General features: G+C 74.7%; 52 protein-coding genes (2 of these 52 only partly in view). 40 read left to right on the top strand and 12 right to left on the bottom strand.

Annotated elements, in window-relative coordinates:
- Both hisD and ACQPYX_RS18735 read left to right on the top strand, forming a co-directional pair.
- Positions 1–1,183, top strand: partial view of a histidinol dehydrogenase gene (gene hisD, locus ACQPYX_RS18740; protein ID WP_433803758.1) — the 3' portion only. Its footprint begins 104 nt before the window's first position; the window shows 1,183 of its 1,287 coding nt (coding positions 105–1,287); its start codon lies off the left edge, out of view; it ends in the stop codon at positions 1,181–1,183.
- Positions 1,180–2,295: a histidinol-phosphate transaminase gene (locus ACQPYX_RS18735; protein WP_433798809.1), complete on the top strand. Its 1,116-nt coding sequence runs from the start codon at positions 1,180–1,182 to the stop codon at positions 2,293–2,295. The genes hisD and ACQPYX_RS18735 overlap by 4 nt, the downstream gene beginning before the upstream one ends.
- On the opposite strand, the gene ACQPYX_RS18730 is transcribed toward ACQPYX_RS18735, so the two are convergent.
- Positions 2,286–2,858, bottom strand: a complete 573-nt coding sequence (locus ACQPYX_RS18730) for a helix-turn-helix domain-containing protein (protein ID WP_433798808.1) — start codon at positions 2,856–2,858, stop codon at positions 2,286–2,288. The genes ACQPYX_RS18735 and ACQPYX_RS18730 overlap by 10 nt on opposite strands.
- A 59-nt stretch (positions 2,859–2,917) precedes the next feature.
- Between ACQPYX_RS18730 and ACQPYX_RS18725 the strand changes: the two genes are divergently transcribed.
- The 11 genes from ACQPYX_RS18725 (at position 2,918) to hisI (ending at position 10,904) form a co-directional block, all read left to right on the top strand.
- The gene (locus ACQPYX_RS18725; RefSeq protein ID WP_433798807.1) at positions 2,918–4,456 is read left to right on the top strand and encodes an FAD-dependent oxidoreductase; all 1,539 of its coding nucleotides are present in this window, start codon (positions 2,918–2,920) and stop codon (positions 4,454–4,456) included.
- A gap of 23 nt (positions 4,457–4,479) precedes the next feature.
- A complete protein-coding gene (gene hisB / locus ACQPYX_RS18720) occupies positions 4,480–5,088 on the top strand; it encodes an imidazoleglycerol-phosphate dehydratase HisB (RefSeq protein ID WP_433798806.1) in 609 nt (202 codons plus the stop codon).
- Positions 5,085–5,246, top strand: a complete 162-nt coding sequence (locus ACQPYX_RS18715; RefSeq protein ID WP_433798805.1) for a hypothetical protein — start codon at positions 5,085–5,087, stop codon at positions 5,244–5,246. The genes hisB and ACQPYX_RS18715 overlap by 4 nt, the downstream gene beginning before the upstream one ends.
- An 88-nt stretch (positions 5,247–5,334) precedes the next feature.
- The gene (locus tag ACQPYX_RS18710; protein ID WP_433798804.1) at positions 5,335–6,006 is read left to right on the top strand and encodes a class I SAM-dependent DNA methyltransferase; all 672 of its coding nucleotides are present in this window, start codon (positions 5,335–5,337) and stop codon (positions 6,004–6,006) included.
- 23 nt (positions 6,007–6,029) lie between these two features.
- Complete coding sequence (hisH, locus tag ACQPYX_RS18705; RefSeq protein WP_433798803.1) at positions 6,030–6,668, top strand: imidazole glycerol phosphate synthase subunit HisH; 639 nt, start codon at positions 6,030–6,032, stop codon at positions 6,666–6,668.
- Positions 6,669–6,770: 102 nt separating this feature from the next.
- Positions 6,771–7,208: a YciI family protein gene (locus ACQPYX_RS18700; RefSeq protein WP_433798802.1), complete on the top strand. Its 438-nt coding sequence runs from the start codon at positions 6,771–6,773 to the stop codon at positions 7,206–7,208.
- A 22-nt stretch (positions 7,209–7,230) separates the two neighbouring features.
- Complete coding sequence (locus ACQPYX_RS18695) at positions 7,231–7,665, top strand: YciI family protein (RefSeq protein WP_433798801.1); 435 nt, start codon at positions 7,231–7,233, stop codon at positions 7,663–7,665.
- Positions 7,662–8,960: an RNA polymerase sigma factor gene (locus ACQPYX_RS18690; protein WP_433798800.1), complete on the top strand. Its 1,299-nt coding sequence runs from the start codon at positions 7,662–7,664 to the stop codon at positions 8,958–8,960. The genes ACQPYX_RS18695 and ACQPYX_RS18690 overlap by 4 nt, the downstream gene beginning before the upstream one ends.
- A 24-nt stretch (positions 8,961–8,984) precedes the next feature.
- Positions 8,985–9,728: a bifunctional 1-(5-phosphoribosyl)-5-((5-phosphoribosylamino)methylideneamino)imidazole-4-carboxamide isomerase/phosphoribosylanthranilate isomerase PriA gene (gene priA, locus ACQPYX_RS18685; RefSeq protein ID WP_433798799.1), complete on the top strand. Its 744-nt coding sequence runs from the start codon at positions 8,985–8,987 to the stop codon at positions 9,726–9,728.
- Between the two features lie 10 nt (positions 9,729–9,738).
- A complete protein-coding gene (hisF, locus tag ACQPYX_RS18680) occupies positions 9,739–10,512 on the top strand; it encodes an imidazole glycerol phosphate synthase subunit HisF (protein ID WP_230759550.1) in 774 nt (257 codons plus the stop codon).
- Positions 10,509–10,904 (top strand): phosphoribosyl-AMP cyclohydrolase, encoded by a 396-nt coding sequence (hisI, locus tag ACQPYX_RS18675; RefSeq protein WP_433798798.1) that lies wholly within the window; start codon positions 10,509–10,511, stop codon positions 10,902–10,904. The genes hisF and hisI overlap by 4 nt, the downstream gene beginning before the upstream one ends.
- Here hisI and ACQPYX_RS18670 read toward each other — a convergent pair.
- Positions 10,838–11,734, bottom strand: coding sequence for a hypothetical protein (locus ACQPYX_RS18670; RefSeq protein ID WP_433798797.1), 897 nt, complete (start codon positions 11,732–11,734; stop codon positions 10,838–10,840). The two genes, hisI and ACQPYX_RS18670, sit on opposite strands and share 67 nt — an antisense overlap.
- A 108-nt stretch (positions 11,735–11,842) precedes the next feature.
- Between ACQPYX_RS18670 and ACQPYX_RS18665 the strand changes: the two genes are divergently transcribed.
- Positions 11,843–13,006 (top strand): sensor histidine kinase, encoded by a 1,164-nt coding sequence (locus ACQPYX_RS18665; RefSeq protein ID WP_433798796.1) that lies wholly within the window; start codon positions 11,843–11,845, stop codon positions 13,004–13,006.
- Positions 13,003–13,644 carry a response regulator transcription factor gene (locus ACQPYX_RS18660; RefSeq protein ID WP_433798795.1) on the top strand — a complete coding sequence of 214 codons (642 nt, stop codon included), beginning with the start codon at positions 13,003–13,005 and terminating at the stop codon, positions 13,642–13,644. Before ACQPYX_RS18665 ends, ACQPYX_RS18660 begins: the two co-directional genes overlap by 4 nt.
- A 35-nt stretch (positions 13,645–13,679) precedes the next feature.
- Here ACQPYX_RS18660 and ACQPYX_RS18655 read toward each other — a convergent pair whose 3' ends face one another.
- On the bottom strand, positions 13,680–14,612 hold the full coding sequence (locus ACQPYX_RS18655) for a LysR family transcriptional regulator (RefSeq protein WP_433798794.1): 933 nt from the start codon (positions 14,610–14,612) through the stop codon (positions 13,680–13,682).
- 72 nt (positions 14,613–14,684) lie between these two features.
- Between ACQPYX_RS18655 and ACQPYX_RS18650 the strand changes: the two genes are divergently transcribed.
- The 9 genes from ACQPYX_RS18650 (at position 14,685) to ACQPYX_RS18610 (ending at position 28,332) form a co-directional block, all read left to right on the top strand.
- On the top strand, positions 14,685–15,647 hold the full coding sequence (locus ACQPYX_RS18650) for a DMT family transporter (protein WP_433798793.1): 963 nt from the start codon (positions 14,685–14,687) through the stop codon (positions 15,645–15,647).
- A gap of 23 nt (positions 15,648–15,670) precedes the next feature.
- Positions 15,671–17,248, top strand: coding sequence for an anthranilate synthase component I (locus ACQPYX_RS18645; RefSeq protein WP_433798792.1), 1,578 nt, complete (start codon positions 15,671–15,673; stop codon positions 17,246–17,248).
- Complete coding sequence (locus ACQPYX_RS18640) at positions 17,245–17,868, top strand: Trp biosynthesis-associated membrane protein (protein ID WP_433798791.1); 624 nt, start codon at positions 17,245–17,247, stop codon at positions 17,866–17,868. The genes ACQPYX_RS18645 and ACQPYX_RS18640 overlap by 4 nt, the downstream gene beginning before the upstream one ends.
- 94 nt (positions 17,869–17,962) lie before the next feature.
- Positions 17,963–18,772 (top strand): indole-3-glycerol phosphate synthase TrpC, encoded by an 810-nt coding sequence (gene trpC / locus ACQPYX_RS18635; RefSeq protein ID WP_433798790.1) that lies wholly within the window; start codon positions 17,963–17,965, stop codon positions 18,770–18,772.
- A complete protein-coding gene (trpB, locus tag ACQPYX_RS18630) occupies positions 18,751–20,070 on the top strand; it encodes a tryptophan synthase subunit beta (protein ID WP_433803757.1) in 1,320 nt (439 codons plus the stop codon). The genes trpC and trpB overlap by 22 nt, the downstream gene beginning before the upstream one ends.
- Entirely contained in the window at positions 20,067–20,885 is an 819-nt protein-coding gene (gene trpA, locus ACQPYX_RS18625; protein WP_433798789.1) for a tryptophan synthase subunit alpha, read from the top strand. Before trpB ends, trpA begins: the two co-directional genes overlap by 4 nt.
- Positions 20,886–20,947: 62 nt before the next feature.
- Positions 20,948–22,060: a prolipoprotein diacylglyceryl transferase gene (gene lgt / locus ACQPYX_RS18620; RefSeq protein WP_433798788.1), complete on the top strand. Its 1,113-nt coding sequence runs from the start codon at positions 20,948–20,950 to the stop codon at positions 22,058–22,060.
- A gap of 172 nt (positions 22,061–22,232) precedes the next feature.
- Positions 22,233–26,831 carry a glutamate synthase large subunit gene (gltB, locus tag ACQPYX_RS18615; RefSeq protein ID WP_433798787.1) on the top strand — a complete coding sequence of 1,533 codons (4,599 nt, stop codon included), beginning with the start codon at positions 22,233–22,235 and terminating at the stop codon, positions 26,829–26,831.
- On the top strand, positions 26,824–28,332 hold the full coding sequence (locus ACQPYX_RS18610; RefSeq protein ID WP_433798786.1) for a glutamate synthase subunit beta: 1,509 nt from the start codon (positions 26,824–26,826) through the stop codon (positions 28,330–28,332). The genes gltB and ACQPYX_RS18610 overlap by 8 nt, the downstream gene beginning before the upstream one ends.
- A 93-nt stretch (positions 28,333–28,425) precedes the next feature.
- Here the strand turns inward: ACQPYX_RS18610 and ACQPYX_RS18605 are convergent, their stop codons facing one another.
- Entirely contained in the window at positions 28,426–29,223 is a 798-nt protein-coding gene (locus tag ACQPYX_RS18605) for a peptidylprolyl isomerase (RefSeq protein ID WP_433798785.1), read from the bottom strand.
- A 106-nt stretch (positions 29,224–29,329) separates the two neighbouring features.
- Between ACQPYX_RS18605 and ACQPYX_RS18600 the strand changes: the two genes are divergently transcribed.
- Both ACQPYX_RS18600 and hisS read left to right on the top strand, forming a co-directional pair.
- Positions 29,330–30,022 (top strand): MBL fold metallo-hydrolase, encoded by a 693-nt coding sequence (locus ACQPYX_RS18600; RefSeq protein WP_433798784.1) that lies wholly within the window; start codon positions 29,330–29,332, stop codon positions 30,020–30,022.
- Between the two features lie 12 nt (positions 30,023–30,034).
- Positions 30,035–31,303 carry a histidine--tRNA ligase gene (hisS, locus tag ACQPYX_RS18595; protein ID WP_433798783.1) on the top strand — a complete coding sequence of 423 codons (1,269 nt, stop codon included), beginning with the start codon at positions 30,035–30,037 and terminating at the stop codon, positions 31,301–31,303.
- A 27-nt stretch (positions 31,304–31,330) separates the two neighbouring features.
- On the opposite strand, the gene ACQPYX_RS18590 is transcribed toward hisS, so the two are convergent.
- Complete coding sequence (locus ACQPYX_RS18590; protein WP_433798782.1) at positions 31,331–32,218, bottom strand: hypothetical protein; 888 nt, start codon at positions 32,216–32,218, stop codon at positions 31,331–31,333.
- A 215-nt stretch (positions 32,219–32,433) separates the two neighbouring features.
- Between ACQPYX_RS18590 and ACQPYX_RS18585 the strand changes: the two genes are divergently transcribed.
- Positions 32,434–34,083, top strand: coding sequence for an NAD-dependent malic enzyme (locus tag ACQPYX_RS18585; protein ID WP_433798781.1), 1,650 nt, complete (start codon positions 32,434–32,436; stop codon positions 34,081–34,083).
- 4 nt (positions 34,084–34,087) lie between these two features.
- Here the strand turns inward: ACQPYX_RS18585 and ACQPYX_RS18580 are convergent, their stop codons facing one another.
- Positions 34,088–34,699 (bottom strand): TetR/AcrR family transcriptional regulator, encoded by a 612-nt coding sequence (locus ACQPYX_RS18580; RefSeq protein WP_433798780.1) that lies wholly within the window; start codon positions 34,697–34,699, stop codon positions 34,088–34,090.
- Positions 34,700–34,767: 68 nt separating this feature from the next.
- Between ACQPYX_RS18580 and ACQPYX_RS18575 the strand changes: the two genes are divergently transcribed.
- Positions 34,768–35,163, top strand: coding sequence for a RidA family protein (locus tag ACQPYX_RS18575; RefSeq protein ID WP_433798779.1), 396 nt, complete (start codon positions 34,768–34,770; stop codon positions 35,161–35,163).
- Positions 35,164–35,179: 16 nt separating this feature from the next.
- On the opposite strand, the gene ACQPYX_RS18570 is transcribed toward ACQPYX_RS18575, so the two are convergent.
- Together ACQPYX_RS18570 and ACQPYX_RS18565 are read right to left on the bottom strand one after the other, a co-directional pair.
- Complete coding sequence (locus ACQPYX_RS18570; protein WP_433798778.1) at positions 35,180–36,643, bottom strand: hypothetical protein; 1,464 nt, start codon at positions 36,641–36,643, stop codon at positions 35,180–35,182.
- 72 nt (positions 36,644–36,715) lie between these two features.
- Positions 36,716–38,083 carry an acyl-CoA dehydrogenase family protein gene (locus tag ACQPYX_RS18565; protein WP_433798777.1) on the bottom strand — a complete coding sequence of 456 codons (1,368 nt, stop codon included), beginning with the start codon at positions 38,081–38,083 and terminating at the stop codon, positions 36,716–36,718.
- 113 nt (positions 38,084–38,196) lie between these two features.
- Between ACQPYX_RS18565 and ACQPYX_RS18560 the strand changes: the two genes are divergently transcribed.
- Entirely contained in the window at positions 38,197–39,759 is a 1,563-nt protein-coding gene (locus tag ACQPYX_RS18560; protein WP_433798776.1) for an Rv2578c family radical SAM protein, read from the top strand.
- A 232-nt stretch (positions 39,760–39,991) separates the two neighbouring features.
- Positions 39,992–41,035 (top strand): TerC family protein, encoded by a 1,044-nt coding sequence (locus ACQPYX_RS18555; protein ID WP_433798775.1) that lies wholly within the window; start codon positions 39,992–39,994, stop codon positions 41,033–41,035.
- A gap of 221 nt (positions 41,036–41,256) precedes the next feature.
- Here ACQPYX_RS18555 and ACQPYX_RS18550 read toward each other — a convergent pair whose 3' ends face one another.
- Positions 41,257–42,195: a Bug family tripartite tricarboxylate transporter substrate binding protein gene (locus tag ACQPYX_RS18550; protein WP_433798774.1), complete on the bottom strand. Its 939-nt coding sequence runs from the start codon at positions 42,193–42,195 to the stop codon at positions 41,257–41,259.
- A 62-nt stretch (positions 42,196–42,257) separates the two neighbouring features.
- Between ACQPYX_RS18550 and ACQPYX_RS18545 the strand changes: the two genes are divergently transcribed.
- Both ACQPYX_RS18545 and ACQPYX_RS18540 read left to right on the top strand, forming a co-directional pair.
- The gene (locus ACQPYX_RS18545; RefSeq protein ID WP_433798773.1) at positions 42,258–43,904 is read left to right on the top strand and encodes an ATP-binding protein; all 1,647 of its coding nucleotides are present in this window, start codon (positions 42,258–42,260) and stop codon (positions 43,902–43,904) included.
- Entirely contained in the window at positions 43,876–44,619 is a 744-nt protein-coding gene (locus tag ACQPYX_RS18540; protein WP_433798772.1) for a response regulator, read from the top strand. The genes ACQPYX_RS18545 and ACQPYX_RS18540 overlap by 29 nt, the downstream gene beginning before the upstream one ends.
- A gap of 3 nt (positions 44,620–44,622) precedes the next feature.
- Here the strand turns inward: ACQPYX_RS18540 and ACQPYX_RS18535 are convergent, their stop codons facing one another.
- Positions 44,623–46,029 (bottom strand): CitMHS family transporter, encoded by a 1,407-nt coding sequence (locus tag ACQPYX_RS18535; RefSeq protein ID WP_433798771.1) that lies wholly within the window; start codon positions 46,027–46,029, stop codon positions 44,623–44,625.
- Positions 46,030–46,194: 165 nt separating this feature from the next.
- Between ACQPYX_RS18535 and ACQPYX_RS18530 the strand changes: the two genes are divergently transcribed.
- The 4 genes from ACQPYX_RS18530 (at position 46,195) to ACQPYX_RS18515 (ending at position 51,153) form a co-directional block, all read left to right on the top strand.
- Entirely contained in the window at positions 46,195–47,412 is a 1,218-nt protein-coding gene (locus ACQPYX_RS18530; protein WP_433798770.1) for an MFS transporter, read from the top strand.
- A complete protein-coding gene (locus tag ACQPYX_RS18525; RefSeq protein WP_433798769.1) occupies positions 47,409–47,849 on the top strand; it encodes a PPOX class F420-dependent oxidoreductase in 441 nt (146 codons plus the stop codon). The genes ACQPYX_RS18530 and ACQPYX_RS18525 overlap by 4 nt, the downstream gene beginning before the upstream one ends.
- A 47-nt stretch (positions 47,850–47,896) precedes the next feature.
- On the top strand, positions 47,897–49,726 hold the full coding sequence (aspS, locus tag ACQPYX_RS18520) for an aspartate--tRNA ligase (protein ID WP_433798768.1): 1,830 nt from the start codon (positions 47,897–47,899) through the stop codon (positions 49,724–49,726).
- Between the two features lie 173 nt (positions 49,727–49,899).
- Positions 49,900–51,153, top strand: a complete 1,254-nt coding sequence (locus ACQPYX_RS18515; protein WP_433798767.1) for a hypothetical protein — start codon at positions 49,900–49,902, stop codon at positions 51,151–51,153.
- 21 nt (positions 51,154–51,174) lie between these two features.
- Here the strand turns inward: ACQPYX_RS18515 and ACQPYX_RS18510 are convergent, their stop codons facing one another.
- Both ACQPYX_RS18510 and ACQPYX_RS18505 read right to left on the bottom strand, forming a co-directional pair.
- Complete coding sequence (locus ACQPYX_RS18510) at positions 51,175–52,332, bottom strand: aminotransferase class I/II-fold pyridoxal phosphate-dependent enzyme (protein ID WP_433798766.1); 1,158 nt, start codon at positions 52,330–52,332, stop codon at positions 51,175–51,177.
- Positions 52,332–52,811 (bottom strand): Lrp/AsnC family transcriptional regulator, encoded by a 480-nt coding sequence (locus ACQPYX_RS18505; protein WP_433798765.1) that lies wholly within the window; start codon positions 52,809–52,811, stop codon positions 52,332–52,334. The genes ACQPYX_RS18510 and ACQPYX_RS18505 overlap by 1 nt, the downstream gene beginning before the upstream one ends.
- 161 nt (positions 52,812–52,972) lie before the next feature.
- Here ACQPYX_RS18505 and ACQPYX_RS18500 point away from each other — a divergent pair, with 161 nt between their 5' ends.
- The 4 genes from ACQPYX_RS18500 to alaS all read left to right on the top strand — a co-directional run.
- Entirely contained in the window at positions 52,973–54,370 is a 1,398-nt protein-coding gene (locus ACQPYX_RS18500) for a replication-associated recombination protein A (protein ID WP_433798764.1), read from the top strand.
- A 548-nt stretch (positions 54,371–54,918) separates the two neighbouring features.
- Positions 54,919–55,323 carry a DUF948 domain-containing protein gene (locus ACQPYX_RS18495; protein ID WP_433803756.1) on the top strand — a complete coding sequence of 135 codons (405 nt, stop codon included), beginning with the start codon at positions 54,919–54,921 and terminating at the stop codon, positions 55,321–55,323.
- On the top strand, positions 55,320–55,634 hold the full coding sequence (locus tag ACQPYX_RS18490) for a hypothetical protein (protein WP_433798763.1): 315 nt from the start codon (positions 55,320–55,322) through the stop codon (positions 55,632–55,634). The genes ACQPYX_RS18495 and ACQPYX_RS18490 overlap by 4 nt, the downstream gene beginning before the upstream one ends.
- A gap of 121 nt (positions 55,635–55,755) precedes the next feature.
- Positions 55,756–57,145, top strand: partial view of an alanine--tRNA ligase gene (gene alaS / locus ACQPYX_RS18485; RefSeq protein ID WP_433798762.1) — the 5' portion only. It continues 1,298 nt past the right edge of the window; only the first 1,390 of its 2,688 coding nucleotides appear in the window; it begins with the start codon at positions 55,756–55,758; its stop codon lies off the right edge, out of view.

Genomic DNA, 57,145 nt, shown 5'->3' with positions numbered 1-57,145 from the left:
GGAGCGCTTCGACCACGTCCGCTCGGAGTCCGTTCGCGTGCCGCACGCGGCGTTGCGCGAGGCGCTCGAGGCCACCGACCCGCAGGTGCGCGCCGCCCTGGAGACCAGCATCGAGCGGGCCCGGGCCGTGCACGCCGACCAGCGCCGCACCGACACCACCACGCAGGTGGTGCCCGGCGGCACGGTCACCGAGCGGTGGGTGCCGGTCGCCCGGGTCGGCCTGTACGCGCCCGGCGGCCTCGCCGTCTACCCCTCGAGCGTCGTCATGAACGTGGTCCCGGCCCAGGCCGCGGGCGTCGAGGGGCTCGTGGTCTGCTCGCCGCCCCAGCAGGAGTTCGGCGGCCGGCCGCACCCGCTGATCCTCGCCGCGGCGGCCCTGCTCGGGGTCGACGAGGTGTGGGCGGTCGGCGGCGCGCAGGCGGTCGCCCTGCTCGCCTACGGCGGCACCGACACCGACGGCGCCCCGCTCGAGCCGGTGGACACCGTCACCGGCCCCGGCAACGTCTTCGTCACCGCCGCCAAGCGCACCCTGCGCGGCCGCATCGCCATCGACTCCGAGGCGGGCACCACGGAGATCGCGATCCTGGCCGACCACACCGCCGACCCGGTGCACGTCGCGGCCGACCTGATCAGCCAGGCCGAGCACGACCCGTCGGCCGCCTCGGTCCTCGTCACGACGAGCCCGGAGCTCGCCGACGCGGTCGACGCGGAGCTGGTCACGCAGGTCGGCACCACGAAGCACGACGAGCGCATCCGCACCGCGCTGTCCGGGCCGCAGTCGGGGACGATCCTGGTCTCCGACCTCGACGACGGGGTGCGCGTGGTCGACGCGTACGCCGCCGAGCACCTCGAGATCCAGACCGCCGACGCGGCCGCCGTCGCCGCCCGGGTGCGCAACGCCGGCGCGATCTTCGTCGGCCCGCACAGCCCGGTGTCGCTGGGCGACTACTGCGCCGGGTCCAACCACGTGCTGCCCACCGGCGGCTGCGCGCGGCACTCCAGCGGCCTCTCGGTCCAGACCTTCCTGCGCGGCATCCACGTCGTGGACTACTCCGAGGACGCGCTGCGCGACGTGGCCGACCAGGTGGTCGCGCTCGCCGAGGCCGAGGACCTGCCCGCCCACGGGCAGGCCGTCGCCGCCCGCTTCGGCACGCGGCGCTCGTACCCGGGGAGTGGGGCATGAGCGACGTGATCGGCGGCGGGGTCGAGCTCGCCGACCTCCCGCTGCGCGACGACCTGCGCGGCCGCTCGCCCTACGGGGCGCCGCAACTGCAGGTCCCGGTCGCGCTCAACACCAACGAGAACCCCTTCCCGCCGCCGCCGGCGCTGGTCGACGACGTCGCGGCCGCCACGCGCGAGGCGGCCGCGACGCTGCACCGCTACCCCGACCGCGACCACGTCGCCCTGCGCACCGCGCTCGCGGAGTACCTGACGACCGCCACCGGCGTCGGCCTGGCGACGGAGAACCTCTGGGCCGCGAACGGGTCGAACGAGGTGCTCCAGCAGCTCCTGCAGGCGTTCGGCGGCCCGGGGCGGCTCGCCCTGGGGTTCGAGCCGAGCTACTCGATGCACCCCATCCTCGCCGCGGGGACGCGCACCGACTGGGTCCCCGCCCCACGCCGCGCCGACTTCTCGCTCGACGCCGCGGCCGCCGTCGACGTGGTCCGCGAGGCCCGTCCCGACGTGCTGTTCGTGACGACGCCGAACAACCCGACCGGCCAGTCGATCGAGCTGGACGAGCTGGCCGCGATCGCCGATGCCGCGCCCGGCGTCGTCGTGGTCGACGAGGCCTACGTCGAGTTCTCCTCGGGGCCGAGCGCGGTCGAGCTGCTCGCCACCCACGGCCACAAGCTCGTCGTGAGCCGCACGATGTCGAAGGCGTTCGCCTTCGCGGGCGGCCGCCTCGGCTACCTCGCCGCGGCGCCCGCCGTCATCGACGCGCTCATGCTCGTCCGCCTGCCCTACCACCTCTCGGCGCTCACCCAGGCCGCGGCGCTGGCCGCGCTGCGCCACGCCGACGAGACCCTGGCCCTGGTCGGGACGCTGTCGCGGGAGCGCGACCGGATCGCGGCGGCGCTCACGGAGCTGGGCTACGCGGTGGTCCCGTCCACCGCCAACTTCCTGCTCTTCGGCGGGCTCCCGCACGCCGACGCGCACGCCACGTGGCAGGCCTACCTCGACGCGGGGGTGCTGATCCGCGACGTCGGGATCCCGGGGCACCTGCGGGTCACCGTCGGCACCCCGGCCGAGAACGACCGCTTCCTCGAGGTCAGCGCGGCGCTACGTCAACGCTGACGGGTGCGGACGTGGGCCCGCTCGCCCTGCGGACCGAACAGGGCGAGGATCTCGGCCGGCTCGGTCCCGGCGTTGGCCAGGGCGTGCGGGACGTGCGTGTCGAACTCGACGACCTCGCCCGGGCGCAGCACGACGTCGTCCTCGCCCAGCCAGAGCCGCACCTGCCCGGAGAGCACGTACGCCCACTCGTAGCCCTCGTGCGACTGCTGCACCAGGTCCCGCCCCGGGTAGCCGACGGGCATGATCAGCTTGTAGGCCTGCAGGCCGCCCGGTCGCCGGGTGAGCGGCAGCATCGTCATGCCGTGCCGCTGCACCGGCCGCAACCGCACCCGCGGGTCACCCGTCGGCGGCGCGTCCACGAGCTCGTCGAGCGCGACCTGGAACGCCCGGGCGAGCGGCAGCAGCAGCTCCAGGGTCGGCCGACGTCCCCCGGACTCCAACCGCGAGAGGGTCGAGAGCGAGACGCCGGTCGAGTCGGCCAGGTCGGTGAGGGTCATGCCGCGGGCCGTGCGCAGCGCGCGCAGCCGGGGCCCGACGTTCTCCAGGATCTCACTGTCGTCCACGTTGCCGTTATAGCAAGAAGGTTTGCCAGTTCGCTCGGGTCGGGCGCAGAGTCGTCGGCATGACCGAGTGGGACGTGATCGTGATCGGCGGCGGCGCCGCCGGGCTGGCGGCCGGGTTGACGCTGAGCCGTTCCCGACGACGGGTGCTGGTCGTCGACGCCGGGGAGCCCCGGAACGCGCCGGCCGCACACATGCACAACTACCTGGGCCGGGAGGGAGCCTCGCCGGCCGACCTGCTCGCCGACGGGCGGGCCGAGGTCGAGTCGTACGGCGGGGTGGTCCGCCGGGGCACCGTCACCGCCGCCGCGCCGGCGGAGGCCGGCGGCTTCGACGTCACCCTGGACGGCACGGCGGTGCACCACGCCCGCCGGCTCGTCCTCGCCACCGGTGTCGTCGACGAGCTGCCCGGGGTCGAGGGCCTGGCGGCGCGGTGGGGGCGCGACGTCCTGCACTGCCCGTACTGCCACGGCTGGAAGGTGAGCGACCGGCGGATCGGTGTGCTCGCCACGAGCCCGCTGGCCCTGCACCAGGTGCAGCTCTTCCGGCAGTGGAGCGACGACGTGGTGCTGTTCGCGAACGACGCCCTCGACCTGGGGCACCACGGCCGCGACGAGCTGGCCGCCCGCGGGATCGAGCTGGTCGAGGGGAAGGTGACCCGGCTCGTCGTCGGGAACGAGCTCGAGGCCGTGGAGCTCGCGGACGGCACGACGACCCCCGTGGACGCGCTCGCGGTCGCGACCGTGGTGCACGCCCGCGGCGAGGTCGCGACGATGCTCGGGCTGCCGCTGGTCGAGCTGCGGATGGGCGACGTCGTCGTCGGCGAGCACGTCGAGAGCGACGCGCAGGGGCTGACGGCGGTGCCCGGCGTGTGGGCGGCCGGCAACGTCACCGACCTGCGGGCCACCGTGATCGTGGCGTCCGCGCAGGGGGTCTCGGCCGCCGCGGCGGTGAACGCGGACCTGGTGGCCGAGGACGTTCGGCTGGCGCTCATGGCGAGCCGCGACGGCAGCCCCGCGTTCTGGGAGCGGTTCTACGCCGAGCGCGACCAGGTGTGGAGCGGGCGGGTGAACCCGTCGGTGGAGGCCACCGCCGCGCGGCTGACGCCCGGGACCGCGCTGGACCTCGGCGCGGGGGAGGGCGGCGACGCGATCTGGCTCGCCGGGCAGGGCTGGCGGGTCACCGCGACCGACGTCGCGCAGAGCGCGTGCGACCGGATCGCGGCCCGGGCGGGTGGCTCCGTGACCACCGAGCGGCACGATCTCGCCGAGACCTTCCCCGACGGCACGTTCGACCTGGTCACCGCCTCGTACCTGCACTCGCCGAACGCCGACTTCCCGCGGACCGCGATCCTCCGCCGCGCCGCGGCGGCCGTCGCGCCGGGCGGGACCCTGCTGGTGACGGGCCACGGCCGGCTCGCCCCGTGGTCGTGGGATCCGACGCTGCGCCTGCCCACCGCTCCGGAGGTGCTGGCCACGCTGGAGCTGGGGGAGGAGTGGGAGGTGGTCCGGGCGGACTCGCCGGAGCGGGTGGCCACCGGCCCGGACGGGCAGGAGGCCACGATCACCGACGAGATCGTGGAGGTCCGTCGGCGGCCCTGAGCCGGTGCGTCACACTGGAGGACATGAGCCGCACCGGGCGCGTGGAGCGCGTGACCAAGGAGTCGAGCGTCCTCGTCGAGATCGACCTCGACGGGACGGGACGCACCGAGGTCGCCACCGGGGTGCCGTTCTTCGACCACATGCTCGACGCGCTCGGCAAGCACTCCAGCTTCGACCTCGTGGTGCGAGCGACCGGCGACGTGGAGATCGACGCGCACCACACCGTGGAGGACGTCGCCATCGTCCTCGGGCAGGCGCTGCGCCAGGCGCTGGGCGACAAGTCCGGCATCCGGCGGTTCGGTGACGCCTGGATCCCGATGGACGAGGCGCTCGCCCAGGCCGTCGTCGACGTCTCCGGCCGGCCGTACTGCGTGCACACGGGCGAGCCGGAGGTGATGACCGGCTTCGTCGTCGGCAACAACTACCCGACGGTGCTGAACCGGCACGTGTTCGAGTCGATCGCCTTCCACGCCGGGATCGCCCTGCACGTGCGGGTCATCGGCGGCCGGGACCCGCACCACATCACCGAGGCCGAGTACAAGGCCATCGCCCGCGCGCTGCGGGCCGCCACCGAGCCCGACGCCCGCCTGGGCGGCGGCACCGCCTCGACGAAGGGTGTGCTCGAGACGTGAGCGGGGCCCAGCTCCTCGCCCTCGGGCTGCTCCTGCTCGCCGGGTTCCTCATCGGCGGCGTGATCAGCTTCGGCCGCGAGCGCCGGTGGATCCCGGCCGGGATCCTCGCGCTGCTCGCGGTCGTGGCCGCCGTCGCGGCCGTCCTGCGGCTGGTGTGACCCGGCTTCCCGGGTGACGCCCGACCGCGCGCGGTTGAACTCCCGCCCCCGGGGAACCAGGTCCGGGATGCGAGGCGGGGTGGTGACGATGGAGACGCAGCACGGCGGCGGGAAGGCCGACGCGTACGAGGCCCGGGCGCAGGCGGCCACGGATCCGTCCGAGGTGCGTGAGGTCTACGACGAGTGGGCGCCCACCTACGACGACGACCTGGCCGGGCCCGCGGGCGACGACTACCCGCTCCCCGGCATCGTCGCGGACGTCGTGGCGCGGCTCGACGAGCCCGAGACCGACGTGCTCGACGCGGCGTGCGGCACCGGCCTCGTCGGCGCGGCCCTGACCCGCCACGGCTTCACCTCGGTCGACGGCCTCGACATCTCCCCCCGCATGATCGCCCACGCCCGGGTCCGCCGGGTCTACCACGACCTCGGGCCCGCCGACCTCACCCAACGCCTTCCCGGCGCCCCGGACAAGTTCGGCGTCGTGACCTGCGTGAACGCCCTCCGCCCGGGTCACCTGACGCCCTCGGCCCTGGTGGAGTTCGCCCGCGTGGTCCACCGCGGCGGGCACATCGTGCTCACCGTGGGCACCGACGGCTGGCCCGAGGTCGAGCAGCACCTCCGCCGGCTGTCCACCCGCCGGATCGCGCGGGTGGTGGAGAGCGACGAGCACCCGCTGCACCTGTCCACGGGAGCCCGCCACGTCGTGGCCGTCCTCGAGGTCGTGGCGGCCTCGGCCCCGACGACGGGGCCGGGTTGGTGACCCGGCCCGGATAGGCTGGAGGCATGTCGACACCTCCCCACGTCGTCGTTTTGGACTACGGGTCGGGCAACCTCCGCTCCGCCGAGCGGGCGCTGGAGCGGGCGGGCGCGAAGGTCGAGGTGACGGCCGACTCGCGCGCGGCCATCGACAGCGACGGGCTCGTGGTGCCCGGGGTGGGCGCCTTCGCCGCGTGCGCGGCCGGCCTGCGGGCGGTCGGCGGCGAGCGGATCCTCGAGCAGCGCCTCGCCGGCGGTCGTCCGGTGCTCGGCATCTGCGTCGGCATGCAGGTGCTCTTCGAGCGTGGCGTCGAGTTCGGCGAGGAGGCCGCGGGGGCCGGGCAGTGGCCGGGCACGATCGAGAAGCTGCAGGCCGACGTGCTCCCGCACATGGGCTGGAACACCGTCTCCGCCCCGGCCGACTCCCAGCTCTTCGCCGGCATGCCCGCCGACGAGCGCTTCTACTTCGTGCACTCCTTCGCCGCCCGGCGGTGGGAGATGGAGCCGGTCGAGCCGTTCACCCCGCCGAAGGTCACGTGGTCCCACCACGGGGAGGACTTCGTCGCGGCCGTGGAGAACGGCCCCCTGTGGGCCACGCAGTTCCACCCCGAGAAGTCCGGCGACGCGGGCCGTCGGCTGCTGGAGAACTGGCTCGCGGTGCTCTAGGAACGTTTCCGACGCCGGGTGTCGAAGGTCGGTCCGCCCGTTCGACGTGGGGGTGTGGGCCGGGGACAGGACCCCGGCCACGGAGCACGAGGAGCACCCGCCATGCGCTACATGATGATCATCCAGGCCCCGGAGTCGTCGATCCCGACCGACCCGGAGACCATGAACGCGGGCTTCGAGTCCATGGGCCGCTACAACACCGAGCTCGTCGAGGCCGGGGTGCTGCTCGCGGCCGAGGGACTCGCGTCGAGCGCCGAGGGCTTCACGGTGACGAAGGACGACCCCGACTCGGAGGCGGCCACCGTCACCGACGGCCCCTTCACCGAGGCCAAGGAACTCATCGCCGGGTTCTGGATCCTCGACGTGACCTCGCGGGTGGAGGCCGAGCAGTGGGCGCGCCGCTGCCCGGTCGGTCCGGGGGTGACGCTGGCGGTGCGCCGGGTCCACGAGTTCCGGGAGTTCGCCGACGTCGCGCCGGCCGAGGTGATCGACGGCGAGGCCGCGCTGCGGGCCCGGATCGCCGAGCGCAACGCTCGTTGACGGACCGGGCAGGATGCCGCTCATGCGTTTCATGCTCGTGCTGACCTACGACGAGGCCGAGGCGGCGGGCCGCCCGCCCGAGCCGGAGATCTTCGAGGAGATGGGCCGGTTCAACCAGGCGATGGTGGACGCCGGCGTGCTCCTCGCCGGGGAGGGTCTCGCCCCGAGCGCCCAGGGCGCGATCGTCGCCTTCCCCGACGGCGAGGGCGAGGAGCCCACCGTCACCGACGGCCCGTTCACCGAGCTCAAGGAGCTGATCGGCGGCTTCTGGATCCTGCGGGTCGACTCCCTCGACGAGGCCGTCGGCTGGGCCCGGCGGGCCCCGTTCCGCCACGGCGAGCGCGTCCAGATCCGTCGGGTGTTCGACCCGGAGGACTTCGCCGGGGTCGCGCCCGACGAGGTGATGGAGGCCGAGGACCGGATGCGGAACCAGGTGGCCGAGCAGCACGGGTCATGACCTCCACCGCCACGCCGCGCCCCCCGCGCGATCCGTTCGCCGTCCTCGACGCCGTGTGGCGGGCCGAGTCGGCGCGGATCGTGGCGGGCGTCGCGCGGGTGGTGCGCGACGTCGGCCTGGCCGAGGAGCTGGCGCACGACGCGCTGGTCGCGGCGCTCGAGCAGTGGCCCGCCGAGGGGGTGCCCGACAACCCGGGCGCCTGGCTCGCGGCCACCGCCCGGCGGCGCGCGATCGACTCGATCCGCAGGGAGCAGACGTTCGCCCGCAAGGCCGAGGAGGTCGGCCGCGCCGAGTCCGGGCGGGTCGCGCCGGACGCGGCCGACGTCGTCGCCGATCCCACCCGGACCGTCGGGGACGACGTCCTCGCCCTGCTGTTCGCGACGTGCCACCCCGTGCTCGCGCGGGAGTCGCGCGTGGCGCTGACCCTGCGGTTGTTCGGTGGTCTCACCACCGACGAGATCGCGCGCGGGCTGCTGGTCGCGTCGACGACGGTCGGGCAGCGGATCTCGCGAGCCAAGAAGCGGCTCTCCGCGGAGGGGGTCGAGCTCGAGATCCCGTCCGCCGAGGAGCTGCCCGGCCGACTGGGCGCCGTGCTCGAGGTCGTCTACCTCGTGTTCAACGAGGGCTACACCGCCACCGCGGGTTCGGACTGGATGCGGCACGACCTCTGCGACGAGGCGATGCGCCTCGGCCGTCGCCTCGCGGCGCTGCTGCCCGACCGCGCCGAGGTGCACGGCCTGCTCGCCCTGCTGGAGCTGCAGGCCTCCCGGCTGCGGGCCCGCACCGGACCGGACGGCCGCCCGGTGCTGCTCGCCGACCAGGACCGCGGCCGGTGGGACCGGCTGCTGGTCCGCCGCGGCCTCGAGGGACTCGACCGTGCCCGCGCGCTCGGCGGCGACGACCGGTACACGCTCCAGGCGGCGATCGCGGCCGAGCACGCCCGGGTCGGCAGCGTCGAGGCCACCGACTGGGGTCGGCTCGCCGAGCTGTACGGCCGGCTGGCGGTGGTGGCCCCGTCGCCGGTCGTGGAGCTCAACCGGGCCGTCGTCGTGGGCCGGGCCTCCGGACCGGCGGCGGCGCTGGCGATCGTCGACGGCCTGCGCGACGACCCCGCCCTCGCCCGCTACCACCTCCTGCCGGCCGTGCGGGCCGACCTGCTCGTGCAGCTCGACCGTCCCGCCGAGGCGGCGGCCGACCTGGAGCGGGCCGCCGAGCTCGCGTCCAACGAGGCCGAGCGGACCCTGCTGCGGCGACGGCTGGAGGACCTGCGGGAGTCCTCGTCCGGGTCCCGCTGAGAGCGGCCTCTACGATCACGGGCCGTGAGCTTCGACCTGCTGCCCGCCGTCGACGTCGTCGACGGCCAGGCCGTCCGTCTCGTCCAGGGCGAGGCCGGCACCGAGACCGGATACGGCGACCCCCTCGACGCGGCGCGGGGCTGGGTCGACGACGGCGCCGAGTGGATCCACCTCGTCGACCTCGACGCCGCGTTCCGGCGCGGGTCCAACGCCGAGCTGCTGGCGGGCCTCGTCGCGCAGGTGCCGGTCAAGGTCGAGCTCTCCGGCGGCATCCGGGACGACGAGTCGCTGCGCCGCGCCCTGGACACCGGCTGCGCCCGCGTCAACATCGGCACCGCCGCCCTCGAGGACCCCGAGTGGTGCGCCAAGGCCATCGCGGAGTTCGGCGACCGGGTGGCGGTCGGGCTCGACGTCAAGATCCGCGACGGCGAGCACCGGCTCGCGGCCCGCGGGTGGGTCTCCGACGGCGGCGACCTGTGGGACGTCCTGGCGCGCCTCGACGCCGAGGGCTGCGCCCGCTACGTCGTCACCGACGTCGGGCGCGACGGCACCCTGACCGGCCCCAACACGGACCTGCTCACCGCCGTGTGCGCCCGGACCGACGCGCCGGTGGTGGCGAGCGGCGGGGTCGCGACCCTCGACGACGTGCGGGCGCTCGCGGCGCTCGCCGGGCAGGGGGTGGAGGGCGCCATCATCGGCAAGGCGCTCTACGCGGGCGCGTTCACGCTGCCCGAGGCGCTCGCCGCCGCTGCTCGACCCGCTGCGTAGGCTTGATCGCATGGGTGTGGCCGTCCGTGTGATCCCGTGCCTGGACGTCGACGCCGGGCGCGTGGTCAAGGGCGTGAACTTCGTCGACCTGCGCGACGCCGGGGACCCGGTGGAGATGGCGCGGCTCTACGACGCCGAGGGCGCCGACGAGCTGACCTTCCTCGACGTGAGTGCCTCCTCGGGGGAGCGCGAGACCACCTACGACGTGGTGCGCCGCACCGCCGAGCAGGTGTTCATCCCGCTGACCGTCGGCGGCGGGGTGCGGACCAACGAGGACATCGACAAGCTGCTGCGAGCCGGTGCGGACAAGGTCGGCATCAACACGGCCGCGATCGCCCGCCCCGAGTTCCTCGGCGAGTCCAGCCGCCGCTTCGGCTCGCAGTGCATCGTGCTCTCGGTGGACGCGCGCCGGGTGCCGGCCGACGGGCAGCCGACGCCGTCCGGCTTCGAGGTCACCACCCACGGCGGCCGCCGCGGCACGGGGATCGACGCCCTGGAGTGGGCGCAGCGCGGCGCCGAGCTCGGCGTGGGCGAGATCCTGCTGAACTCGATGGACGCCGACGGCACGAAGAACGGCTTCGACCTCGAGATGCTGCGTCGTGTGCGGTCCCTCGTGGACGTGCCCGTGATCGCCTCGGGCGGTGCGGGGGCGGTCGAGCACTTCGCGCCGGCGGTGGAGGCGGGTGCGGACGCGGTGCTCGCGGCGAGCGTCTTCCACTTCGGGATGATGCGGATCGGTGAGGTCAAGGACGCCCTGCGGGAGTCCGGGGTGGAGGTCCGATGACGGTGGCGGGAGACGCAGCGGAGCGGAGCTCGACCCGGAGGACCCGGCCGGAGCTGGGTGCCCGGGTCCGGTGGAACGCGGACGGTCTCGTGTGCGCGGTGGTGCAGCAGTACGACACCCGCGAGGTGCTGATGGTCGCGTGGATGTCGGACGAGGCGCTCGCGCGGACGCTGGAGACCCGGGAGGCGACCTACTGGTCCCGCTCCCGCCAGGAGCTGTGGATCAAGGGCGCCACGAGCGGGCACACCCAGGCGGTCCGCGAGGTACGGCTGGACTGCGACGGCGACACCCTGCTGGTCCTGGTCGACCAGCAGGGCGCGGCCTGTCACACCGGGGACAGGACCTGCTTCGACGCGGACGTGCTGCTCGCCCCCTCCGACCCCGCGGTCTGAGCCAGCGCGCCCAGTACGGCCAGGCCGACGACGAGCCCGGACAGCAGGGCGACGAGGGCGCCGAGACCGGAGAGCGGCGACGACGCGGCGAAGACGGTGCCGCCCGCCGTCATCACCGTGCCGTAGAGCCCCCAGGAGAACATCGACGCGGAGCCGACGGCCGCGGCGACCAGGTGCCCGCGGCGGCCGCGCCCGGCGGCCACCTCGTGGGCGCCGATCACGCCGCCGACCGCCAGGGCCGCCTTGACCACCGCCACCAGCGCGGACGAGGCGGTCCAGGGGCCGCCGTCGGTGACGAGGCCCGCCGCCTGTGCGAGCTGGACGACCGCGAACGCCGTCGCACCGACGGCCGCGAGCCGGACGAGGGTGCGCGCCCACCCGACGGCCACCCGGCCGGGAGCGGGGGACCAGCGCCGCCACGCGTACCCGGCGAACAGGCCGACCAGGCCGATGCCCTGCAGCGTGAACCCGCCGTAGACGAGGGGCTTCACCCAGGTCGCCAGCGGCTCCGGCCCGCCCGCGACCCCGCCGTCGAGCAGCAGCCCCGGCGCCGTGGTCAGCACGATCGGGACGAGGAACCCGCTGCCGACCCAGCCCGGCAGGAGCACCGACCACGCCGGCGGACGGCGCGTCCCGGACGCGAGGACGACGGCGAGCAGGATCGCGACCGCGTCCATCCCGGCGGTGGCGAGGTTGGCCGCGTGCAGGCCGGGGGAAGCGAGGAAGGCCGGGTCGAGGACGCCGACCGCGTGCCCGGTGAGCCAGAGGGCCTTGAGCGTGAGGTACGGCAGCGTGGCGACGACGACGAGCGTGGCGAGCGCGGTTCTCATGCCGGGAACGGTGCCGGGCGGCGGTGTCCGGCGGCTCCCGCGCGCGGGGGGACCGGTCTCCCTCGCGCGGGGGAGGAGACCGTCGGCGGGCCGTGTGACGATCACCGCGTGAAGGTCCTCGTCGGTCGCGCCGCCTACCTGGCGTTCGGCGGCGCGCTGGCGCTGCCCTACGCCGGGCTGGTGTGGCTGTTCGAGCGGACCCTCGGCAGCGGTCCCGGCCTCGTCGTCGGGGTGCTCGGCCTGCTCGCGGTCGCCGGCGGGCTCGGCGTCGCGCTGCTGCCGGTCGTGCGCCCGCTCGCGATCGTGGTCGTGCGTGCCCTGCTCGGGGTCGAGCTGCCCGACTCCGGCCCGGGCCCGGTCCCGCGCGATGCCCGGCTCCGGGCCGCCGCGTGGTTCGCGATCACGGCGCTCGCGGGTGCGGTCGCCGTGCTCGCGGTGCTGGTGCTCCTGCCGCAGGCCGTGGGCTTCGCGGCCCTGCCGCTGACCGGCGGCACGCTGCGGGTGGGCGGCGAGGTGTGGCCGCTGCCGGGCCCCGCGGTCCTGCTGGGCCCGCTCGTCGGCCTCGTCGCGCTGGCGCTCGCGGTGCTGGTCGTGGCCGGACTGGGCGCCGGGCTCACCCGGCTCGCGCCGCGTCTGCTCGGGCCGACCCCCGAGGAGGCGCTCGCCGCGGAGCGCGCCCGGGCCGGGCGGCTCGCGTGGCGGGCGCGCCTCGCCGGGGAGCTGCACGACCACCTCGGCCACACGCTCACCGCGATGACGCTGCAGGCCGGGGCGGCGGGACGGGTCCTCGACGCCGACCCGGAGGCCGCCCGCCGGGCGCTCGCCGCGATCGAGGACCGCGGCCGGGCGGCGGTGGACGAGCTGGACCGGGTGCTCACCCTCCTGCGCGACCCCGAGGGCGCCGACCCCGGCGGCTTCGGCGCCCCGGGGGACGTGCCCTCGCTCGTCGAGGGCATCCGCGCCACCGGCCGCGAGGTCCACCTCGTGCTCGAGGGCGAACCGGGGCCCGAGGCCCGTCGCGTGGTGCGGGAGGGCCTGACCAACGCCGTGCGGCACGGCGGAGCCGGCCCCGTCGAGGTCGTCGTGCGCGCGGGACCGGAGGGCAGCGTCGTGACGGTCACGAACCCGACGGGCGTCGCGTCCGGGCGACGGGGCGGGCACGGACTCACCGGCCTGCGGGAGCGGGTCGAGGCCGGCGGCGGCCGCCTCCGCTCCGAACCGGCCGGCGCCTCCTGGACCCTGCACGCCGAGCTGCCCGGGGACTCCCCGTGACCCGGCTGCTGCTCGTGGACGACGACGAGCTGGTGCGCGCGGGCCTGCGCATGATCCTGGAGGCGGAGCCCGACCTGGAGGTGGTGGCGGAGACCGGCGACGGGGTGGACGTGACCTCCCTGGCCCGCCGGTTCGCCGTGGACGTGGTGATCATGGACGTGCGGATGCCGCGGGTCGACGGTCTGACCGCGACGCGACACCTCGTGCAGTCCCTAGCCGACCCGCCGCGCGTGCTCGTGCTGACCACCTTCGGGCAGGAGGAGGCCGTGTACGAGGCGCTGCGGGCCGGTGCCGCGGGGTTCCTCGTCAAGCGGGCGCGACCCGCCGAGATCGTGGCCGCGGTCCGCACGGTCGCGCTCGGGGACACGCTGCTGTTCCCCGAGGCCGTCCGCGACCTCGCGCGTCGCCGGGCCCCGGCCGCCCGTCCGGCGCTGCCGGCGCTCACCGACCGCGAGACCGAGGTGCTGCGCCACCTGGCGCGCGGTGCGACGAACGCGGAGATCGCCGCGGCCCTCGTCGTCGGGACCGAGACCGTGAAGACCCACGTCGCCGCGGTGCTCGGCAAGCTCGGCGCCCGCGACCGGACGCAGGCGGTGGTGCTGGCCTACGAGTCGGGGTTCGTCGTCCCGGGGCTCTGACCGGTGGAGCGCAGAACCGGGCGATCGAGCCCTGGCTACGGGCCGACCGGCCCGACCGCGGCGGGGGCCCGGGCGGTGGCCGTCGCCCGCAACGCGGTGACCGCCGCGCGCACCGCCGGGGTCTCCCGGTCGGTGCGCCACACCGCGTCGACGGTGCGCGCGAGGACCGGCGTCGTCGTGAGCATGCGGACCCCGGCCGGGAGTGGCGGGCGGGCCAGGCGGGGCACCATCGCGGCGAGCCCCGCGCCGGCGACGAGCTCGAGGTGGATGGCGAACCCGCACACGCGGCTCGTCACCCGCGGTTCCACCCCGGCGCGGCGCAGCGTGTCGAGCAACCAGTCGTGGGCCCGTGAGCTGCGGGTGTCGGCCACCCACTCCAGGCCCGCCCCGGCGAGGTCGGCCAGGGCCACCTGTCCGGCGGAGGCGAGCGGGTGCTCGCGGGGGAGCGCGAGGTCGAGCACGTCGTCGCAGAGCTGGGTGCGGGCGGTGCCCGGCGGCGACGGCGAGGGAAGCCCCTCCCAGTTCTCGACGACCGCGAGGTCGAGGTCGCCCGCCAGCAGCGCGGGCATCGTCTCCTCGGCCTCGCCGTCGTCGAGCAGCACCGTGAGGTCCGGGTGGGCCACCCGCAGCCGGGCGAGCGTCGCGGGGGCGAGCGCGTGCGCCGAGGTCGGGATGGCCCCGATGCGCAGCGGGCCGACCACCTCGTCGTCGAGCCGGTCGAGGTCCCGCCGCGCCGCCGCCATCCGGTCCAGCAGGGCCGCCGCGTGCTCGGCCAGGACGAGCCCGGCCGGCGTCAGCCGGATCCCGCGGCCGGCCGGCTCGGTCAGCCGGGTACCGGCCTCCCGCTCCAGGGTCGCGAGCTGCTGGGACACGGCCGAGGGCGTGAGGTGCAGGGCGGTCGCGGCCCGCCCCACGGTGCGGTGCGTCGCGACCGCGTGGAGGGCCTGCAGGCGCGCGATCCCGAACATGCAGCGGAGCTTACGGTTCCTGGCCAGGAGAAGTCGCTGGTCCTGAACAGTGCGGGCCCGCAGGCTGGACGCGTGGCCGTCCCCGAGACCCTCGCGACCTCCGCTCCCACCTCCCGCCGGTCCCTCGACCCGCGCCTCATGGCCGTGGTCGGCAGCCTCTGCATCGCGCTGTCGCCGATCCTGATCGCGCTCTCCGGCACCTCCCCGGGCACGGCGACGGTCTTCCGGTGCCTGCTCGCGCTGCCGGTGCTGATCCCGCTCGCGCTGCTGGAGCGGCGACGGACGCGCCGGGCGCAGGTCGCAGGCGGTCAGCTCGGCCGGCTCGGCCGGCCCTGGCTCGTCGTCGTCGGCGGCCTGCTGCTCGGCCTGGACATGACGCTGTGGACCGGGGCGATCCACGCGGTCGGGGCCGGGGTGTCGACCGTGCTGGTCAACGCCCAGGTGGTGATCCTGCCGCTGCTCGCGTTCCTGGTGCTCGGCGAGCGCGTGCGGCTGTCGTTCCTGCTCACGGTGCCGGTGATGCTGGTCGGCGTGGCCCTCGCGGGCGGGCTGGTCGACAGCGACCCGTCCACCGCCCCGGACCCCGTGCTCGGGACCGTCCTCGCCCTGCTCGCGGCAGTCGCCTACGCGGGCTACCTGCTCTTCCTGCGGCTCGGTGCGGCGCCGGGGGAGAAGGCGGCCCCGGTCACCCTCGCCACCGCCGCGGCCGCCGTCAGCTCGTTCGCCCTCGGCTCGCTCTGGGAGGGCATCGACCTGACGCCGGGGTGGACCGCGATCGCCTGGCTGGCCCTGCTCGCGGTCGTCGGGCAGTCGATCGGGTGGGTGCTGATCGCGGGCGGGATGGCGGCGCTGCCGTCGTCGACCGGGGCGTCGATCCTGCTGCTCCAGCCGGTCGGGGCCGTCCTGCTCGGCATGGCCGTGCTCGGCCAGTTCCCGACGGCGTGGCAGCTGGTCGGCTGCGCGGTCGTGATCGCGGCCGTGGCGGTCGCCGTGCGGCGCCGCGCCGAGCCCGCGCCGGAGGAGGCCGCCGCCTGAGGCTGTCGGACCCCCCGTCCACAATGGGCGACGTGTCCGTCACCGACCCGCCGACCACCCTCGGCGCCGTCCAGCCGAGCCGCGAGCGGTTCCACGAGCTCGCCGCGCACCACCGGGTGATCCCGGTGGTGCGACGCCTGCTCGCCGACGACGAGACGCCGCTCGGGGTGTACCGCAAACTCGCCGGCCGCCGCAGCGGGACGTTCCTGCTCGAGTCGGCGGCCAACGGCGAGTCCTGGTCGCGCTGGTCGTTCGTGGGGGCCCGCAGCGCCGCCGCGCTCACCGAGCGGGACGGGCGCGCGCACTGGACCGGGACGCCCCCGGTCGGGCTGCCCGGCGACGGGGAGAACCCCCTCGACGCGCTGCGCGAGACCCTCGAGCGGCTGCGCACCGACCCGCTGCCGGGGTTGCCGCCGCTGACCGGCGGGCTGGTCGGCTACGTCGGGTACGACGCCGTGCGGCGCCTCGAGCGGCTCCCGGAGCTCACCGAGGACGACCTGCGGATCCCCGAGCTGGTCATGCTGCTCGCCACCGACCTCGCGGCGCTCGACCACCACGAGGGCACGGTCACCCTCATCGCCAACGCCGTGAACTGGGACGACAGCCCCGAGCGGGCGGACGCGGCGTACGACGACGCGGTGGCCCGGCTCGACCGGATGACCGCGGAGCTCGGCGCCCCCGCGCCGTCCACGGTCGCGCAGTACGACCCGGCGGCCGGGCGCACGCCGCAGGTCCGCCGCCGGTTCGACCGGGACGCCTACCTCGCCGCCGTGGAGGCGGCGAAGGAGCGGATCCGGGCCGGCGACGCATTCCAGGTCGTGGTCAGCCAACGCTTCGAGACCGACACCGAGGCCGACGCCCTCGACGTCTACCGGGTGCTGCGGGCCACCAACCCGAGCCCGTACATGTACCTGCTGCGGCTCACCGACGCCGCCGACCGGCCGTTCGAGATCGTCGGGTCGAGCCCGGAGGCACTGGTGACCGTGCGGGACGGGGTGGCCACCACGCACCCGATCGCCGGCACCCGGTGGCGCGGGGTCGACGCCGAGGAGGACATCCTGCTCGAGAAGGACCTCCTGGCCGACGAGAAGGAGCGCGCCGAGCACCTCATGCTCGTCGACCTCGGGCGCAACGACCTCGGGCGGGTCTGCGTGCCCGGCACGGTCAAGGTGCACCGGTTCTTCGACATCGAGCGCTACAGCCACGTGATGCACCTGGTGTCCACGGTGAGCGGACGGCTGCGCGAGGACCGCAGCGCGTTCGACGCGGTCGCCGCCTGCTTCCCGGCCGGCACGCTCTCCGGGGCGCCCAAGCCGAAGGCCATGGAGATCATCGAGGAGCTCGAGCCGACCCGCCGCGGCCTCTACGGCGGCATCGTCGGCTACCTCGACTTCGCGGGCGACGCCGACACCGCCATCGCCATCCGCACCGGGCTGCTGCGCGACGGCGTGGCGCACGTCCAGGCGGGCGGCGGGGTGGTCGCCGACTCCGACCCGGTCGCCGAGGACACCGAGGCGTCCAACAAGGCCCGGGCCGTGCTCGCGGCCGTCGCCACGGCCGCGACGCTGCGCGCGCCGGTGCCCGGGGCGGGCGCGACGTGAGGGGGCCGCGCCTGCTGGGCGCCGCGGTGGTGGGGCTGCTGCTCGCCGCCGTGGCGCTGTGGGGCGCCTCCCGCGGGACCTGGCTCACGGCCACCTGGGACGTCCCGCTGCGGGGCCGGGTGGTGGTCACCGCGACCGGGGCGGACGCCGAACCGGTGCTCGTGCCGTGGGCGCTGCTCGCGCTGGCCGCGATCGGCGGCCTGCTCGCCACGTCGGGCTGGGGACGGCGGGCGGTGGGCGCGGTCGTCGGGATCGCGGGGCTGTGGGCGCTGCTGCGCGCGCTGTCCGGCCTCGCCGCGCCGCCCCCCGACGCGCTGCCGGCCGCCGCGCGGCAGGCCGGCCGGGCCGTGGGCGTCGAGGCGTCGGTGGTCTGGCCGCTGCTCGGCGGACTCGGCGGCCTCCTGCTGATCGGCGTGGGGGTGCTCGTGGCGCTGCGCGGGTCCGCCATGCCGCGGCTCGGGGCCCGTTACGACGCCCCCGGCGCACCCACCCGTCGTCAGGAGACCGACGACGACGAGCGCTCGCTGTGGGCGGCGCTCGACGCCGGGGAGGATCCCACGGCCCGTCCGGAGAGCCCGACACCGAGGGCGCCGGACGGAACCGACGGGACCGGGAGTTAAACTCCCGGTGTACTCGCCAGGGACCGGACCCGGTGCCCCGCAGCCGCGGGAGGCCGGCTCGATCGAGAGCCCGAAGGATGGGGGCAGCACCCGCGTGAGCGTCCTGGAGCAGATCCTCGAGGGGGTCCGGGCCGACCTCGCCGCCCGCGAGGCCGCCGTCCCCTTCGACGAGGTCAAGGCGGCCGCCGCGGCCGCGCCGCCCGCCAAGGACGCGCTCGCGGCCCTGCAGGGTCAGGGCATCGGCGTGATCGCCGAGGTCAAGCGCGCCTCCCCGTCGCGCGGGCACATGGTCGACATCCCCGACCCGGCGAAGCTGGCCCGCCAGTACGTCGAGGGCGGCGCCCGCGTCATCAGCGTCCTCACCGAGCAGCGCTACTTCGAGGGCTCGCTCACCGACCTCGACGAGGTGCGCGCCGCGGTCGACATCCCGGTGCTGCGCAAGGACTTCGTGGTCGGCACCTACCAGGTGCACGAGGCCCGCGCCCACGGCGCCGACCTCGTGCTGCTGATGTGCTCGGTGCTCGAGCAGAACGCCCTCGACGCGCTGGTCGACCGCGTGCACTCGCTGGGGATGACCGCGCTCGTCGAGATCCACGACGAGATCGAGGCGGACATGGCGCTGCAGGCCGGCGCGAAGCTCGTCGGGATCAACGCGCGGAACCTCAAGACGCTCGACGTCGACCGCGAGGTGTTCAGCCGCCTCGCCCCCGGCCTGCCCGGCGAGGTGCTGCGCGTGGCCGAGTCCGGCGTGCGCGGGCCCGGCGACCTGATGACCTACGCGGGCCTCGGCGCCGACGCCGTGCTCGTCGGCGAGTCGATGGCCACCGCCGAGGACCCGCGGGCCGCCGTGCGCCAGCTGGTCACCGCCGGGTCGCACCCGGCCTGCCCCAAGCCGGCCCGATGACCGGTCCCGCGCTGCCCACCGCCTCCGACGGCGTCGCCCGGCACGACCACGACCCCGACGTCGGCGGGCACTTCGGCCGCTTCGGCGGGCGGTACATGCCCGAGGCGCTGATCGCGGCGGTCGACGAGGTCGCCGCCGAGTACGACAAGGCCCGGCAGGACCCGGAGTTCCTCGCCGAGCTCGACCGCCTGCAGCGCGACTACGCGGGCCGGCCGTCCCCGGTGACCGAGGCGCGGCGGCTCTCCGAGCACGCGGGCGGGGCGACGATCCTGCTCAAGCGCGAGGACCTCAACCACACCGGCTCGCACAAGATCAACAACGTGCTCGGCCAGGCCCTGCTCACGGTGCGGATGGGCAAGACCCGGGTGATCGCCGAGACCGGCGCGGGCCAGCACGGCGTCGCCACGGCCACCGCCGCGGCCCTGCTCGGGCTCGAGTGCGTGGTCTACATGGGCGAGGTCGACACCGAGCGCCAGGCCCTCAACGTGGCGCGGATGCGCCTGCTCGGGGCCGAGGTCGTCCCGGTGACCACCGGCTCGCGGACGCTCAAGGACGCGCTGAACGAGGCCTACCGGGACTGGGTCTCGTCGGTGGGCCACACGCACTACGTGCTCGGCACGGCCGCCGGCCCGCACCCCTTCCCGATGATGGTGCGCGACTTCCACCGCGTGATCGGGCTCGAGGCCCGGGCGCAGGTGCTCGCGAGCCACGGGCGGCTCCCGGACGCCGTGCTGGCGTGCGTGGGCGGCGGGTCGAACGCGATCGGCATCTTCCACCCCTTCCTCGACGACGCGTCGGTACGCCTCGTCGGGTGCGAGGCGGCGGGCGACGGGGTCGACACCGGGCGGCACGCCGCCTCGATCACCGGTGGGTCCCCGGGGGCGCTGCACGGCGCACTGACCTACGTGCTGCAGGACGAGGACGGGCAGACGGTCGAGTCGCACTCGATCTCGGCCGGGCTCGACTACCCCGGCGTCGGCCCGGAGCACTCCTACCTCGCCGAGATCGGCCGCGCCGAGTACGTGCCGGTCACCGACACCGAGGCGATGGACGCGTTCCGGCTGCTCTGCCGCACCGAGGGGATCATCCCCGCGATCGAGACGGCGCACGCGATCGCCGGGGCCCTGCGGCTGGGCCGCGAGCTCGGCCCGGACGCGACGCTGCTGGTGAACCTCTCCGGCCGCGGCGACAAGGACGTGGAGACCGCCGCCCGGTGGTTCGAGGTCGTCGACCCGGCGGCCCTGCCCACCACCGAGCCGGTGCCCGACGACGCCGCGGCGGGGGAGCGCGAGCTGTGAGCACCGCCGGCACCAGCACGGGGCTCACGGTGCTCGACGACGTCTTCGCCACGGCCCGCGCCGAGAACCGGGCCGCGCTGATCGGCTACCTGCCCACCGGCTACCCCACGGTCGCCGGGTCGAAGGGGCTGCTCGCCCAGACGCTCGACGCCGGCGCGGACCTGCTCGAGGTCGGCCTGCCCTACTCCGACCCGGTGCTCGACGGGCCGGTGATCCAGCACGCCGTGGAGACCGCCCTGCGCGGCGGGGTGCGGACGAGGGACACCCTCGAGGTCGTCGAGTCGATCGCCGCGCGCGGCGGTCGGGCCGTCGTCATGACGTACTGGAACCCGATCCTGCGCTACGGCGTCGAGGCGTTCGCGCGCGACCTCGCGGCCGCGGGCGGGCTCGGACTGATCACGCCGGACCTGGTGCCCGACGAGGCGGGGGACTGGCTCGACGCCGCCGACCGGTACGCCCTCGGGCGCACCTTCCTGGTGGCGCCGTCGTCGACCGAGCAGCGCCTCACGTCGACCGCGGCCGCCACCACCGGCTTCGTCTACGCCGCCTCGACCATGGGCGTCACCGGGGCTCGCGACGCGGTGTCCGACACCGCTCCGGCGCTGGTCGAGCGCACCCGACGGCACACCGCCCTGCCGGTCGGCGTCGGCCTCGGCGTGCGCTCCGGCGCGCAGGCGGGGGAGGTCGCCGGGTTCGCCGACGGCGTCATCGTCGGCTCGGCGCTGGTGTCGGCGGCGGAGCACGGGCGCGCGGCGGTGGCCCGGCTGACCACGGAGCTCGCGGCGGGCGTCCGCGGCAACCACACCGGTCGCTGAGGCCCGGGGCGACCGGCCCCCGCCTCACGGACGGTGTCGGGGGTGACCGATAGCGTGAGCGCGTGCTCGCGTCGCTGCCCCTGACCATCCCCAGCCCGCCGCAGGGCGTCTGGGAGCTCGGTCCGATCCCGCTGCGCGCGTACGCGCTGTGCATCATCGCCGGGATCGTGGTGGCGGTCTGGCTCACCGAGCGCCGGTTCACCGCACGCGGCGGAGCGCCGGGCTTCGTCATCGACGTCGCGGTGTGGGCGGTGCCGTTCGGCCTGGTGGGTGGGCGGCTCTACCACCTCGCCACCGACTGGCGCACCTACTTCGGCCCCGGCGGGGACCCGGTCGCGGCGCTCTACGTCTGGAACGGCGGGCTCGGCATCTGGGGCGCGATCGCGCTGGGCGCGGTCGGCGCCTGGATCGCGTGCCGGCGGCGGGGCGTGCCGCTCACCGCCTTCGCCGACGCCGCGGCGCCGGGCATCGTGCTCGCGCAGGCCATCGGCCGGCTCGGCAACTACTTCAACCAGGAGCTCTACGGCGCCCCGACCACGCTGCCGTGGGGCCTGGAGATCTACCGGCGCATCGACCCGGGCACGGGCGCGGTCGACAACCTGGCGGGGGTGGCGGTCGACCGGACGCCGATCGAGATCGTGCAGCCCACGTTCCTGTACGAGCTGCTGTGGAACGTCGCGGTCGCGGTGCTCGTGATCTGGGCGGACCGGCGGTTCACGCTCGCCCGCGGCCGCGCCTTCGCGCTCTACGTGGCCGGGTACACCGCGGGCCGCTTCTGGATCGAGATGCTGCGCACCGACCCCGCCCTGACACGGGTGGACGGCATCCGGGTCAACGTCATCGTGGCCGCGGTGATGTGCGTCGCGGCGCTGCTCTACCTCGTCCTCGCCCGCGGCCCCCGGGAGGACCTCTCCGCCTCCATGCCCCCGGAGCCGACCGGTTCGTCCGGGGGCGGCACGGGTAAGCCCGGGCTCGTGACTCCCAGGGACGACGAGAACGACGACGCCCGGGCGGCCAGGGCGGCCCGTGACGAGGCCGCCGGACCGGACCGCGACGACACCGACACCCACCACGGGGCGGCCGAGCCGTCCGGCGTCGACGCCGAACCCGAGGGCACGCAGCCCGAGGAGGAGGCCTCGGCGGCCCCGCCGTCCTCCGCGCACGGATCCTCCTGAGCAGGACCGTCCCGGGGCTCGCAGGCCCCGCCGTGGCCCGCACGCCGGGCTAGACTCATCCCGGGCCATCGTCGTCCCGGATCCTCGTCATCCGGCTCACGACGACCGCCGAGGGGTTCCACACCCGGCGGATCGCGGGGCGCGGAGCTCCGGCGCCCAGGAGGCCCGCCCAGTGCTGTTCTCGTCCGTCCCCGGGCCCCAGGGCCTGTACGACCCCGCCTACGAGCACGACGCCTGTGGCGTCGGCGCCGTCGTCGACGTCCACGGCCGGCGCAGCCACGCCATCGTCGCCGACGCCCTGCAGGTGCTGCACAACCTCGACCACCGCGGCGCCGCCGGCAGCGAGCCGACCAGCGGTGACGGCGCCGGCATCCTGCTCGGCGTCCCCGACGAACTCCTCCGCGCCACCGTCGACGCGGAGCTCCCCACCCCCCGACCCTCGGCCGACGGGGGGCAGGAGGAGCACGCGTACGCCTGCGGGCTGGTGTTCCTGCCCGCCGACGACGACGGGTCCACCAAGGCCATGGCCCTGCTCGAGCGGATCACCGCCGAGGAGGGCCTCGAGGTCCTCGCCTGGCGCGACACCCCGGTCGACCCGGACGGCGCCGACGTCGGGTCGGTGGCCCGCTCGGTGATGCCGCGGTTCGCCCAGGTCCTGGTCGCGCACCCCGACCGCACGCTGGCCGGCATCGAGCTCGACCGCGTCACCTGGGTCGTGCGCAAGCGCGCGGAGCGGGAGTCGGTCGAGCAGGGCTGCGGGCTCTACGTGGCCTCGCTGTCGAGTCGCACCGTGACCTACAAGGGCATGCTGACCACCGACCAGCTGCCGCTGTTCTTCCCGGATCTGCGCGACGAGCGCCTGCGCAGCGCGGTCGCGGTGGTGCACAGCCGGTTCTCGACGAACACCTTCCCGAGCTGGCCCCTCGCGCACCCCTACCGCACGATGGCGCACAACGGCGAGATCAACACGATCCGCGGCAACCGCAACCGGATGCGGGCCCGGGAGGCGCTGCTCGGCACCGACCGGTTCCCGGGCGACCTGCAGCGGGCGATGCCGGTCTGCCCGCCGGGGACGTCGGACTCCGCGAGCTTCGACGAGGTCCTCGAGCTGCTCACGCTCGGCGGCCGGTCGATGCCGCACGCCGTGATGATGATGATGCCCGAGGCGTGGGAGAACCACGCCGAGATGCCCGCCGACCAGCGGGCGTTCTACCAGTTCCACGCGAGCCTGATGGAGCCGTGGGACGGTCCGGCGGCGGTCGTGTTCTCGGACGGCACGCAGCTCGGGGCCACCCTCGACCGCAACGGCCTGCGGCCGTGCCGGTGGTGGCACCTCGCCGACGGCCGCGTGGTCCTCGCGAGCGAGTCCGGCGTGCTCGACGTGCCCGCGAACGACGTCGTCGCGAAGGGGCGGCTGCGGCCGGGCCGGATGTTCCTCGTGGACACCCGGCGGGGCGGGATCGTCGACGACGACGTGCTGAAGTCGGAGCTCGCCGCCGCCGAGCCGTACGGCGAGTGGCTGCACGCGGGGCTCGTCCGCCTCGACGAGCTGCCCGACCGCGACCACGTGGTGCACACCCACGAGTCGGTGGTCCGCCGCCAGCAGACCTTCGGCTACACCGAGGAGGACCTGCGGATCCTGCTCGCCCCGATGGCGACGACGGGCGCGGAGCCGCTCGGGTCGATGGGCACGGACACCCCCACCGCCGCCCTGTCCCGGCGGGCGCGCCTGCTCTTCGACTACTTCGTGCAGCTGTTCGCACAGGTGACGAACCCGCCGCTGGACGCGATCCGCGAGGAGCTCGTCACCTGCATGTCCCGGCCGATCGGGGCGGAGCAGAACCTGTTCCACCCGGGGCCGGCCAGCTGCCGCCAGGTCGTGCTGCCGTACCCGGTGATCGACAACGACGAGCTCGCGAAGCTCATCCACATCGACGCCGACGGGGACATGCCGGGCTTCGCGGCCACCGTGCTCTCCGGGCTCTACGAGGTCGACGGGGGCGAGGCGGCGCTGCGCGCGGCGCTCGACCGCGTCCGGCGGGAGGCGAGCGAGGCCATCGCCGACGGGAAGCGCATCCTCGTGCTCTCCGACCGCGACTCCGACGCGCACTGGGCCCCGATCCCGTCGTTGCTGCTGGTCTCGGCGGTGCACCACCACCTCGTGGCCACCCGGGAGCGCACCCAGGTCGCCCTCGTCGTCGAGTCCGGCGACGCCCGCGAGGTGCACCACATGGCGCTGCTGCTCTCCTACGGCGCCGCCGCGATCAACCCGTACCTGGCGTTCGAGTCGATCGAGGACATGATCACCTCCGGGTGGCTCGAGCACCTCGAGGTCGAGCAGGCGATCGCCAACTACGTGAAGGCCTGCGTCAAGGGCGTGCTCAAGGTGATGTCCAAGATGGGCATCTCGACCGTGAGCGGCTACACCGCCGCGCAGGTCTTCGAGGCCATCGGGCTCTCGCAGGAGTTCCTCGACGAGTACTTCCACGGCACGTCGTCGAAGCTCGGCGGCGGCGGGCTCGACGTGCTGGCCGCCGAGGTCGCCACCCGGCACGCCGCGGCCTACCCCTCGAACCCGACGGAGCGGGCGCACCGCCGCCTCGACGTCGGCGGGGAGTACGCCTACCGCCGCGAGGGCGAGCTGCACCTGTTCACCCCGGAAACGGTGTTCCTGCTGCAGCACTCGACGCGCACGAAGCAGCGGGACGTGTTCCGGAAGTACACGGCCGAGGTCGACCGGCTGACCCGCAGCGGCGGCCAGCTGCGCGGCCTGTTCCGCCTGCGCTACGAGGACCGGACGCCGATCGACCTCGACGAGGTCGAGCCCGCCACCGAGATCGTCAGGCGGTTCGCCACCGGCGCCATGAGCTACGGCTCGATCTCCGGCGAGGCGCACACCGACCTCGCGATCGCGATGAACAACATCGGCGGCAAGTCCAACACCGGGGAGGGCGGCGAGGACCCGGTCCGGCTGGTGGACCCGGCGAAGCGCTCCGCGATCAAGCAGGTCGCGTCCGGGCGCTTCGGGGTGACGAGCGAGTACCTGGTCAACGCCGACGACATCCAGATCAAGATGGCGCAGGGCGCGAAGCCCGGCGAGGGCGGCCAGCTCGCGGGCAAGAAGGTCTACCCGTGGATCGCCGAGGTCCGGTACTCGACCCCGGGCGTCGGGCTGATCTCGCCGCCGCCGCACCACGACATCTACTCGATCGAGGATCTCAAGCAGCTGATCCACGACCTCAAGAACGCCAACGACGCCGCCCGGATCCACGTCAAGCTCGTGAGCTCGGTGGGCGTGGGCACGGTCGCGGCCGGGGTCAGCAAGGCGCACGCCGACGTCGTGCTCATCTCGGGCTGGGACGGCGGCACCGGGGCCGCCCCGCTGACCAGCCTCAAGCACGCCGGCGCGCCGTGGGAGATCGGGCTCGCCGACACCCAGCAGACCCTGATGCTCAACGGGCTGCGCGACCGCATCTCGGTGCAGGTCGACGGCGCGATGAAGACCGGCTTCGACGTCGTCGTCGGGATGCTGCTGGGCGCCGAGGAGTACGGGTTCTCGACGGCGCCGCTGGTGGTCAACGGCTGCATCATGATGCGGGTCTGCCACCTCGACACGTGCCCGGTCGGCGTCGCGACGCAGAACCCCGAGCTGCGCAAGCGCTACACGGGCCGCCCGGAGTTCGTCGAGAACTTCTTCTGGTTCATCGCAGAGGAGGTCCGCGAGTACCTCGCGCGGCTCGGCTTCCGCACGATCGACGAGGCGGTCGGCCACTCCGAGCTGATCGACACGGGCGAGGCGGTCGACAACTGGAAGGCACAGGGGATCGACCTGGCGCCGCTGTTCACGGTGCCCGACGTGCCCGAGGGCGCCTCGACCGACCGGCGCCGGACGACCGAACAGGACCACGGGCTGGACCGGGCGCTGGACCGCACGCTGATCCAGCTCGCGGAGGGGGCGCTCGACGACGCCGTCCCGGTCCGCCTCGAGATGCCCGTGCGCAACGTCAACCGCACGGTCGGCACGCTGCTCGGCGCCGAGGTCACCCGCCGGTACGGCAAGCACGGTCTGGCCGACGACACGATCCACGTGGCGTTCACGGGCTCGGCCGGGCAGTCGTTCGGCGCGTTCCTGCCGCGGGGGGTGACGCTCGACCTGGTCGGCGACGCGAACGACTACGTGGCCAAGGGCCTGTCCGGCGGGCGCGTGATCGTCCGCCCGCCCGAGGGGGCGCGGTTCACCGTGGCGCCCGACGCCGACCACGACGAGCAGCACACGATCGCGGGCAACGTCATCGCCTACGGCGCGACCTCGGGCGAGGTCTTCCTGCGCGGGCAGGTGGGGGAGCGGTTCTGCGTGCGCAACTCCGGTGCGCTCGCCGTCGTCGAGGGCGTGGGCGACCACGCCTGCGAGTACATGACCGGCGGGCGCGTGGTGGTGCTCGGCAGCACCGGGCGCAACCTGGGCGCGGGGATGTCGGGCGGGATCGCGTTCGTCCACGACCTGCCGGAGATCCGGGTCAACCAGGAGATGGTCGACCTGCTCGCGGTCGACGGCGAGGATGCCGAGTGGCTGCGCCACGTCGTCGAGTGCCACCTCGAGCACACGGGCTCGCCGAAGGCCGCGCGGCTGCTCGACGACTGGTCCGAGCAGGTCGGGCACTTCACCAAGGTCATGCCGACCGACTACCAGCGCGTGCTCGACGCCGAGCAGCGTGCCGCGACCGAGGGTCGCGACCCGAACGAGGTCATCATGGAGGTGGCGGGTGGCTGACCCACGCGGGTTCCTCACCTATCCCCGCGAGGACAACCCGAAGCGGCCCGTCGAGGAGCGCCGGGCGGACTGGCACGAGCTCTACGCCGACGTCACCGATCCCGACGTCGAGGCGGAGACCCGTCGGCAGGCGGCGCGCTGCATGGACTGCGGCATCCCGTTCTGCCACTCCGGCTCCGCCGGCTGCCCGCTGGGCAACCTCATCCCGGAGTGGAACGACTTCGTCCGCCGGGGCGAGTGGGGCCGCGCGAGCGAGCGGCTGCACGCGACGAACAACTTCCCGGAGTTCACCGGCGCGCTGTGTCCCGCGCCGTGCCAGGAGGCGTGCGTCCTGTCGATCACGGAACAGCCCGGCTCGGTGACGATCAAGCGCGTCGAGTGGTCGATCGCCGAGGTCGCGTGGCGGGACGGGCACGTCGCCCCGCAGCCGGCGGCCGAGTCGTCGGGCCGGCGGGTCGCGGTCGTCGGGTCCGGACCGGCCGGGCTCGCCGCGGCCCAGCAGCTCACGCGCGCGGGGCACGACGTCACCGTGTACGAACGCGACGACCGGCTCGGCGGGCTCATGCGCTACGGCATCCCCGAGTTCAAGTTCGAGAAGTGGGAGCTGGACCGCCGCCTGGAGCAGATGCGGGCGGAGGGCACGCGGTTCGTCGTGAACTGCGAGGTGGGCGGCGACGGCCTGCCCGTCGAGCGCCTCCGCGCGGAGTACGACGCCGTGGTGCTCGCCGTCGGTGCCCTCCAGGGCCGGGACGACCGCACCGTCGAGGGCCGCGACCTCGAGGGCATCCACCTCGCGATGGACTACCTCACCCCGGCCAACCGGGAGTGCGAGGGCGACGGGCCGTCGCCGATCAACGCGCGCGGGTGCAACGTCGTCGTGATCGGCGGCGGGGACACCGGCGCCGACTGCTACGGCACCGCGACCCGCCAGGGCGCCATCGGGGTGCACCAGCTCGACCAGTACCCGGCCCCGCCGCAGACGCGCGACGAGGCGCGCTCGCCCTGGCCGACGTGGCCGCTGGTGTACCGGACGCCGCCCGCGCTCGAGGAGGGCGGCGAGCGCCTGTTCGCGACGGCGGTCAAGCGCTTCGTCGGCGACGACCGCGGCCACGTGCGGGCCGTGGAGCTCTCGACGGTCGAGGTGCGCCGCACCGAGGACGGCCGGCGCGAGGTGGTGCCGACCTCCGAGGAGATCCACACGCTGCCGGCCGACCTCGTGCTGTTCTCGATCGGCTTCACCGGTCCCGACGAGCGCGCGATGGTCCCCGGGCTCGGCATCGAGCCCACGCCGAAGGGCACGATCGGCTGCGGCTCGGACTGGCAGACCGACGTGCCCGGGGTGTTCGTCTGCGGGGACGCCCACCGCGGGGCGTCGCTGATCGTGTGGGCCATCGCGGAGGGCCGCTCGGCCGCGGCGGCGGTCGACGCGTTCCTGTCCGAGGACGGGCGCACCGACCTGCCGGCGCCGGTGCACCCGAACGCGCTGCCGCTCAGCGTCTGAGGGGCCCGCACCCCGTTCCGAGCGAACGGCACTCTCGCAGCATCTATGTGCGCGAGAGTGCCGTTCGCTCGTTCAGGAGGGGAGAGCGCTGGGTCAGGACTGGACCTGGGCCTGCTGGATCTGGACCGCGGTGACGGGCTTGCCGTCGCCCTCGCCGTTGGAGTTGTCGGTCCCGGCCGCGGCGACCTTGTCGAGCACCGCGAGTCCCTCGGGAGCGATCCGCCCGACGACGGTGTACTCCGGCGGCAGGGCCGAGTCGGCGTAGACCAGGAAGAACTGGCTGCCCGTGGTGTCGGGCTGCGAGGTCTTGGCCATCGCGACGAGCCCGCGGGCGTAGTTCGAGGCGCCCTGGCCCAGCGGCGAGGGTGCGAGGTTCGTCGGGGGCTCCTCGGCGTAGCGGAAGCCCGGCCCGCCGGAGCCGGTGCCGCTGGGGTCGCCGCACTGCAGCACCTTGAGGCCCTCGCCGGTGGTGAGGCGGTGGCACGGGGTGTCGTCGTAGAAGCCCTGCTGGGCGAGCGAGGTCACGGCGTTGACGGCGCAGGGGGCCTGGGCGCGGTCGAGGGTCAGCGGGATGGCGCCCTGCGAGGTCTGCAGCGTCAGCCCGACGACGCCGGTCCGCGCCGGGTTCGGGTCGGGCGCCTGTACCGGCTTCGAGGCCTGGCCGTCGGGCGTGTAGGTGCAGGCCCCCGCCGCGGCCGCCGGGGCCGCGGTCGTGGCGCTCGGGCGGGTGCCGAGGTAGATCGCGATGCCGGCGGCCAGGACGGCCACGACGGCGCCGACCGCGATGATCGTCAGTCGCTGCCGACGACGGCGCGCACGCTCCGCACGGCGCTCGATCTGTCGCTCCAGCTTGCGCTTGGCGGCCTTGCGGCGCTGCTCGTTGGTCGGCACGGCGGCATCCTAGGAAGTCAGGCCGCGGTGAGTTCGGGCAGGTCAGGGGAGGCCACCGGGCGCCGACTAGGCTGGACGCCAGTCGTCTCGAGGAGGGTGGGCCCACGTGCTGGTCGCCGGGTTCCCGGCCGGGAGTTTCCAGACCAACTGCTTCGTGATCGCCCCGGACGAGGGCGGTCCGTGCGTGGTCGTCGACCCGGGGCAGGACGCCGAGGAGCCGCTGCGCGCGGTGCTGGCGGAACGGCGGTTGACGCCGGTCGCGGTGCTGCTGACCCACGGGCACCTCGACCACATGTGGTCGGTCACGCCGGTGTGCGACGGCGACGACGTCCCGGCCTACATCCACCCCGAGGACCGCTCCATGCTCGCCGACCCCCTCGCCGGGGTGGGCCCGATGGGCGCGCAGCTGGCCGCGATGTACCCGGGCCTGGAGTTCCGGGAGCCGAAGCGGGTGGAGACCCTCGCCGACGGCGCCACGCTGGACCTCGCCGGCGTCTCGCTCACGGTCGACCACACCCCCGGCCACACCCGCGGTTCGGTGATCTTCCGCAGCGCCACCGAGGACGGCGCACCGTTCGTCCTGGCGGGCGACACCCTGTTCCAGGGCAGCATTGGGCGGACCGACCTCCCCGGCGGCTCGCTCGAGGAGATGATGACGAGCCTGCGCACGAAGCTCCTCACGCTGCCCGACGAGACGGCGGTCCTGCCCGGGCACGGGCAGCCGACCACGATCGGCGACGAGCGCCACACCAACCCGTTCCTGCAGGGGCCGCAGAACGCGCCCGGCCGGAACCTCTAGAGGGAACACCCCATGGCCGAGATCCCGCCCGGCGGCTTCGCCGCGCCCAAGGGCATCCCCGAGTACGTCGGGCCCGACTTCGTCGCCGTGCGCGACACCCTCGTCCGCGAGGCCGACCGCGCCGGCTACGCCCACCTCGAGCTGCCCGTCTTCGAGGACACCGCGCTGTACGCCCGCGGGGTCGGCGAGTCGACCGACGTGGTGTCCAAGGAGATGTACTCCTTCGCCGACCGCGGTGGCCGCAGCGTCACCCTGCGCCCCGAGGGCACCGCGGGTGTGGTCCGCAGCGTCATCGAGCACGGCCTCGACCGCGGCACCCTGCCGGTCAAGCTGCGCTACGCCGGGCCGTTCTTCCGCTACGAGCGCCCGCAGGCGGGCCGCTACCGCCAGTTGCAGCAGGTCGGGGTCGAGGCGATCGGGGTGGACGACCCGGCGCTCGACGCCGAGGTGCTCGCCGTCGCCGACGCCGGCTTCCGCGCGCTCGGCCTGACCGGCTACCGGCTCGAGCTCACCTCGCTGGGGGACGCCGAGACCCGGCCGGCCTACCGCGCCGAGCTGCAGGCCTTCCTGGAGAAGTGCGACCTCGACGAGGCGACCCGCGAGCGGGCCCGCATCAACCCGCTGCGCGTGCTCGACGACAAGCGCCCCGAGGTCCGCGAGCAGCTCGCGGACGCGCCGCTCATGGTCGACCACCTCTCCGACGCCGCGGCCGCGCACCACGCGAAGGTGAAGCAGTACCTCGACCAGCTCGGGGTCGCCTACGTCGAGAACCCCCGCATGGTCCGCGGGCTGGACTACTACACGAAGACGACCTTCGAGTTCGTCCACGACGGCCTCGGCTCGCAGTCCGGCATCGGGGGCGGCGGCCGGTACGACGGGCTGATGGCCGAGCTCGGCGGGCAGGCGCTCTCCGGGGTCGGCTTCGGCCTCGGGGTCGACCGCACGCTGCTCGCCTGCCAGGCGGAGGGGCTCGAGGTGGCCCCGGCCCGCCGGGTCGAGGTGTTCGGGGTGCCGCTGGGCGAGGCCGCCCGCGACCACCTGGTCGGCCTTCTCGGGCAGCTGCGCCGCGCCGGGATCCGCTCCGACCTCGCCTACGGCGGGCGCGGCCTCAAGGGCGCGATGAAGGCCGCCGACCGGTCGGGCGCCCGCTACGCCCTCGTGCTCGGCGACCGGGACCTCGAGGCCGGCACGATCGGACTCAAGGACCTGGGCGACGGCACCCAGTCCGAGGTCGCGCTGGCCGACGCCGCGGCCGCGGTCGACCGGGCGCTGCACGGCTGACCGGCACGCCCCCGGCGGGCGGGCCCGTCAGCCGCGCGGACCGGGCGTCGGGATGGGGCGGGTGAGGTCGGCGTCCGCGGTGACGGTGGGCATCGCCCCCGTCGGAGCGGCGTGCCGTCCGGGCGTGACGCGCAGCGGGACGCGACCGGAGCCCGTCGTCGTGACGCCGGGGCTGCGGCCGGACCGCTCGACGGCCTCGCGGGCGGCCTTCTCCGTGGCGGCGGCCAGCGTGCGCGCCATGATCCGCCGGGCGAGCAGCACGCAGAGGTGGCACAGGGCGACGTAGGCGAGGAACTTCACGACGTCCTCGGCGTGGCCGAGCGCGGACGCGATCGCCGGGTGGTCCTCCTCGAACAGCGACTCGAGCACGTCGCCGCCGAGGGAGCCGCCGAGCAGGGCGAGCCCGGCGAGGAAGGTGAGCCCGAGCCGCTCGGCGAGCAGCGGCCGGAACGCCCACGCGATCAGCACCAGGCCGAGCAGGGCGTAGGCGGCCAGGCCGACGTCCTCGGGGATGCCCGCGCCGGGCAGGACCGCGTCGTGGACCATCATCATGTCGTCGAAGCCGAGGAAGACGCAGAGCACGGCGACCGCGAGCCCGGCGCGCAGGGCGGGCGAGGCGGCGCCGGCGTCGCCGGTGGAGCGCGCCCAGGCGCGCGACACCACGAGCGACCCGAGCGCGATGCCCGCGCAGACCATCAGCGCGCTGGAGAACATGATGGTGAACAGACCCGAGTACTCGGAGTCCTCGGGGAACCGGTCCTGCAGCACGATCGTCAGGTCGTGTCCCGTGCCGCCGTAGACCGCCAGGGCGAGCCCGAGCACGATCCCGACCGGCAGCACCGTCCGCAGCAGCATCCGTCCGGCCTCGGCCAGGTCGGAGCGATCCGCCGGCACCGGCCCTGCGGGGTGCGTCATGGTCGAGCCTCCGTCCCGCCCGGGGCCGCGCTCGCAGGCTGAACGTGCCCCGTCATGATCACGACGATCAGGTGAACGTGAGGATAACGAGCGCAGTGGAACAGGAGTTATCGCCCTCATGCTCAGCATCTGCTCAGAACCCTCGATCGGTACCCGCGGGTAACGGAGCGTCTGGGGCACGCTGACCGGCGACGGCCGGTAGGGGAGGAGCCACCATGGCGGTGACCGGGACGGGTGACGAGGGCGTCATCCTGGACGACCCGATGCGCACGAAGGGGACCGCGTTCACCGCCGAGGAGCGGGCCGAGCACGGGCTGCGGGGCCTGCTGCCCTACGCGGTGACGACCCTGGAGGAGCAGGTGCGCCGCTGCTGGGGCGAGGTCGACCGGCAGGCCACCGACCTCCAGCGCTACGTCTACCTCCGCTCCCTGCAGGACCGCAACGAGCACCTCTTCTACTCCGTGCTGGCCGCCGACGTGCCCACGGCGCTCCCGCTGGTCTACACCCCGACCGTCGCCGAGGGCTGCAAGCGCTTCTCCGAGCTGTGGCGGCGGCCCCGCGGGCTCTACCTCGCCTGGCCCGACCGCGAGAACCTGCGCGAGATGCTGCGCAACCGGCCGCACGCCGAGGTCGACGTCATCGTCGTGACCGACGGGCAGCGGATCCTCGGGATCGGGGACCAGGGCGTCGGCGGCATGGGCATCCCGGTCGGCAAGCTCTCGCTCTACACGTTGATCGGCGGGATCGACCCGGCGCGCACGCTGCCGATCCTGCTCGACGTCGGCACCGACAACGCCGACCTGCTCGACGACCCGTTCTACCTCGGCTGGCGCCACCGCCGGATCGACGACGAGGACTACTTCGCGTTCGTCGAGGACTTCGTCGCCGCCGTCGAGGCCGAGCTCCCGGACGTGCTGCTGCAGTGGGAGGACTTCGCCACGCCGCACGCCGCGCCGATCCTCGCCCGCTACCGCGACCGGCTGCTCACGTTCAACGACGACATCCAGGGCACCGCCGCCGTCGCGCTCGGCGCCCTGCAGGGGGCCGCCGAGGTCGCGGGCACCCGCCTGGCCGAGCAGCAGGTCGTCATGCTCGGCGCCGGGTCGGCCGGCATCGGGGTGATGGAGATGGTCCGCCAGGAGATGGTCGACCAGGGACTCTCCGAGGACGAGGCCCGCGCCCGCTGCTGGGTGGTCGACGTCCGCGGGCTGCTGACCACGGACCGGGACGACCTCTCCGACGACCAGCGCGCGTTCGCCCACGACCCCGCGGACGTCGCCGACTGGGGCGTCGAGGGGCTGCCGGGCCTCGCCGACGTCGTCGAGCACGTGACCGTCGGGGTGCTCCTCGGCCTGTCGACCGCGCAGGGCGCCTTCACCGAGGACATCGTGACGACGATGGCGGCGAAGGTGGACCGGCCCGTGGTCTTCCCGCTGTCCAACCCGACCGCGAACGCCGAGGCCCGACCCGCCGACCTGGACGACTGGACCGACGGGCGGGCGCTCATCGCCACCGGCTCGCCGTTCCCGCCGCTGGCCCGCGAGCACGGCGACGACGTCCCGGTCGCGCAGTGCAACAACGTCTACATCTTCCCGGCGGTGGGGCTCGCAGTGACCGCAGCGCGGGCCACGCGGGTCACCGACGCGATGATGCGGGCGGCCGCCCGGGCGTTGGGCAACGCCTCGCCGGCGCTGCGGGACCCGCACGCCCCCCTGCTGCCGGCGTGGGCGGACGTCCGCGACGTGGCGGACGGCATCGCGCTCGCCGTGGCCCGCCAGGCGGTCGCGGACGGCGTCGCCCCGCAGGCCTCCGACGATGAGCTGCGGAAGGCGATCACGGCCACCCGCTGGGACCCGGCCTACTGACGGCTCAGCGCTGGGACGCCCACCCCGCGCGGACCGAGGCCGCGCACCGGGGCCGGTCGTCGCCCGCCCCGACGCACACGGCCTCGACGAGCGCGGGGCCCTGCCGGTCGACGGCCTCCTCGGGCAGGACCCCGCTCAGGACCAGCAGGAGCAGGCCGTGCCCGGCCACCCAGATGCGGGTGGCGACCTCGACCGGGTCGTCCGCCCCCACCCGGCCGGCCTCCCGCGCACGGGCCACCGCCTCCACCAGGGGCGTGAACGACCCGTCGGCCACCTCGGGGTCGGACAGGTCGGCGGCCGCGTCGAACATGGCGCGGTAGAGCATCGGGCGCGCGAGCGCGCTGTCGGCGTAGGCGCCGCCGAGGGCGGCGAGGTCGTGCACCGGGTCGTCCGTCGGGCCCACCCCCGCCAGGCGCTCCGCGAGGTGGACGAACCCCTCCTGGCGCACCGCCGACCACAGGCCCGGCATCCCGCCGAAGTGGGTGTACACCGCCATGGTCGACGTCCCCGCGCGGGTGGCGAGCGCCCGCAGCGTCACCGGCTCCCGGCGGGCGAGCATCCCGGCGGCCTCGTCGATGAGGGCGGCGCGGACGGCGACATCGGCACGCTTCGGCACCTGGACAGGATACATAGCAGTGTTATAGGTTTCTATTCATAACACCGCTATCTCTCCCGGAGGTCCCCGTGTCCGTCACGCTGCACAACCCGCCCGGTCTCCCTGCCCCCGAGGTCTACCGCCAGGTCGCCGTGGCCACGGGGACGCGGACGGTGTACGTCGCGGGCCAGGTCGCCCGGACCGCCGACGGCACCCCGGTCGGCGCCGGTGACCTCGCCGTCCAGGTCGAGCAGGCCTACCGCAACGTGGCCACCGCGCTGGCGGGCGTCGGGGGCGACTTCTCCGACGTGGTCAAGCTGACCGTGTACGTCGTCGACTACACGCCCGAGCGCATGGGGGCCCTCGTCGAGGGGGTGATGCGGACCGGGATCACCGCGACCCCGCCGATCACGCTGATCGGGGTCACGGCGCTCGGCGAGCCGGACATGCTCGTCGAGGTCGAGGCGACCGCGGTGCTGGACTGAGGTCCAGCGGTGGGTCTCAGCCCTCGACGGCCTTCTGCTTCCGGCCCGACGGGAGACGGTCGACGATGCGTCCGAGGCGTTCGGTGGTGCCCTGCAGCGGGGCGAGGGCGTCGGCGAGGACCTTGATCTGACCGTCGAGGTCCTCGATCCGCCCGGCCACGGTGCGCAGGTCGGGCGCCACCCGGACCAGCTCGGACGCGGCGACCGACAGCGAGGAGTCCAGGGTCTGCAGCCGCGGCGGGAGCTCCGGGAACGTGGTGTCGGCGTGGTGGGCCAGCGTCTCGACGTGCTCGATGGCCGCGGTCAGCTTCTGCACCTCGGGGACGGCATCGGCCAACGCCCGGATCGCCGGGACGGCATCGGCGATCTGCTGGACCGTCGGGACGGCGTCGGCCACCGCCTGCACCGTCGGGACGGCGTCGGCGACCCGCTCGACGACGGGGACGGCGTCGGCGAGGCGTCCGATCGTGCCGGTGGCCTCCGCGAGCCGCTCGATCGACGGCACGGCCCCGGCGAGCTGCTCGATGGTGCCGACCGCGTCCGCGAGCCGCTCGACGCTCGGGACCGCCGCGGCGATGGCCTCGACCGTGCCCACGGCGTCCGCGATGCGCTCGACCGTCGGGACCGCGGCCGCGATCTGCTCGACGGTGGTGACGGCGCCGGCGATCGCGCCGATGTCGTCGGTGGCGGCGGCGATACGCCGCAGGTCGCCCACCGCACTCCCGAGCTGCGCCAGCGCATCCACGGCACCGGTGAGCAGGCGGATGTCGGCGGCGGCGCCCCCGAGCTGCTGCAGGGCGGGCACGGCGGCGGTGAGTTCGTGGATGTCGGCCGCGGCCCCGCCGAGCTGCTGCAGGGCAGGCACGGCGGCGGTGAGCGCGTGGATGTCGTCGGCCGCGCCGCCCAGCTGCTGGAGGGCGGGGACGGCCTCGCGCAGCGCGTGGATGTCCTCGGCGGCGCCGCCCAGCTGCTGCAGCGCGGGTACCGCGGCGGTGAGCGCGCGGATGTCCTCGGCCGCGCCGCCCAGCTGCTGCAGCGCGGGCACCGCGGCGGTGAGCGCGCGGATGTCCCCGGCGGCACCGCCGAGCTGCTGCAGCGCCGGCACGGCCTCGCGCAGCGCGTGGATGTCGTCGGCCGCGCCACCGAGCTGCTGCAGGGCGGGGACCGCCTGGGCGAGCGCGTGGATGTCCGGCGCGGCCGAGGCGAGCCGGTCGAGCGAGCGCTGCAGGTCCTGCGCCAGCGGCAGGAGCTGCTCCAGCACCGTGACCACGCGCGGCAGGGCCCGCAGGGCGTCACCGACGAGGGGCGTGACCTCGACCGACACGGTGTGCGCCGCGGAGGCCAGGCCGCGCACGATCGAGGGCCCGCGCAGGGTCAGCTCGACCGCGGTCCGCGCCGAGGCGGCGGCCAGCGCGTAGACCGTGTCGAACACCCCCGGCGTGGGAGCGGGACGGCGCGACGGCGGCGTCGACTGCGTCATCGAGGGCCCTCACTACGGCATCCGGGGGACGAGAGCCGTGAGCCTAGAGGGTCACGGCCCCCGTCGTCCTGATCAACGACCCGGCGAGGCGAGGCGACCCCCCAGCTCGAGGAGTCGGTGCGGCGCCTTCTGGGCGAGCTTGAGGAACGCCTCCCCGGCCCGCGCCCGGGCGAGCGAGCCGTGCCCGAACTTCCGGGAGAGGCCGGCGTGGTCCCCGGGCAGCAGGTGGTGCTGGGGCGTCTGGGAGGCGTCGGTCGCGAGGGTGCGGCCGATGACCATCCGCTGGATCTCGCTGGTGCCCTCGAAGATCGTGTAGAGCTTCGCGTCGCGGTACCACTTCTCCACGGGCAGGTCGCTGACGTAGCCCCAACCGCCGCAGGTCTGGATGGCCTGCTCGGCGGCACGAACCGCGACCTCCGAGGCCTTGAGCTTCGACATCGAGCCCTCTCCGCAGTGGAAGGGGATCCCGTTGGCGGCCATCCAGGAGGCGCGCCAGGCCAGCAGGCGGGCGGCGTCGATGTCGGCCGCGAGGTCGGCCAGCGGGAACGCGACGCCCTGGTTCTCGATGATCGGCGCTCCGAAGGCCTCCCGGCGTGAGGCGTAGTCGCACGCGTACTCGAAGGAGGCCCGCGCGACGCCGAGCGCCATGGCGGCCACCATCGGCCGGGTCTGCTCGAACGCGCCCAGGGCCGCGGAGCGGGTGTGGTCGCCGCGGCGGGCCTTGTCCAGCTTGTGCTCGAGCTTGTCGATCCCGCCCAGCAGCTGGTCACCGGGGATGCGGCAGTCGGTGAACGAGAGCTCCGCCGTGTGCGAGGCGCGGTGGCCGAGCTTGTCCAGGCGGCGCACCTGGTCCATGCCGGGGGTGCCCTTCGGCACCAGGAACATGGCCTGGCCGCGGGTGCCGAGGTCGGGGTCGACGACGGCGTTCACCACGGTCACGTCGGCGATCCCGCCGTTGCCGATCCAGATCTTGGTGCCGTTCAGCACCCAGTCGTCGCCGTCCCGGACCGCGCGCGTCTGCAGGTTCGACACGTCGCTGCCGCCCTGCGGCTCGCTCACCGCCAGGGCGGCGAGCTTGATGTCGCCCGGCGTCCCGAACATCTCCGGGGCCCACGTGGCGATCTGCTCGGGGGTGCCCGCCTGGTTCAGCGCGGAGAGGGCGAGGGCCGGCAGGACGACGGTGAGCCCGATCCCCGCGCAGCCCCAGAAGATCTCCTCGAGGAACAGCGGCAGGGACAGCCCGGTGGGGTCGGCGATCAGGTCCGCGTAGAACAGGGCGTTGTAGAACCCCTCGCGCGCGGCCGCGTCGACGATGTCCCAGGGACACTCCTGCAACTCGTCGTACTTCGGCGCGGCCGGTCGGATGACCTCCTCGGCGAAGGTGTGGGCGCGGCGAACCAGCTCGTGGTGCGCCGGGGTGAGCTCGAGGGTGAACGCCATGGCACGGGCCTCCTGATCCGGATGTGATCTGCAGTACCGCGTACCGGCGGTACCGAAACCACGCCGAATGATCGAACTTGCGTTCGATCCGAACACGTGTTCGACTGTTGGTCATGCGGTGGGCGGGTCAGCAGCTGGACGACGACGGGACGCTGCCGGGGATGCCGGCGCTCAAGGGCCTCGTGCGCAGCGTGCGGACGCCCGAGTTCGCGGGGATCACGTTCCACGAGGTGCGGGCCCGGTCGGTGCTCAACCGCGTGCCCGGCGGCTCGCCGATGCCGTTCGCCTGGACGGTCAACCCGTACCGCGGGTGTTCCCACGCGTGCACCTACTGCACCGTGGGCTCGACGCCGGTGCTGCGGGCCGACGGCGGGTCGGTGCCGATGGCCGACCTGCGCGAGGGCGACGCGGTCGTGGGCACCGTCGTCGAGGGCGGCGTCCGGCGACTGGTGCGCACCCACGTGCTCGCGCACTGGTCGAGCCGACGGGCCGTGGTGCGGGTGCGCCTGGCCGACGGCACCGAGGTGGTGGTCGGCGCCGACCACCGGCTGCTGGCGCGGACGGGCTGGCGGCACGTGTCGCGGGCCGGGGCGGACGGCCACGGCGGGACCTGGATGGTGCCCGGCGACGCCCTGGTCGGGGCCGAGACCCTTCCGGCGCCCGGCCTCGCGGGGGTGCGCGACGTGCTCGACGAGTCCCGCGGCGCCGACCGCACGGTGGTCGCCGTCGACGCGGTGGGGGAGGAGGAGGTCTTCGACGTCACCACGACGACGGGTGACTACGTGGCCGTCGGGCTGGTCCACCACAACTGCTTCGCCCGCAACACCCACACCTACCTGGACCTCGACGCCGGCGACGACTTCGACCGGCAGGTCGTGGTCAAGCTGAACGCCCCGGAGGTGCTGGCCTGCGAGGTGCGATCGCCGCGCTGGACCCGCGAGCACGTCGCGATGGGGACGAACACCGACCCCTACCAGCGCGCGGAGGGCCGGTACCGCCTGATGCCGGGGATCATCCGGGCGCTGGGCTCGTCGGGGACCCCGCTGTCGATCCTGACGAAGGGCACCCTGCTCGCCCGCGACCTCCCGGAGATCACCGCGGCGGGACGGGACGTGCCCGTGGGCGTCGGGGTGTCGCTGGCCATGCTCGACCCCGACCTGCACCGCTCCGTCGAGCCCGGGACGCCGACGCCGCGCGCGCGGCTCGACCTGGTCCGGCGGATCACCGACGCCGGGCTCCCGGTGGGGGTGTTCGTCGCGCCGGTCCTGCCGGGGCTGACCGATTCGGACGAGGCCCTCGACGCGCTGCTCGGCGAGATCGCGGCGGCCGGGGCGAGCGGGGCGTCCGTGCTCGCGCTGCACCTGCGCCCCGGCACCCGCGAGTGGTTCCATGGCTGGCTCGCCCGGGAGCACCCGGATCTCCTGGAGCGCTACGCGGGCCTCTACCGCCGTGGCGCCTACGTGCAGCAGGCGTACCGCACCGACCTCGCCCGGCGGGTGGGCGTGCTACTGCGCCGACACGGGCTCGACGGCGGTGGGCACCACATGGGCGGCCGACTGGACGGCGGCAAGGGCGCGCAGCCCGACAACCCGGAGCCCTGGCCGGACGGGGCGCTGCCTCGGGTCCCGGCGGCGGTCGTGCAAGAGACGCCGCCGGAGCAGCTCTCCCTGCTGTGAGCGCCGCGACCACTACGACCACAACGCGGTCTACCTCCCGAACGCAGACAGGGGGGTCGTCGGGCGAGGAGCATCCCGGATCGCGGAGGGGAGTATCCCCGGAACGCCTGCGGGCGCCTCGTCAACACGACAGCTCCGACGCTGTCCGGGGCGCCCGGCGCCGGCTCCACCACGGGTCCGGCGGCGGGAGAGACCTCCGGTGAGCACGTGCTGCGTCGTCACCGGAGGAGCCATGTCCCCCACTGCACCTGTCCCTGCGCCCGTCGGCGGTGAGCCGTTCTCGGTGTGGGCCCTGACCATCGCCGGGTTGGCGGTGATCTTCGCCGTCGACCTGTGGGCCGGGCGCCGGGCCCGTGAGGTGACGATGCGCGACGCAGCCCGCGGGGTCGGCATCTACGTCGGCCTCGCGGTCGTCTTCGCCGCGGGGGTCTTCTGGTTCGGCGGCCGCGAGCAGGGCACCGCCTTCGTCGCGGGGTACGTCACGGAGTACTCGCTGTCGGTGGACAACCTGTTCGTGTTCCTGCTGATCATGACCGCGTTCGCGGTGCCGAAGGCGTTCCAGCACCGGGTCCTGCTGGTCGGGATCCTGATCGCGCTGGTCATGCGCGGCGGGTTCATCCTCGCCGGTGCCGCGGTGATCGAACGGTTCTCCTGGGTGTTCTACCTCTTCGGCGCGTTCCTGGTGATCACCGCGGTCAAGGTGTGCTTCGAGGGCTCCGACGACGGCCAGGAGGAGTACCGGGAGAACATCCTGCTCCGCGCCGTGCGGCGAGTGGTGCCGGTCACCGAGGACTACCGCGGCGCCAGGCTCACCGTGCGCGAGGCGGGACGGCGGATGATCACCCCGATGCTGATGGTGATGATCGCCATCGGGCTGACCGACCTGCTGTTCGCCCTGGACTCCATCCCGGCGATCTTCGGGCTCACCAAGGACCCCTACATCGTCTTCACCGCCAACGCCTTCGCCCTGCTCGGGCTGCGGCAGTTGTACTTCCTGCTCGGCGGGCTGCTCTCGCGCCTGGTGTACCTGCAGTACGGGCTCGGGGTGATCCTCGCGTTCATCGGGGTCAAGCTGGTGCTCGAGGCCCTGCACACCAACACGCTGCCCTTCGTCAACGGCGGCCGGCCGCTGCCGGTGCCGCTGATCGGCATCGAGCTGTCGCTGGGCGTGATCATCGGCGTCCTCGCCGTCACCACCATCGCCAGCCTCCTGCGCACCCGAGGTCGCTCCACCGAGGTGGAGCAGGAGCGCGAGGCGGTGCCGTCGGGGCGCTGAGCCCGCGCCGACCCGCTCCGCGAGGGTGACGCCAGGCAGGGCCGGCGGCCCGTCGGGATGCCTCATGTCGCCCTCGCGGCGAGCCGGGTCGGCGCTCTTCACGCGAGGGTGACGCCAGACAGGGCCGGCGGCCCGTCGGGATGCCTCATGTCGCCCTCGCGGCGAGGGCGGGCGGCGAGGGCGGGCGGCGAGGGCGGGCGGCGCACGACGAGCGGCGGCTCTCAGGGCGTCGCCGCCAGCAGACCCCGCACCCGGGCGCGCTCGGCGTCCAGGAACGACCCGAAGGCCGGACCCGACAGCGGGGCGTCGGTCCAGCCGTTCCGGGCGACGGCGGCCCGCCACGCGGCGGTCGAGCGCACGCCCTCGGCGAGCGTGATGAGCCGGTCGAGGTCGGCGGGGGCGAGGTCGGGCGGGGCGAGCAGGCCGCGCCAGTTCTCGAACACGACGTCCACCCCAGCCTCGCGCAGCGTGGGGGCGTCCACGCGGGGGGAGCGGGCGGCCGACGAGACGGCCAGCGTGCGCACGGTGCCGAGGTCGACCTGCGGGGCCGTCTCGCCGAGCCCGGTCACCGCGGCCGCCACGTCGCCCCGCAGGACCGCCGGGAGGAGCGCGTCGCCCGGCAGCGCCGCGTAGCGGACGGCCGCGGCGGGGATGCCGGCGGCCGCGGCGAGCTGGGTCGTCACCAGCCAGTCCGGGCCGCCCCGGGCGGAGATCCCGCCGACGACGACGCGGGACGGGTCGGCCCGCCACGCCGCCACGAGGTCGGCCAGCGACCGGTAGGGCGACCCGGCGGGGACGGCGACGAGCTCCGGTTCGGTGATCAGCCGCGCGACCGGCGTGGCGCTCAACCCGCCCGGACCACGACCGTCGTCGGGAACGGCCCCGAGCAGGCCGAGCCCCATGACCATCAGCAGATCCGGCCGCGTGCGCTCCGCGGCCAGGCGCGCGAGCGCCGCCCGACCGCCGTCCCCGGGCACGACGACGACGGCGGGCCCCGGCTCGCCCTCCTGCTCGGCGAGGGCCGCGGCGACGGTGCGCGCGGTGAGGTCGTAGCCGCCGCCGACCTCGGTGGGCACGAGCAGGCGCAGGTCGCCGGTGCCGGTGCCGCAGCCCGCGAGGAACGCCACCAGCACGGCGAGGACCAGGCCCGCTCGTCGCACGACGATCACTGTCCCATCCGCCGCGCGTGAATCTCGCGCCGCGAGACGCCAGACTGCTCGTCGTGACCGATCCGCCCGCGACGCGCCGGTGGTCGCGGATCGGCCGGCGCACCCTCGCCGGGCAGGCGCTCGCCCTGCAGCTCGGGGTGGTCGCCCTCGTGCTCGTGGCGGTGGCGGCCGTGAGCGTCACGCAGTCGCTCGCCGCCTTCACGCGGACCGAGAGCCGGCGGGTGCTCGCCGTCGCCGAGGACGTGGCGGTCGACGGCGTCGTGCGGCAGGCGCTGGCCGCGCCCACCGTCTCGCCCCGCAACCCGGTCACGGCGGTCGCCGACGGGGCCCGCGCGGTGTCGGGGACCTCCACGGTGGTCGTCGCCGACGCGGCCCTGACCGTCGTGACCGCCACCGACCTGGCGCTCGTCGGCGCCCCGCTGCCCACCGCCGACGCCGACGGCGGCGACCCGAGCCGCGTCGCCGAGGGACGCAGCTGGACGGGCTACCTCCGGCTCACCCCGGACGGCCCGCTCGCCGTCGCGGCGCAGGTGCCGGTGCTCGCGGCCGACGGGCGGCAGCTCGGGGCGGTGGCGGTGACCAGCAACCTGCCGGGGGTCCTGCCGCGCCTCGTCGCCTCGGCCCCCGACCTGCTGACCTACCTCGGGCTCGCGACCGCGCTCGGCGTCGTGGGCTCCCTCCTGCTGGCCCGCCGCGTGAAGCGCCAGACGCTCGGGCTGGAGCCGCGGGAGATCACCGCCCTCGTGCAGCAGCGCGAGGCGATGCTGCTCGGCATCCGCGAGGGGGTGCTCGGTGTCGACGCGGACGGTCGGGTCGTGCTGGTCAACGACACCGCGCGGCGGCTCCTCGACCTCCCGGCCCACGCGGTCGGGCGCACCCTCGCCGAGCTGGGCCTCGACCCGGACGTGCAGGCCGTGCTCACCGGACCCGACCGGGCGGAGGACGCGGTGATCCCGCGGGCCGACGCCGTCGTCGTCGCGAACCGGCGGCCCTTCCTCGTCGACGGGACGGTGCGGGGGTGGGTGACCACCCTGCGCGACCGCACCGAGCTCGCCGCCCTGCAGCGCGAGCTCGGCACGACCCGCGGCACCACGGAGACGCTGCGCGCGCAGGCGCACGAGTTCTCCAACCGGCTGCACACCATCTCCGGGCTCATCGAGATCGGCGAGTACGACGAGGTCGTGCGCTACGTCGGGACGCTGCAGGGCTCCGCGGAGGACGACGCGGCGGTGACCGGGCGCGTCGGGGACCCGTCGCTCGCGGCCCTGCTCGTCGCCAAGGCGCGTCTGGCCCGCGAGCGTGGCGTCGTGCTGGAGGTAACCGGGTCGCTGGGGCGGGTGTCCGACGACCTGTCCGCGGACCTCGTCACGGTCGTCGGCAACCTCGTCGACAACGCGCTCGACGCGCTCGTCGGGGGCACGATCACGGTGGGGCTCGCCGACCCGGCCGGCGACGTCCACGTCGAGGTCCGCGACACCGGCCCCGGGGTCACCACCGACCCGCCGGACGCGGTGTTCGGCCGGGGGGTGTCGACCAAGGGCGACGGGAGGGGGATCGGCCTGGCCCTCGTCCGCGCGGTCTGCGTGCGCCGCGGGGGCGAGGTCGCGGTCTCCTCGCGGCCGGGGGAGGGTGCGGTGTTCACGGCACGACTGCCGAGGGAGAGGACAGCGGATGGCCGGCCGGTCGGCGTCGGGCGGTGACCTCACCGAGGCCCTGCGCGTCCTGGTCGTCGACGACGACTTCATGGTGGCGAAGGTCCACGGCGGCTTCGTCGCGCGCACGCCGGGCTTCAGCCCGGTCGGGGTGGCCCACTCGGGGGCGGAGGCGCTGACCCGGGCGGAGGAGCTACGGCCGGACCTCGTCCTGCTCGACCTCTACCTGCCCGACCGCAGCGGTCTCGACGTCCTCGCCGACCTGCGGGCGGCGCTGCCGGAGGTCGACGTCCTCATGGTGACCGCGGCCCGCGACGCCGAGACGGTGCGGGCGGCGGTCCGGGGCGGGGTGGTGCACTACCTGATCAAGCCGTTCGGCTTCGAGGACCTGCGCGACCGGCTCCTGCAGTACGCGGCCTCCCGGCGGGCGCTGCCGGCGGAGCAGGAGGCCGACCAGTCGGCGGTCGACCAGCTCTTCGGCGGCGGGCCCCGACCCGCACCGGCCGCGCCGACCCCGGGGACGCGGACGGGCCCCCGGGCGTCGTTGCCCAAGGGCCTGTCGGGGGAGACCGCGGACCTGGTCGCGGCGGCGCTGCGGGACGCCGACGGCGACCTGTCGGCCGCCGAGACCGCGGAGCGGGTCGGCATCTCGCGGGTGAGCGCCCGGCGCTACCTGGAGTACTTCACCGACGCCGGGCGGGCCGAGGTGCGGTTGCGCTACGGCACCGCGGGCCGGCCCGAACGCCGCTACCGGGCGCTCTGAGGCTCAGGCCAGGAACGGGATCGCCCCGACCAGCACGCCGACCACGAGCATCGCGAGCGAGGCGAGACCGGCCATCCACAGCGCCTTGCGGTGGTGGTCGCCCAGGTCGACCTTCGCCAGCGCGACCAGCAGGAGGATCGCCGGCACCAGCGGGCTCTGCATGTGCACCGGCTGCCCGACGATCGACGCGCGGGCCATCTCGGCGGGGGAGATGCCGTAGTTCGCGGCGGTCTCGGCGAGGACCGGCAGCACGCCGAAGTAGAAGGCGTCGTTGGACATCAGGAACGTCAGCGGCATCGAGATGAGCGCGGTGACCACGCCCATGAACGGCCCGAACGAGGCCGGGATGACCGACACCATCCAGCGCGCCATCGCGTCGACCATGCCGGTGCCGTCGAGGACGCCGATCAGCACCGCGGCCGCGAGGACCATCGAGACGACCGCGACGACGCTGCTCGCGTGCGCCTTCAGCTCCGCGGCCTGCTCCTCGACCGTCCGGAAGTTCACGACGAGCGCGATCCCGCAGCCGATCATGAACAGCACGGCGATCGGCAGCACGTCGAGGATCAGCAGCCCGAGCATGGCCACGGTGAGCGCGGCGTTGAACCAGTAGAGGCGCGGGCGCAGCGTGGGACGGTTCGGGTCGAGCGCACCCTCGAGCCCCTGACCCTCGTCGCCCCCGCCGGTCCCCACGGCCGGGGTGCCGGACGGCGGCGTGAGGACGGTGGTGCCGGTGGACCCGCCGACGACGACCCGCTCGGCCCCGACCGACGCCCGCACCTCGGCGAAGGCGTCCGCACCCAGTCGCGTCCGTTCGCGACGACCCAGCACGTAGGCGAGCACGATCACCGTGGCGATGCCGCCCAGCAGCGAGGGGATCATCGGCACGAAGACCTCGGACGGCGAGATCTTCAGGGCGCTGGCGGCGCGGGCGGTCGGGCCGCCCCACGGGACGATGTTCATGACGCCGTTCGCCACGCCGGCGACCGCGGTGAGCACGACGGGGGAGAGTCCGAGCCGCCGGTAGACCGGGAGCATCGCGGCCACCGTGATGATGAAGGTGGTGGACCCGTCGCCGTCCAGCGAGACGACCGCGGCCAGCACCGCGGTGCCGACGACGACCTTCGCGGGGTCGTCGCCCACCACCCGCAGGATGCCGCGCACGATCGGGTCGAAGAGCCCGACGTCGATCATCGTCCCGAAGTAGATGATCGCGAACATGAGCAGCGCGGCCGTCGGCGCGAGGTCCTTCACCGAGTCGATGACCATGTCGCCCAGGCCGAGCCCGGCGCCGGCGAAGAGCCCGAAGATCGTCGGCACCAGCACGAGCGCGACGACCGGGGTGAGCTTCTTCGTCATGATCAGGGTCATGAAGACCCCGATCATGGCGAAGCCGAGGATGACGAGCACGGGGTTCCTCCTGGGGATCGACGGCGATCGCTCCGGCGTGACGCCGATGACACTGCGGCGCGACCCGGCGTGAGGTCGACGTTGGGAAACCGAACCGCGTAGTGGTCGTAGTGGTCGCGGTCGCGACCGTTCTGGTCACGGCCGGGATCGGCGAGGCTCCACGCCGTGCGACGACGCGTCCCCCCGTGGTTCCTGGGCCTGCTGGTCTGCGTGCTCGCGACCCAGACCGCGCTCAACCTCGCGCGTCCGCTCGTCTCCTACCGCGCGATCGGGCTCGGGGCCGACGCGACCGCCGTCGGGATCGTCACCGCCGCCTACGCGCTGCTGCCGATCGTGGTGGCGGTCCCGCTGGGCCGCGCGACCGACCGGCTCGGCCGCTCCGCCGAGGTCCTCCTGCTCGGCGTCGTCCTCCTCGGCGCGGCGCCGCTGCTGCTCGCGGCCGCGGACGCGCTGTGGTCGGTCGGGCTGGCCTCCACCACGCTCGGCTTCGGCCACCTCGCCTTCATGATCGCCGCGCAGGGCCTCGTCGCGGCCCGCAGCCCGTCCGGCGACCTGGACCGCGCCTTCGGCGTGTTCACCGCGGTCACGTCCGCGGGCCAGCTCGTCGGCCCGCTGCTCGCGGGCGCCCTGCTCGGTGACGCGAGCGGCGCCGCCCTGCTGCCGGCGAGCCGCACCGCGCTGCTCGTGGCGGGGGCGTGCGTGCTCCCGGCCCTGCCGGTCGCGCTCGTGATGGCCTGGCGCCGGTTGCGGCGGGCCGTCCCGGTTCCCGACGCCGGGTCGGAGCCGGCCGGCGGGCGCACCGGCATCCCCGCGCTCCTGCGCCGCCCGGGGATGCGGCCGGGGCTGCTCGTCAGCCTCGCCCTGCTGGCCACCGTCGACCTCGTCACCGCCTACCTGCCGCTGCTCGCCGAGGAGCGCGGGATCGCCCCCTCGGTGGTCGGCGTGCTGCTCGGAGCGCGGGCCGGCGCCTCCCTGGCGTCCCGCCTGCTCCTGGGCCGGCTCGCCGCCCGGTGGGCGCGGTCCACGCTCGTCGTCGCGAGCGCGGCCGGCTCGGCGGTGGCGCTCGTCGTCGCGGCCTGGCCCGGCGCGGGCGTGCCGGTCATGGCGCTCGCCCTGCCGCTGTGCGGGTTCTTCCTCGGGATCGGCCAGCCGCTGACGATGACGTTGACCGTGCGCTCAGCCCCGGCGTCGGCCCGGTCGACCGCACTCGCCCTCCGCCTGCTCGCCCACCGGGTGGGGCAGGTGGCGGTCCCGGCCGGGGCGGGTCTCGTCGCCGGGGCGGCCGGTGCGGCGGGGGCGCTGTGGCTGGCGGGCGGCCTGCTCGCCGGGTCGGCGGCGGCCGCCGCCGACGCGACGCGGCGGGGCGCCTTCGACGACGGGTGAGCGTGCCGGGGTACTCCGCCGTCATGGACCTCGACCAGGCACGCCGCTACCTGCGCGACCACCACCACGCCGTGCTCGCCACGACCCGATCCGACGGTGCGCCGCAGCTCTCACCCGTCGTCGTCGGGATCGACGACGGGGGCGCGGCGGTGATCAGCACCCGCGAGACCGCGATGAAGGCGAAGAACCTGCGCCGGACCCCGCGGGCGTGGGTCTGCGTGTTCCCGGACGGGTTCTTCGGGGAGTGGGCGCAGGTCGAGGGCGACGTCGAGATCGTCGACCTGCCCGCGGCCCACGAACCGCTGCGCGCGCTCTACCGGCAGGTCACCGGGGGCGAGCACGACGACTGGGCGGAGTTCGACGAGGCGATGCGGCGCGAGCGGCGGGTGGCCGTGCGGATCCACCTCGACCGGGCGGGGCCGAGCGTGAGCGGCTAGATAGCCTGGGAGCCTCCCACCCGACGCGACCAGGAGATTCACCGCAGATGATGCGCACGCACCCCGCCGGCACGCTGCGCGCCGAGCACGTCGGCGCCACCGTCACCCTCGCCGGATGGGTGGCCCGTCGCCGGGATCACGGCGGCGTGGTGTTCATCGACCTGCGCGACGCCTCCGGGGTCGTCCAGGTCGTGTTCCGCTCCGGCGAGGTCGCCGAGGCCAGCCACCGGCTCCGAGCTGAGTACTGCGTGCAGGTCGTCGGCGCCGTGGAGGCGCGCCCGGCGGGCAGCGAGAACGCCGACCTCGCCACCGGCGCCGTCGAGATCAGCGCGACCGAGCTGACCGTGCTCTCCGAGTCCGCGCCGCTGCCGTTCCAGATGGACGAGACGCCCGGCGAGGACGTGCGGCTGCGCTACCGGTACCTCGACCTGCGCCGCGAGGGCCCGGCGCACGCGATCCGGATGCGCTCGCGCGCCAACAAGATCGCCCGCGACGTGCTCTCCGACCGGGACTTCGTCGAGGTCGAGACCCCGACGCTCACCCGGTCGACCCCGGAGGGCGCCCGCGACTTCCTCGTGCCGGCCCGCCTGCGCCCCGGCAGCTGGTATGCCCTGCCGCAGTCGCCGCAGCTGTTCAAGCAGCTGCTGCAGGTCGGCGGCCTGGAGCGGTACTTCCAGATCGCCCGCTGCTACCGCGACGAGGACTTCCGCGCCGACCGGCAGCCCGAGTTCACCCAGCTCGACATCGAGGCGAGCTTCGTCGACCAGGACGACGTCATCGCCCTGGGCGAGGCGATCATCGGGGCCCTGTGGTCGGAGCTCGCCGGCTACGAGCTCCCGTCGCCGGTGCCGCGGATGACCTACGCCGACGCCATGGCCCGCTACGGGTCGGACAAGCCCGACCTGCGGTTCGGCATCGAGCTCACCGAACTCACCGAGTACTTCGCGGAGACCCCGTTCCGGGTCTTCCGGGCGCCCTACGTCGGCGCGATCGTCATGCCCGGCGGCGCGGCCCAGGCCCGCCGCACGTTCGACGGCTGGCAGGAGTGGGCCAAGCAGCGCGGCGCGCGCGGCCTCGCCTACGTGCTCGTCGGCGACGACGGCGAGGTCGGCATGGGCGGACCCGTCGCGAAGAACCTCTCCGACGCCGAGCGCGAGGGCCTGGCCAAGGCGGTCGGCGCGAACCCGGGCGACTGCATCTTCTTCGCCGCCGGCCCCCGCTCGTCGTCGCGGGCGCTGCTCGGCGCCGCGCGCGGGGAGATCGCCCGCCGCCAGGAGCTGATCGAGCCGGGCACGTGGTCGTTCGTGTGGATCGTCGACGCCCCGCTGTTCGAGGCGGCCGACGAGGCCACGGCGGCCGGCGACGTGGCGGTCGGGTCGGGCCAGTGGACCGCGGTGCACCACGCCTTCACCTCGCCGACGCCGGAGTGGATCGACCGGTTCGAGTCCGACCCGGCGAACGCGCTGGCCTACGCCTACGACCTCGTCTGCAACGGCAACGAGATCGGCGGCGGGTCCATCCGTATCCACCGCCAGGACGTCCAGGAGCGGGTGTTCGCGCTCATGGGGCTGTCGGCGGAGGAGCAGCGGGAGAAGTTCGGCTTCCTGCTCGACGCGTTCTCGTTCGGCCCGCCCCCGCACGGCGGGATCGCGTTCGGCTGGGACCGGATCTGCGCGCTGCTCGCGGGCGTCGACTCGATCCGCGACGTCATCGCGTTCCCCAAGACCGGCGGCGGGTACGACCCGCTGACCGCCGCGCCCGCGCCCATCACGGCGCTGCAGCGCAAGGAGGCGGGCGTGGACGCCAAGCCCGCTCCCGCGAACCCGGTCAAGCCGCCGGAGCGGCCGGTGGACGACCCGGGGACCGAGCCGTCCTGACGTCGGGTCGGGCCCCGTCCAGCCGTTCGGTTGCGCGCCGTCGCTCTCACAATCGGTGACGCCGCGCAACCGAATCGTGGTCCTCGGTACACGGACGTGCATCGATTCCGAAGGGCTCAGGTTCGGGTTACTCGCGAGTAGTAGACGTCGCGGACGGTAGGCTCCATCGTCTGATGACCCCGCTCACGGCCGATGACTCAGACACCCCCTCCGTCCTCGACGCCGCCGCCGGGCGCACCGACCGTTCGGTCGAGCGCACCGTCGAGCTGGCCGAGGAACTCCTCACCCGCCGCGCCGGCGCGCGGGTACGGCTCGCGGATGCGGAGGATCTGGGCGGCAGCACCCGCTCGCGCGTGGTGCGGGTCCGGGTCGCGCAGAACCCGTTCTCGCTTCCGCGCTCGCTCGTGGTGAAGCACTACCTCGGGGAGGCCGCCGCCTCGGCGCGGACGTCGGCGACCGAGCGTGTCGACCCGTTCCCCTACGAGGCCGCGAGCTGCCAGCTCTTCACGGCCATGCCGGCCGACGACCGGGCGACCCCGACCCTGTACGCGACCGATCCCCAGCGACGACTCCTCGTGCTCGAGGACCTCGGCCGGGGGGCGACGCTGGCCGACAAGATGCACGGCGACGACCCCAAGGCCGCCGAGCGTGCCCTGCTCGGCGCCACCCGGGCGCTCGGTCGCCTCCAGGCGGCGACGGCCGCCCGCGAGGGTGACTTCGGGGCGCTGCTGCGCCGTTCCGGGGTGAAGCACTGGCGGGACCCGCTGGCCGACGACGCCCGCTCGGCGCTCGCCGAGATCCCCGACCTGCTCGCGGGCCGCCTGCGGGTCGAGGCGGCCCCGGCGGCGGTCCAGCACGCCCGCGCGGCCGCCGGCCTGCTGGGCGGCACCCGGTACCGCGCCTTCAGCCCCTCCGAGGTCTCCCCGGAGAACTGCCTGCTCACCGGGGCGGGGGCCCGCTTCCTCGACTTCGAGTGGGGCTGCTTCCGCGACGTCGCCTTCACCGCCTCGTCGGTGCGGCTGCCGTTCCCCGGGTGGGCCGCGCCCTACGCGCTGCCGACCGGGATGGCCGAGGCGATGACCGCGTCGTGGCAGTCCGAGGTCGCGGGCGTCTGGCCGGAGCTGGCCGACCCCGCCGTCGCCGGTCCCCGCCACCTCGCCGCGACCACGCTGTGGGTCTGGGTGTGCACCCGGTCGCTGCTCCCGGTGGTCGTCGGCGACGGGCGGGCTCCGGAGCAGGTCGTCGTCGGCCGCCCGCCGGAGCGCGCCGCCGCGGTGCTCTCCGGGTACTGGCAGCGCCTGGCCACGGACGCCGCCCGCCAGGACGAGCCGGCCGTGGTCGACCTCGCCGAGGCCGTCGTCGGCGCCCTCGCCCCGTTCGGCGGGAGCCGCCCGCTCCCGCCGTTCCCGGCCTTCGCCGGGCGCTGAGCCCGGGCGGCCGACCCGTCGTCAGGAGCCGATGAACCGGGCGATCCGCTCCAGGGCCTGCTCGAGCTGGGGGAGCGCGGTCGCGTACGAGCAGCGCACGTGCCCCTCGCCGGAGGGCCCGAAGACGTTGCCCGGCACCACCGCCACCTTCTCCTGCGTCAGCAGACCCTCGGCGAACGCCTCCGAGGTCATCCCGGTCGAGGCGATCGACGGGAACACGTAGAACGCGCCACCGGGGACCGGGCAGGTGAGGCCGAGCTCGTCGAGCCCCTTGGAGAACAGGCGGCGTCGACGGTCGTAGTCGGCGACCATCTCGTCGACGTCGTCCTGCGCGGTCCGCATCGCCTCGAGCGCGGCGATCTGCGACATGTGCGGGGCGCACAGCATCGTGTACTGGTGGATGCGGTGCATGAGCTGCGCGAGCGGCTCGGGGGCGCAGACGTAGCCGACCCGCCAGCCCGTCATGGCGTACGACTTCGAGAACCCGCCCAGCGTGACGGTCCGCTCGGGCGCCGCCGCGGCCACCGGGGTGTGGCTGCCGTGGTAGGTCAGCCGGTCGTAGATCTCGTCGGAGAGCAGCCAGAGGTCGTGCTCGCGGGCCAGCGCCGCGAGGGCCTCGAGGTCGGCCGCGCTCTGGGCACTGCCCGTCGGGTTCGACGGCGAGCCGAACAGGATCGCCTTCGTGTTCTCCGTGATCGCGGCGCCGATGATCGCGGGGTCGAGCCGGTAGGCGTCGCCCGGGTCGAGCGCGACCGGCACCGGGACGCCGCCCGCGAACGCCACGCAGGGCTGGTAGGCGACGTAGCACGGCTCGGGGACGATCACCTCGTCGCCCGGGTTGAGCAGTGCCCGCAGCGTGAGGTCGAGCCCTTCGGAGACGCCGCTGGTGATCAGGCACTCGTCCGCGGCGCGGTAGCGGACGCCGTAGCGGTCGGCGAGGTCGTCGACGATCGCCTCGCGCAGCTCGAGCAGCCCGCTGTTGCTGGTGTACGTCGTGGCGCCGTGCTCGAGAGCGTGGATCGCGGCCTCGCGGGCGCTCCACGGCGTCGGGAAGTCCGGCTCGCCGACCCCGAGCGAGATGACGCCCTGCATCGACTGCGCGAGGTCGAAGAACTTGCGGATCCCCGACGGCGGGATGGCCGCGACGGTGCGGGAGAACGGCTTCTGCGGGGTGCTCATCAGGGCGTCACCGACAGGCGCTGGTCGGGCTCGGGGTCGGTGAGCAGCTGGCCGTCGTCCTTGTAGCGGCGCAGCAGGAAGTGGGTGCTGGTCGCCGTGACCCGGTCGATGCCGGAGAGCTTCTGGGCGACGAAGTCGGCGACCTCCTTCATGGAGTTCCCCTCCACCTCGACCCGCAGGTCCTGCGCCCCGCTGACCAGGTGCACCGCCCGGATCTCCCGGAACCGCGCGATCCGCTCGGCCACGTCGTCGAACCCGCGTCCCCGCTCGGGCGCCACCGTGACGTCGACGAACGCCGTGACGCGCTCGTCGCCGTAGCGGTCCCAGTCGATCACCGCCTTGTAGCGCCGGATCACCCCGGACGCCTCCCACGCGGCGATGTGCTCGCGCACCGTCGCCTCGTCGATCCCGGTCAGCGTCGCGATGCGCTCGGCGCTCGCGTGCGCGTCGGACTCCAGCACGGTGAGGATCTCCCGCATGGTCCTCGACCCTAGTGGGGCCGGTCGATCATGCGTGGCTGGCGGTTGCGGGGGAGTGGCAGGCACGGCTGCCGGCCACCCCTCGTCGCAGGAGAGCGTCGGTGCCGTCACCGGACGCCAGGCACGCCGCATCGTCGGGGGTGGGCAGTAGCGTCGGGCGGGTGAGCGAGGAAGGGCTGTTCGACGTGGCGCCGCCGGAGCCCGAGCGACCCGACGTCGAGGACCTCCGTCCGGTGACGCGGGGCGTGGTCGAGGACCGACCGATGCCGTCGGGCAACGACGTGCGGCCGCCGCTCGCCGTCCGGATGCGGCCCGCCTCGCTCGACGAGGTCGTCGGCCAGGACCACCTGCTCGCCCCCGGGGCCCCGCTGCGGCGGCTCGTCGAGGGCGCCGCCCCGGCGTCGGTCCTGCTGCACGGCCCGCCCGGCACCGGCAAGACGACGCTCGCGCGGCTCATCTCCCAGGCCACGGGGCGGGCGTTCGAGGCGCTGTCGGCGCTGTCGGCGGGCGTCAAGGAGGTCCGCGGGGTCATCGAGGTGGCCCGGCGTCGGCTCGCCGCGTCCGACCCGCGGCGCACCGTGCTGTTCATCGACGAGATCCACCGGTTCAGCCGCACCCAGCAGGACGCACTGCTCGGCGCGGTGGAGGACCGGGTGGTGCTGCTCGTCGGGGCCACCACCGAGAACCCGAGCTTCTCCGTCGTCGCCCCGCTGCTGTCGCGGTCGCTGGTCCTGGGCCTGCACGCCCTGGAGGACGACGCCGTCGCGAGGCTGCTCGAGCGGGCGGTGGCCGACGACCGGGGGCTCGCCGGCACGGTCACGCTCACCGACGAGGCCCGGGCGCACCTCGTGCGGCTCGCCGCGGGTGACGGTCGGCGGTCCCTGACCGCGCTGGAGGCCGCCGCGGACGCGGTGGGGGACGGCGGGACGATCGACCTGGCCGTCGTCGAGCAGGTCGTCGACGAGGTGGCGGTGCGCTACGACCGCGCCGGCGACCAGCACTACGACGTCATCTCGGCGTTCATCAAGTCGATCCGCGGCTCGGATCCCGACGCCGCGCTGCACTACCTGGCCCGGATGATCGTGGCGGGCGAGGACCCGCGGTTCATCGCACGGCGGCTCGTGGTGCACGCGAGCGAGGACGTCGGCCTCGCCGACCCCACCGCCCTGCAGGCCGCGACCGCCGCCGCGCAGGCCGTGCAGTTGATCGGGCTGCCGGAGTGCCGGATCGCGCTGGCCCAGGCGACGATCCACCTCGCGACCGCGCCCAAGTCGAACGCCGTGATCACCGCGATCGACGCCGCCATGTCCGACGTGCGCTCCGGGGCGGCCGGACCGGTGCCGCCGCACCTGCGCGACGGGCACTACGCGGGCGCCCAGAAGCTGGGCAACGCGGTGGGATACCGCTACCCGCACGACGAGCGCTCGGCCGTCGTCGCCCAGCAGTACCCGCCCGACGAGCTGGTGGGCCGGGACTACTACGCCCCGTCCGGCCGGGGCGAGGAACGGGCGATCGGGGAACGTCTCGCCCGGCTCCGCGAGGTGATCCGGGGGAGATAGTGCGGCGCACGGGCGCGCGTTGCGTGCCGCACACGGCTGGGGCGGGCAACCTGCCCGAGCCTCCGCGTTGCGCCCCGCACACGGCTGGAGCGGGCGACGTAGCCGAGCCCCCGCGTTGCGCCCCGCACACGGCTGGAGCCGACGACCTGCGCGAGCCCCCGCGTTGCGCCCCGCAACGCGCCGCGAGCAGGACCCGACCCGGCCCGACCGTGTGCGTCGCGCAACGCGCCCGCGGCGGCACCCGCCCCGGGCCGGCCGTGTGCGCCCCGCAACGCGCCGGCGGCGGGAACCGACCCGATGAGGCCGCCCACCCATCCGCGAGGGTGACGTGGGGCAGGTGCGTGGGCCCGGGACCCTGCCCCACGTGCACCTCGGCCGCCGCGACCGGCACCGACCCGTCGTCGGGAAGGCTCGGGGCCGAGCGGCTTCCGTCGGTAAGCGCCGTAGCCACGAGGCGCGCCGATCATGGGCTACCGGTAGCCTTCCGCCACCGTCCGGCCCGGTGGGCCGGAGGAGGACACACGACCACCAGCGATAGGGGAATGACCGTGTCGGTCGGGCAGATCGCGGCCATCATCGCCGCGGTGGCGTTCGTGATCCTGGTGCTGCTGCTGGCCGTTCCCTTGATCAAGCTGGGTCGCACGCTCGACGAGGCGACCATCGCGATCCGCAAGGCGCACGAGGGGTCGGCCCCGCTGCTGAACGACGCCCAGGTCACGCTGACCACGGTGAACACCCAGCTGGAGCGCGTGGACGGCGTGACGGCCAGCGCCCAGGCGGTCGCCGCCAACACCCGGGCGCTGAGCTCGCTGTTCACCGCGACCCTCGGCGGACCGCTGGTGAAGGCGGCCGCCCTGTCCTACGGCCTGCGCAAGGCGAGCCAGGCGCGCCGGCTGAAGAACGCACCGCCCTCGAAGCGGTCCACCAGGAGCAAGCGGAGCGCCCGCGCATGAAGCGTCTGTTCTGGGTGGGGGTCGGCGTCGCGATCGGCGTCAGCGCCACCCGCAAGGTCAACCAGGTCACGCAGAAGGCCACGCCGGCCGGGGTCGGCGCCAGCCTCGGCGAGGGGCTGCGCGAGCTCGGCGCGGGCCTCGGTGCCTTCGGCGCCGAGGTGCGCGCCGGCATGAACGAGCGCGAGCAGGAGCTCTACTCGCTCGTCGAGGACACCACCGAGATCCCGGTGCGTCCGCCCCAGCCCTACGTCGAGCCGACGCCGAGCGGGCGCCACGCCCGAGCGTCCCGGCGGGGATCCGCCGGGCGCTGACGCGCCCGTCGTCGAGCAGGCCCCGCACCGAGCCACCCACCACCGCGGGTGGCACCCGACGCCGCCCCGAGGGCACGCGGAATGATGGGTGCTGCCCGCCCCATCGACGAGCAGGACTGACGTGCAGACCCACGAAATCCGTCGACGTTTCCTCGCGCACTTCGAGAACGCCGGACACACCCCCGTCCCCAGCGCCTCGCTGATCCTGGACGACCCCACCCTGCTGTTCGTCAACGCCGGGATGGTCCAGTTCAAGCCGTACTTCCTCGGCGAGGCCCCGCCGCCCTACCGGACGGCGACCTCCGTGCAGAAGTGCGTCCGGACCGGCGACATCGAGAACGTCGGGCGCACCACGCGCCACAACACGTTCTTCCAGATGGCGGGCAACTTCTCGTTCGGGGACTACTTCAAGGAAGGCGCGATCCGGCACGCCTGGGCGCTCGTCACCGGCTCGCAGGACGACGGCGGGTACGGCTTCGACCCCGAGCGGATCTGGGTGACCGTCTACGAGTCCGACGACGAGGCCGAGCGGATCTGGCACGACGTCATCGGCCTGCCGACCGAGCGCATCCAGCGCCGGGACGGCCGGGACAACTACTGGGACATGGGCATCCCCGGCCCCGGTGGCCCGTGCTCGGAGATCTACTACGACCGGGGCCCCGAGTACGGCGTCGAGGGCGGGCCGGTCGCCGACGAGGACCGCTACCTCGAGATCTGGAACCTCGTCTTCATGCAGGACGTCCGGGGCGACGAGAGCCCCAAGTACGGGGCGTCCCCGATCGGCGAGCTGCCGCAGAAGAACATCGACACCGGTCTCGGTGTCGAGCGCGTCGCCTTCCTGCTGCAGGGCGTGGACAACGTCTACGAGACCGACCTCGTCCGCCCGGTGATCGACCGGGTCCAGGAGCTCTCCGGCCGGTCCTACGACGACGGGTCCGCGGAGGACGGTGTCCGTTTCCGCGTGATCGCCGACCACGTCCGCACCGGTGCCATGATCATCGGCGACGGCGTGGTCCCGGGCAACGAGGGCCGCGGCTACGTGCTGCGCCGGCTGCTGCGCCGCGTCGTCCGGAACGCCCGGCTGCTCGGGATCACCGAGCCGGTGCTGGTCGACCTCGTCGGCGTGGTCCGCGACGCGATGGGGCCGTCCTACCCCGAGATCGTCACCGACTTCCCGCGCATCGCCGCGGTCGCCGCCGCCGAGGAGGAGGCGTTCCTCGCCACCCTCACCACCGGATCGCGGCTGTTCGAGTCGGCGGTCGCCGAGACCCGCGCCGGCGGGAGCGCCCGGCTGTCCGGGGAGAACGCCTTCCTGCTGCACGACACCTACGGCTTCCCGATCGACCTCACGCTCGAGATGGCCGCGGAGGCCGGGCTCGAGGTCGACGAGGGTGCCTTCCAGTCCCTGATGGGCCAGCAGCGGGCGCGGGCGAAGGCCGATGCCGCGTCCCGCAAGCAGGGCAGCGCCGACCACTCGGTCTACCGTCGTCTGCTCGAGGAGCACCCGCCCG

Source organism: Actinomycetospora sp. CA-084318 (assembly GCF_050955885.1).
Lineage (GTDB): Bacteria > Actinomycetota > Actinomycetes > Mycobacteriales > Pseudonocardiaceae > Actinomycetospora.
This window is presented reverse-complemented; position numbering and strand designations above follow the sequence as displayed.

Coding starts and splice junctions, on each gene's coding strand:
- ACQPYX_RS18735 (WP_433798809.1), top strand. CDS start 1,180: ATGAGCGACGTGATCGGCGGCGGGGTCGAGCTCGCCGACCTCCCGCTG.
- ACQPYX_RS18725 (WP_433798807.1), top strand. CDS start 2,918: ATGACCGAGTGGGACGTGATCGTGATCGGCGGCGGCGCCGCCGGGCTG.
- hisB (WP_433798806.1), top strand. CDS start 4,480: ATGAGCCGCACCGGGCGCGTGGAGCGCGTGACCAAGGAGTCGAGCGTC.
- ACQPYX_RS18710 (WP_433798804.1), top strand. CDS start 5,335: ATGGAGACGCAGCACGGCGGCGGGAAGGCCGACGCGTACGAGGCCCGG.
- hisH (WP_433798803.1), top strand. CDS start 6,030: ATGTCGACACCTCCCCACGTCGTCGTTTTGGACTACGGGTCGGGCAAC.
- ACQPYX_RS18700 (WP_433798802.1), top strand. CDS start 6,771: ATGCGCTACATGATGATCATCCAGGCCCCGGAGTCGTCGATCCCGACC.
- ACQPYX_RS18695 (WP_433798801.1), top strand. CDS start 7,231: ATGCGTTTCATGCTCGTGCTGACCTACGACGAGGCCGAGGCGGCGGGC.
- ACQPYX_RS18690 (WP_433798800.1), top strand. CDS start 7,662: ATGACCTCCACCGCCACGCCGCGCCCCCCGCGCGATCCGTTCGCCGTC.
- hisF (WP_230759550.1), top strand. CDS start 9,739: ATGGGTGTGGCCGTCCGTGTGATCCCGTGCCTGGACGTCGACGCCGGG.
- hisI (WP_433798798.1), top strand. CDS start 10,509: ATGACGGTGGCGGGAGACGCAGCGGAGCGGAGCTCGACCCGGAGGACC.
- ACQPYX_RS18670 (WP_433798797.1), bottom strand. CDS start 11,734: ATGAGAACCGCGCTCGCCACGCTCGTCGTCGTCGCCACGCTGCCGTAC.
- ACQPYX_RS18655 (WP_433798794.1), bottom strand. CDS start 14,612: ATGTTCGGGATCGCGCGCCTGCAGGCCCTCCACGCGGTCGCGACGCAC.
- ACQPYX_RS18645 (WP_433798792.1), top strand. CDS start 15,671: ATGGGCGACGTGTCCGTCACCGACCCGCCGACCACCCTCGGCGCCGTC.
- hisS (WP_433798783.1), top strand. CDS start 30,035: ATGGCCGAGATCCCGCCCGGCGGCTTCGCCGCGCCCAAGGGCATCCCC.
- ACQPYX_RS18590 (WP_433798782.1), bottom strand. CDS start 32,218: ATGACGCACCCCGCAGGGCCGGTGCCGGCGGATCGCTCCGACCTGGCC.
- ACQPYX_RS18585 (WP_433798781.1), top strand. CDS start 32,434: ATGGCGGTGACCGGGACGGGTGACGAGGGCGTCATCCTGGACGACCCG.
- ACQPYX_RS18570 (WP_433798778.1), bottom strand. CDS start 36,643: ATGACGCAGTCGACGCCGCCGTCGCGCCGTCCCGCTCCCACGCCGGGG.
- ACQPYX_RS18565 (WP_433798777.1), bottom strand. CDS start 38,083: ATGGCGTTCACCCTCGAGCTCACCCCGGCGCACCACGAGCTGGTTCGC.
- ACQPYX_RS18560 (WP_433798776.1), top strand. CDS start 38,197: ATGCGGTGGGCGGGTCAGCAGCTGGACGACGACGGGACGCTGCCGGGG.
- ACQPYX_RS18555 (WP_433798775.1), top strand. CDS start 39,992: ATGTCCCCCACTGCACCTGTCCCTGCGCCCGTCGGCGGTGAGCCGTTC.
- ACQPYX_RS18540 (WP_433798772.1), top strand. CDS start 43,876: ATGGCCGGCCGGTCGGCGTCGGGCGGTGACCTCACCGAGGCCCTGCGC.
- aspS (WP_433798768.1), top strand. CDS start 47,897: ATGATGCGCACGCACCCCGCCGGCACGCTGCGCGCCGAGCACGTCGGC.
- ACQPYX_RS18515 (WP_433798767.1), top strand. CDS start 49,900: ATGACCCCGCTCACGGCCGATGACTCAGACACCCCCTCCGTCCTCGAC.
- ACQPYX_RS18510 (WP_433798766.1), bottom strand. CDS start 52,332: ATGAGCACCCCGCAGAAGCCGTTCTCCCGCACCGTCGCGGCCATCCCG.
- ACQPYX_RS18505 (WP_433798765.1), bottom strand. CDS start 52,811: ATGCGGGAGATCCTCACCGTGCTGGAGTCCGACGCGCACGCGAGCGCC.
- ACQPYX_RS18490 (WP_433798763.1), top strand. CDS start 55,320: ATGAAGCGTCTGTTCTGGGTGGGGGTCGGCGTCGCGATCGGCGTCAGC.